Genomic DNA, 41,402 nt, shown 5'->3' on the forward strand with positions numbered 1-41,402 from the left:
CTTGAATAGACTGCTTGTGCGCACGTCGTCCTCCGTGGCTCGGTTTCCTGACTCTCAGACAAGCCAGTATCCCAAGCTCAGGGGCGACGTGCGTAACTCATTCAGGGCGGATTCTCACCCACACATGTGTCACAAGATCCCAGAAAGGGCCGGGCAGATGCCCGGCCCTTCGCGCGCGTTCGGAGCGGCAACCCTAGTCCATCGAGATGGACTCGTTGGGGCAGGAGTCGACGCAGATGCCGCACTCGGTGCAGTCCTCAGGGCGAGCCAGAATAGCTACGTCTTCGAGGTCATAGCAGCTGGTCGGGCACTCATCCACGCAGATGCCACAGGCAGTGCAGAGGTTCGAATCAACGACGGGAACGGCCATGGAAAAGTCCTTTCGACGAACAGACCCCACAAGTGACGGCATTCTAGCATGTGCCGTCCCACCGTTGCACGCCTACCGCGCCTTGTCGGCGACCTCTGACGGACTCCAGAAGCAGAACGGATACGTGCGGTCAGTCAGCACCTCGGCCATTTGGCGCTGGCCATCGAGTCTCGCGAGCTCCTCGCTCAGTTGATTCGCAAGGGGTGCCAGAACCTCGACAAGCTCCGCGTTGACCTCGCGAATGCGCCGCCCTAGCGCCTTCTTGTCCGCACCGTCAACAGCGATTTCCGTGACCAGCTGCTGCTTCTCGAATGCCAGTGCCTGCGCGTGGTTGCGCTCCTCGGCCGTGTCGAATTCCACCTCGCCGAGCATCGTATCGGGATTGTGATCGAGCCGATTCAGCTCTTGTCGCAGATCGGCGACCTCTTCCTCGGTCACCAGATGCGCACCGAGGGGCAGGTACATCGTCATCGACGCAACCACGTAGGGAGCAGGCTTGACGCCGTAGTACCGCAGCGCGACCCCGTCGGTGACACGGTCATATCGGCCGCCCCCGACGCCGTGGATGAAGAGATCCGCCACGAACATCCTGACGAACAGCGTCAGCGCAAGAGCGCGCGGAACGAGCGTGAACTCCGCATCGCCAAGGAGAGACGCGGCGGACGCCGCGTCGGGAGGCAGAGATGCGAGCGCCAGGCCATTCGCGCGAAGCTCCAGCATGCCGTCGACCTGCCCCACACGTGCAGCGTACCTCTTGCTGCCGACAATCACCCACAGCGGCAGCTCTACTTCCGCCTCGTCGATTGCGAGGTCCGGGAAAGGTTGCACAACCGAGCGCGTCTTGGTGGCCGTCCGGAAGTCGGCGAGTTCGGCGTTGAATGCCTCCGCAAACGCCCGGGCGTTGCAGATGATGTCGGCCGCGAAGAGCGCGAACGCCCTCGAACGCCCGACTGAAGTCACCGCAAGCTCGAGGTAGTCCGTTCCGGCGGACGCCTCATAGCGTCTGCGAGCGAAGGTGACCAGCTCCGACAGGTTCTCGGCATCGCGCATGGCGTCATGAAGGTGCCCGCAGAACTCATCGAAATGTCGCCCGACCGCGGGAGCCGGCAGAGAGGCCAGCATCCCTGATGCCGCAGTGCAGAAGTCGTCTACATGAAGGGCATCCGGAACCGGAGCGCACGCGTAGCAGGTCTCGCCATCACCGACGGCAAGGTACAGCTGGCACCTCTTGACAACCGGTCGCATACACGGCGCCGCGACTCCCAGCGTGGCGAACGTGTCGGAATCGACGACGAGGTCGAGCGCGGTAGCGCCGGTCTCGTCCGAAAAGCGCTGAAGGAGGAAGTCCTTGATCCAGACACCGGGATGATACAGCTCGGGCTGGTGACCCGTGACGACGACAAGACCCGGTTCGTCCTTCGTGGTCGCGACCGGTACGCCAAGTCGCGCCGAGAACGCTTCGGCGTGCGCCACCAACTCCCGGCGGGCCGACAGGCGCAGCGAGGCGCCGCTGGTTCCGGCGACATCGAAGTCCCATGCCCGCACGCGCTCGCCCACCGTTCCGGCGAGCGTCGTCCACTCCTCGTACGGCGGCTGGGTGAGGAGTTCACCGTGACCGTGTGGGAGTGTCGGGCGAGTGCGGACCATCACGCCTACACCAGATCCGAAAAGCCGCGCAGCCCGATCGGCTCGTCCGAGAAGAAGGGCTCGCCAGCCTCGGATCGGATCATCGTGCCCCACATGCGCGCCATCTGTTCCATCATCGGGACCACGTTCGCATTCCCCGGATTCGCCGAGAATTGCGACTCATAGGCAGCAAGCGCCTCGAGTTTGACGGGGAGCTCCTTGGCCACCTCGATGATGAACGACGGCTCGCGCACCAGCCGCATGTGAACGGCCATGTACTGGAAGACCCTTGAGGGGTAGTGGGGCTCTCCGATCATGTCGGTCTTGGTGAACTTCGCGTAGAAGCGCGCCGCACGAGCGATGCTGCTGGCCGCGATGTGGTCGGGGTGTGCGTCCTCGGGGAAGGGCACGAACATCGTGTCGGGTCGGAGCTCCCGCAATACGCCGGCGAGCTCCGTGCGCGCTGCGACAGTGTCCATCAGATAACGATTCGGCCCGGAAAGGGTTCTGCGCTGCGCTGCGCCAAGGATCTCCGCCGCACGCGCAGACTCGATCGCCCGGGTCTCGCGACTGCCATGCGGAGTAGGTTCGCCGTCGGTCAGGTCGACGATCGCCACGCTCAACCCCGAGCGAACCATCTTCACGATCGTGGCACCCATCCCGATCTCCACGTCATCGGGATGTGCTCCGATGCAAACGACATCGACCATCGTCAGTCCTCCTCCAGGGCCGCACGCCACACGCGCATATAGTACGCGAGGCGGACGTCCGGGTTGTCGAGCGCCTCTCCGAAAGAACGATCGTGATCGTGGTAGATGCGTTCGACCGCGACTTCTCGAATGTGAAGTCCGGCACGATATGCCTTGGCCCAAAGCTCCAGCGGCATCGCATATCCGGGCTCACGCAGCTCGATGCAGTCCAAGGCCCGGAGCCGATAAGCTTTGAAGCCGCAGAACGCATCGGTGAGGCTCCAGCCGGTAGTCCGGTTGATCTCCCTCGTCACCTTCAGATTGACGGCGCGCCGGTCGGGAGTCGGAGCGCCCACTGCGGCGCTCTCGGGCAAGTACCTGCTGCCAGAGACGATGTCGCCGCCCTCTGAGAGCGCCTCGAGGAACTCCGCGATGTGCTTCGGCTCATGCTGGCCATCGCAGTCCATCGTGACGAGACGATCGATGCCTCGTGCATGGCTCACCGCGAAACCCTCGGAAAGCGCCCTGCCGTATCCGAGGTTGGCGGGGTGCGCGATCACGGTGACGTCGTCACGTGCCGCGAGCAGCACCGACGTGCGATCTGTGGACCCGTCATCGACAACGATCACTTCGCCGTCAAAGCGGCTGCGCACCGCATCGAGTACGGCGCACACGGTCTCGGCTTCGTTGTACACGGGCAGAAGAACGGCATCCGCCATCGAGAAGCTCCCTGTCGCCACCACCTTCGAGCACGGCCTTGAGTCTACTCGACCTCGACGATGTCGAACGAGGTGCGCACGTTCACCTGTGGCCCAAGCATGCCCTTCACAGAGCAGTACTTCTCCTCGGACAGTTCGATCGAACGGCGCACTGCCTCCTCGGTCACGCCTACGCCCGTGACCACGTAGCGAACGTGGATGTCCGTGTATAGGTGGGGGAACTCCTCTTCACGCTGCACCGCTTCTACGACCATCTCGAATGAACGCACATCCTGGCGCTTCTTCTCGAGAATGGAGATTACGTCCATGCCGGTGCAACCAGCGAGCGCATAGAGAACGAGTTCGACTGGGCGCGCTCCCGTGCCCTCACCCTTGTAGTCGGAACTGGAGTCCATGACAATCCCGTGTCCGGCCTCGTCCCAGCCCACAAACTGGCGGTTTCCGCCCCAACGCACGTGGACAGTGTCCATGCGAAACAGACCTCCTTGCGGGAGTTACAGTCAGAACGAGTTGTACCCGAAAGCGACGCAAGTGCTCCTGCGGCCACCGGGGTCAGATCTTGCGCCCAACCATCTGCGCGAGTTCGCGGGGACTCATGGCCTTGCCGACAGCCTCCTCGAACGTCACCTTGCCAGCCTGCAGCAGGGTCTTGAGGTGCTGGTCAAGCGTCTGCATGCCCAAGGACGCGCCGCCTTGGATGATCGTCGCCATCTGATGCGTCTTGCCCTCGCGGATGAGATTCCCGATTGCAGGTATGCCTAGCATGACCTCCATTGCCATCACACGGCTGCGGCCGTCTGTCGAGCGCAACAGGACCTGTGAGAGAACGCCCTCGAGCGTACCGGACAGCTGCATGCGAACCTGCTGCTGCTGGTGCGGCGGGAAGACATCGATGATGCGGTCGATCGTTGCGGGGCCTCCGGTCGTGTGCAGTGTGGCGAGAACGAGGTGCCCGGTCTCGGCTGCAGTGATCGCGGCGCCGATCGTCTCCAGATCCCGCATCTCGCCGACAAGTATGACGTCAGGATCCTGGCGCAGCACGCGCTTGAGCGCAGATGCGAACGAATGGGTGTCCTCGCCCACCTCACGCTGGTTGACGTAGGCCTTCTTGTTCTTGTGCATGAACTCGATCGGATCCTCGAGCGTGATGATGTGCAGGGCCCTGGTTTCGTTGATGTGGTTGATCATGGCCGCAAGCGTGGTCGACTTGCCCGACCCCGTCGGTCCGGTCACAAGCACCAGACCGCGCGGACGCTCCGCGAGATACCGGGCAACCTTGGGGAGGCCGAGCTCCTCGAGTGTGGGGATCTTGATGGGAATCACCCGGAAGACCGCTCCCATCGAGTTGCGCTGCTGGAAGACATTCGCGCGAAAGCGCGAGACGCCAGGGATGCTGTAGGCGAAGTCCAATTCCAGCTCGGTCTCAAACCTGCGTCGCTGGTCCTCGGACAGAAGGTTGAGGATCATCTCCATCGTATCCCGCGGCATGAGCACCCGATGGTTCTCCACGGGTACGATTTCTCCGCGTAGACGGACGCCGGGGGGGCTCCCGACCGTGATATGCAGGTCAGAACCCCCACGCTCGATCATGAGTCGCAGCAGATCGTCGATATGAGGAGAGTCGTCCGTCCTGGGAGCTTCAGCGCCGACCCCCAAGCCGGAAGGGGGGGCGGGCGTTTCTGCGGGCGACGATACCGGTGATGGGGTGGCCGGACCGGGCGGTGAGGCCTGCGGCACACCGTACGCTCCCGCCGCAGGCATTTCTGCCTCGGGCGCACCCGCAGATGCAACCACCTGTTGCGGTACGCCGTAGCCCATCGACGCAGGAGACGCATCGGGGTCCGGACCTGAGCCGTTGTCGGACAGCCCGGCAAGTGACAGCACCTTGCCCACTAGAGCGGCCACGGAACCACCGGAAGCCATGTGGGCAGAAGCGCCTGCCTGGCGTGCACGCATCGCAGACGTCTCGCTTGGCTGCAGTGAGATGATGACCACGGCAACCTCACCGCCATCCGGGGATGCCTTGATCTGCTGCGTGAGCGAGTATCCGTCCATCCCTTCGAGCTCACCGTCGACCACGACGACATCTGGCTTTTCGACGCCCATCATGCCAAGCGCACGCGGCGCCGACAGGGCACTGATGACACCCATCTTCGCGCCGGATTCCGAAAGCATCGTCTTGATCTGTTCGACCAGGTCGGCATCCTCATGGACGATCAGCAGTTTCTTCTCGGCCACAGATTGACCCTCCCAAGCGAATCGGACTGACTCCCCGTACCGCCTGTGTCGCACGTCACAAGCACATCACAGACTCATCACAGATATCGGCACGGGCGGCGCGCCCCTCAACCCCGAACGGGAGCATCTACTGTCCGCACGTGCAACGGGTAGTATATGCCTCGTCACGTCACACAATCACCTGACGGTTCCGGGAGAATCGATGAGACTGCGTATCGAAGGACTCGCATACGGGGGTGAAGGGGTCGCCCACCTCGAGACGGGCCAGGCGGCCTTTGTTGCCGGCTCTTGCCCTGGAGATCTCGTCGATGTCGAGATCACGTCGAGCCACAAACGTCTCGTCAAGGCGAAAGTGACCGCCGTCATTGAAGCGTCGCCGCAACGCGTGGAAGCTCCGTGCCCCTACTTTGGCGAATGCGGGGGCTGTCAGTGGCAGCACGTGTCCTACGGCACGCAACTCTCTGCCAAGCGAAGCGCTGTGCGTGATGCGCTCACCCGAATCGGCAAGATCCCAGCCGAGGACCTGGTGGCCGAGTCGATCGCATCACCCGCACAATATGGCTATCGCAACAAGATCGAACTACTTGCCGAGGAGACTCCCTCCGGCACCGTGTTGGGATTCGCGAAACTCGGCACGGTAGAACTCGTTCCCATCGACGCGTGCATGCTGGTCGACGCTCGTGCGCAGCGCCTGCCCTCGTCACTGCGCGGCGCTCTCAGGTACGTTTCTGGCAGTCAGCAGCTTGGACTGAGCAGAGTCGGAATCCGCGTGGCTCGCAGCACGAAGGACCTCGAGGTGGCGCTGTGGACCTCCCCTGGACCGTTTCCGAGGCAGCTAGCAGCACGAACGCTGGCGCAAGGTACGGGCGCGACCAACATCGTGCGGGTCCTCACAAAGGGGCCGGCGGAACAGCGGCATGTCACGAAGGTCGAGGTCTTCTCAGGTCCGGGCGCGTGGTCCGAGCGGTTTCTCGGCCAGCGCATGCTTGTGTCTGCTCCGTCGTTCTTCCAGGTCAACACGGCCGTCGCCGAGAAGCTCGTGAAGCACGTTCTTGGCAAGATGCAGGTGGACGGGACGGATCGAGTGCTCGATCTGTTCTCCGGAGCGGGCACATTCACATTGCCGCTCGCCGAACAAGCCGGCGAGGTCGTGGCCGTCGAGTCCTCCCGGCACGCGCTGAACGATCTGCGGCGCAATCTCGAAAGCGCGCAGCTCGACGCCGTTGTCGAGCCCGGAGATGCCGCCTACGTCTTGCCTGGACTCGGCCGCTTCGACAGTGCCGTCGTCGATCCCCCTCGTACCGGACTCGGAGCACCGACCGTGCTGGCGCTTGTGAGCGCTCGTCCGCGAAGAATCGCATACGTCTCATGCGACCCGGCGACGCTAGCACGTGACGCGAAGACGCTGACCGAATCGGGCTACCGCCTTGTCGAGGCCACTCCGGTCGATCTCTTCCCGCAGACCTTCCACGTGGAGACGGTCGCGATCTTCGACCTATCGGAATAGGCTGCTGCGCTAGACGAGCTTGCCCACTTCCGGGAAGTCGGTGATGTAGACATCGTGGGTGGCGTCAGCGTGCTCCTCGGTCAGGTCCGCCCCGGCGGTGTGCATGTACTCATGCTCACCATCCCCCCACATCGCACTTTCGGTGACATCGTAGACAGTTCCCTTGTAGGCAACGTAGGCGGGATTGCCGTTCTTGCCATTGAGCTTCGCGAGATCGTCGCTGGTGAAGTCCTTCATGACACCTCCACGGGCGGACCGGCTGTGGGACATCACGTATGTCCCCGACCCGACGCGCAACCTAACCAGCTGCCGTCCAAACGCTGCACCCGAGCGGGCGCAATGCGCCGGCTGCTAGACACGCCGTCCCAGACGGGACAACACACGAACTGCCCTGAAGAACATCGAACCGACGGCGCCCCAAAGAGCGAGCCCAACCAGATTCAGCCCCCCGGTGCCCTCGCCGCCTCCCTTGAGGACATCAGCGTACGTCACCGGAATCGGTATCGGTGTTCCGTCCACCTCTACGGTAAGCGTCGCCGCGCCCGAACCGATCTCGATGTTTCTGAAGTCGCGCAGCGTCTGTGCCGCAAGCTGTGCTCCGCTGGCCGTGGTCACGGTGCGCGCGACGTGGACTGGTTCCGCGGCGCCCGCGACTGCAGGGCCCGCAAGTAGTACCGCACCCGCGAACGCGACGACCATCATCCATCTCGTTTTCAACACAACCGCCTTCTGCCGAAGCGTTCTCCCCTCCAACACAAGGGGTTCATCGGCAGAACGAGCGGACAAGCGTGTGACTCGAGTCACCGTGCACTCCACGTTCACCGATTAGCCTCGCATTCCTACCGTCTGTCCCTAAAGACGTCACAGATTCCCCACGCAAAGAAGCCGACCCGCAGGGGCCGGCTTCGGCACGTACGACGGAAGCGCTACCCTATTCTCCCTCGAGACGCTCCCTCAAGCGAATCATGTCGACGACGATCTTGCGGCCTTTGGTGGCGAGAACGCCCTCCTTGGCAAGGTTAGAGATGATGCGGCTCGCGGTCTCGCGGGATGTACCCGCAAGCGTCGCGATGTCGTAGTGCGTCAGCCCCTGTATCACCGGGACGCCACGCGTCTCGTAGCTCGCGGTCGCCACGTTCAGAACGACACGCATCACGCGGTGTGCTGCGTCGTGGAACGCCATGTCCTCGAGGCGCGCGATCGTGTGGCGAAGACGCCGAGACAGCGTCGCGATGAGCGACAGCGCCAGGCGCGGGTTCAGCTGGATGGCGGCGGAAAGGTCCTTGGCATCGAGACTGAACAGTTCGATGTCGGTCACAGCGATGACGTCGGCGGAGCGGGGCTCTGCGTCGACGAGGCTCATCTCGCCGAAGTGCGCGGGCGCTTCCAGGTAGTTCAGGGCGAGTTCCTTCCCGTCCGGCGACGCAAGCGAGACCTTCACCCGGCCCGAGACGAGCAGGTACATCGAGGAGCCGATGTCGTTCTGATTGACGATGAAGGCACCCTTGCCGTACCTGCGAAACTGCACCATGTCCGCGAACGTCTCGAGGTCGTCGTGCGAGAGATCGGCGAACATGGGAATCGCGCGCAGCTTGGAGATGGACTGGTCTTTTGATGTGATTGTCTTCATACCACTTAGTTTCGGCTCGCAGCGGTTGTGACTTGAGACACATCAGGGACTCTTTCGTCACCAAACACCGCTTGTCGGCGACGTGACTGCCCATTCTGGACGAACGAGAGACCTACCGTTTCTCGGTGCGTATGAAGTCGACAAACAAAGGCGTCAGATGCGGTATGAGCTGCGGCAGATACGTGGGCATGAGAGAATCCATCGTCTTGGGCAGCAGATCAGGCATCAGTTCGCCCATGTCCTCGGGCATCTCGCCGATGTACTCCTCGACCTCGCGAACCATTTCCGGCATGACCTTGCCGAGGATACCCGGAGCCATCGCCGGGAACATCAGCGGCATCATCTTCTCCATCATGGCTAGGCCGCCGGGGACATGCTTCATCCCGCGCATCATCGGCGCCATCCCGACCGGCATCGCGTCCATCATCTGCGGGAAGATCCGCGTCATGAACGTCGCCATGTTCTTTGGCTCGAGCAGGATGATGAACTTCTCGAAGTAGCCCCACATGTAGTTGGCATAGTCAGTCGTCTCGGGAATGTCATAGCCAGCCGCCTCGGCAACCACCCGGGCAAGGTCATCGATCTGCAGAGGCAGGTCGTTCTTCACCACGCTATCGCGCAACTGCACCTGGCAGCACAGGCACAGGGCAACGACCTTGTCCGCACCGGCATCGACGGCCTCCTGGAGCCGTTCCTTGCCAAGGATCGGCGCCACGGACATCTCACCGACGAGCGTGAGCACCGAACCGCAACACAGGCCCTCCTCGCGATTGTGCTCCATCTCAACGTAGTCAACGCCCGGGATCGCCTTGAGCATATCGCGCGGCGGCTCGTAGTTGCCCTGGGCGCGACCCATATGACACGAGTCATGGAAGGTTATGCGGCCCTCGATCGGATTCTTGAGCTCGATCTTGCCCTCTGCCATAGCTTCGGCGACGAGTTCCGAGTAGTGCTTCACCTCGAAGTCGTATTCCTCACCGCGCTCGGCCGCCAGATTGGCGTAGAGCTCCTTCCACACGAGGCCGCACGCGGGACACGAGGTAACGATCGTCTTGGCGCCGCGCTTCTTGGCCTCGGCGACATTGTGCTCGAATATCTCCTCGAAAACGTCCCACTTGCCCGCTACCTTCATCGGGATGCCACAGCAGGCTTCGTCTGTGCCCATGTAGCCGATGTCGTAGCCGGAGTCCTGCAACAGGCGAACGGAAGCCTCGGCGATGTCCTTCTCGACGAAACTCGCGGTACAGCCGCCGAAGTAGAGGATGTCGGCCTTCTTGTCCCAGCCACCGTGCTCATCGGTCAGTGAGTCCTTGATGTCCTCTGGCACCCAGTCAGCACGGTGTTCGGCCTTGGCCGCCCAGATGTCCCGCTCTCCGCGAAGTGAAGCCGCCATCATCTCGAACGGCGGGAAGGTTCCGCGCTTCTCCTCGTGAACCAGCTTGCCGCGCATCTCCATCCAGTTGTGCTCGACGGGAAGCTGCAGCTGACAGCGTGTGTTGCACACCTCACAGGTCGTGCAGACGAGGAAGGTATCGATCGCCTTGCGGTTCCATTTCTCACGACCTGCCATGACTTCGCGCAGGTATGCGTACTTCCCGCGTGGGGAGTGGCTCTCCCATCCTCGGCCGGTGTACTGCTCACATGTCGGAACGCAGTAACCGCACCGTGCACAGGCGTACGCCATGAACGCGACATCGCCCGGGATACCGCGGACGTCCCGGGAGAGATCACCGTGGTCCTTCGGGGGCCTTGCAGCATTGGCGATCGGTCGCACGAGCGACTCGAAGGCGGCTGCACTGCCCATGAGCAGGTCGATGACGCCAGAACCCAACACCTTCCCGGGGTTCATGACAGCCTTGGGATCCACCTTCGCCTTGTAGGCGGCAAGAGCTCGAACCTTGTCCGCACCAAGAACGGAATCGGCCTCACGTCGGAAGTACAGGCCTGTCGAGTAGGCCGCGCCGCCATGCTTCTTCGCGATCTTGATGACCGACAGCGACAGGGCGAAGGCGACGTTGAACGCGAACGATCGCTCATCATGCGGAATGAAGCCAAGGAGAACGACCTTGTCTCCCTTTGAGTGCATCCCCTCGAGAATGAACGGCTGGGTGATCTTAGCGTCTATCTCGGCGAGCACGTCCGGCATCTCTGTCAGCGGTACCACTACCTCGGTCGGCACGAGCGAGGGACCGGTCCTCTTGAGCCGCATCGGTGAGAAGCGCTGCTCCCACTCGTGCTCAGCGGCCTGGGCATCGAGCTCTTCGCCGTTCCTCGCGGCGACGATGGCGGTGAGCGCCATGTCCACGGCACCGTGGCGAGACACCGGATACGCGATCACCGCGAGGTACTTCTCGGGGAGACTCGGCTCGTAGTGTTCATGCGACAACTCATACGGATGTCCGTGCCTGTGCGGGAGCTCCTTCTTCAGCCGGATGGATTCCGGATTGAGAAAGGTGATCGACCAGATCGGCAGATGCTGCTCTGAAATCGCCCGGAGCGTCGCGCCGAGAGAATAGGCATCCGGAAAGGCGATGACGCGATGTACCTCGTCCTCATGCTGTCGGATACGCACTGTGAGCTCGGTGATGATACCGGTGATGCCCTCGGCATCAGCGACGAGATCGTTCAGCTCGTCACCCTCGAATACCCTGACCTCACCGGAGGGCAGGACAACGCGTGCCGAAACGACGTTCTCCTTGAACGTGCCGTACTCGTAAGATCCAAAGCCCGCTCCACCCTGAGCGAGCCAACCCGCAGCCCCTGAACTCGGGGCCGAGGAGGGATACAACCTCAGGCCCAGGCCATCTTTGTTGAGCTCGCGCTCGATCTGCTCCCATATCGCCGAAGCCTGAACCGTTACGGTCAACTCCTTGTGGTCGACCGCAAGTACGCGGTGCATGCCCGACATGTCGACGACAACCGCACCCGTCGGCGGCAGAACGCCTCCGTAGCCCGATGTCGCCCAACCTCGTGGGACGAGCTTGATGCCCTCGCGACTGGCAAGCTTCACCAGGTCGACGATCTGGGCCTCGTCTCGGGGCCTGACCACCGCACCGGCAACGCCCGCAGGGACAAAGGGCTTGACGAGGGACGGCATCGCCCCGATGTCGAACGAGTACATCTTCCGTTCGACAAGGTCCGTACGCACCCGGTCTCCGAAGATCTCACGGAGCTGATGCTCGATGCGTTCGCTGACCGCTGCCATCTGTTCCTCTTCCTTCCATGCGTCAAAGGAGCTTGTGAAGCGCTTCTCTTGGGCTACCACAGCAATTCATATGCCCAGGGGGGTATTCATGTTTCATAACGCAGCATACCCCCGTGGGTATGTGTGGTCAAGGATGTGTAGTGAGTCGAACATGCTACGATTGCGTGGCCCAAGGAGTTGCTACCCCGAAAGGAGCCCCATGCGCGGCGTGCTCTTCGATCTTGACGGTACCCTGCTCGATATCGACCTTGAGGGTTTCCTTGGCAGGTACTTCAGAGCGCTGTCCAGCGTGGTGGCTCCCCTCGTCGATTCACCCGAGGATGAGCAGCGTGCCATGCGTGCGGTAATGGAGTCCACGAACGCCATGATGCGCCCGCATCCCGGCGTTACGAACCACGACATCTTCCACGACGAGTACCGTCGCCTGACCGGTCTTGATCTGCGGGAGCACTGGCAGCTCTTCGAGGATTTCTACGAAAACGAGTTCCCGCTCCTTGGCGACGGATATGGGCCGCGCGACGGCGCCCGGACGGTGCTCGAGGCAGCCAAAGGCTGTCACCTCGGCATAGCCATCGCCACCAACCCTATCTTCCCGCTCAGGGCCGTCGAGCACCGGCTGGCCTGGGCCGGCCTGGAGGGCTCCTTGGCCGATGTCGTGACCTCGTACGAGTCGATGCACGCGTGCAAGCCGCATCCCGACTACTTCCGGGAAACCGCAGCTCAGCTCGGTCTTGACCCTCGCGACTGCCTCATGGTCGGAGACGACTCCGTGCTCGACATGTCGGCCGCGGACGTGGGCATGTCGACGTTCTACGTGGGAGATGCCGAGGACGTCCAGGCTGACTACCATGGGACGCTGCTCGAGGCCGCCGATCTCATCATGAGGGTGTGCGCAGAGGGTGGGGACGTCAGTCTCTAGTGGGCGCGCCGCCGAATGAGCGCTACCCATGCGCCGTCCATGCGCTGATCGTAGAAGTACTCGAATCTACCCTTCGTCTCCTTGCGAAGATCGAGTTGGTAGCCGAGCCCGGCTGGCTCGTGGTCACATATGACGACGAGGCTGTCGTCCGCGTCCAGCTCGAGCATCCGGTCCACGAGGGTGAACACGATCGGTCGGCGCAGTCCGGGAGTGAACCCGCGCACATCCACCACCAGACCGTTGGAAGCGCCAGAAACCATGAGACCCCAGTCACCTCGTTGCTGTACCACCCGGCAGCGGCACCTGTATGAATGATTCTTCGCCCAACGCCCGGTTCCTCTATCATCCGCGCCTATCCTATTTGCGGAGTTGATTGTGAAGCCCTTCCCAATCCGAGGTCAGAGATAGCAGGGCGCACGGTGCCGTTGTAGAATCTTGCGTTGGGACAAACTTGTCTGCTTCACCCATCGCTATCGTGCAGCGAGTGGGAATATACCGTCTGACATGCGACATTGTCGTTGGGGGTCGTGGGAGACTTGATTCACCAGCTCACAGACGCGTGCGCGGGTCCTGTGCGGCCCCAAACCATTCACCCGTGCGCCGCGCTCGCCAGACGTCGGGTCATCACTGGAGCCCGACTCCGCGCTCTCCGATGGCGGACCCCCGGTTCGCCGGCGACTCCGGCAACTCCCCTCCGGTTTCGGACCGCTCATCTCGGCGTGTGCCGACGATTGAGCGGGTTCCGATACATGTACGCAACCATCCCTGGGTCTCACGGAAAGGAGGCTGCCGGCTAGGAATCTTCAACGACTTCTGGACGCAGCCTGGATTCGTCTCGCGCTGGAAGTCGGAACTCCGTCCGAACGTTCCAACAAAGGAGGTGTATAGCATGACGAATGAGGACCACGGCGCCGTCTACGACCTTCTCGCTGCGAGAGGCGTGTCGCGCCGCGATTTCCTCAAGTTCTGTGGTTCTGTGGCCGCACTTCTGGGTCTGTCCGAAGCGATGGTCCCGCAGGTGATAGCCGCAGTTGAGAAGGGTGCGACGCTGCAGCCGGCACTCTGGTACAACGGTGGATCTTGCACCGGCTGCACGGAGTCCATGGCGCAGGTCGACTCCCCCGACGTTGCCACCATCGTTCTCGACCTACTGTCACTGAACTACTTCGAGACCGTCATGATGGCCCAGGGCGCCGATGCCGAGAAGGCAGCCGAGGAGACCATCCACGCTGGCGGCTATGTACTTATCTACGAGGGCTCGGTCATGAAGGGCGAAGACGGCAACACGCTGCGCATCGCCGACCGTACCGGGCTCGAGATCCTCGAGGAGGCCGGCAAGGACGCAGCTGCTTGCATCGCGGTCGGTTCCTGTGCGGTCGACGGCGGCTGGGTTGCAGCTCGGCCGAACCCCGCGGAGGCGACCGGGGTGAAGATGTTCTTCGACGAGAAGGGCATAACAACACCGGTAATCAACCTCCCCACCTGCCCGGTCAACCCCGAGTGGATCGTCGCCATGGTGGTCGACGTGCTGCTCCTCGGCGGGCTAGAGGACGGCAAGATCCTCAAGAAGCTCGATGACTTCGGTCGTCCCAAGGGCATCTTTGGCCAGTCCATTCACGACAACTGCCCACGCAGAGGCCACTTCGAGAACGGCGAGTTCGTCTACGAGTTCGGTTCCACGGAAGAGTCGATGGGGTACTGCCTGTACGCGATGGGCTGCAAGGGTCCGCAAACGTTCACGAACTGTCCGATCGTCCGGTGGAATCGACGCGCCAGCTGGTGCGTCGAAGCGGGCTCGCCCTGCATCGGATGCGGAAACGCCGGCCCGAAGGAAGGCATGAACTGGGTCGACCTGGACACGCCGTTCCTGAATCGGCATCGTGACCTGCCTATTGGTGGCGCCACGTTCCAGCCGACGACCATCGGCGCCGGAGTCGGCGCGGTCGCGGCAGCAGCGCTCGTCGTCCACGGTATCGGCATGAAGGCCGCCGGTCGCATGGACGGCGGAGCCGACTACGAGGAAATGAAAGCTCACGATCGCAAGAAGGGAGGCGGTAAATAGTGGCACGTGCAGTTGTCGATCCGTTGACCCGAATCGAGGGTCACATGCGTGTTGAGGTCGAAATCGACGGCGGCGTCGTCAAGGACGCATGGATCTCCGGTAGCCTCTACCGAGGCATGGAGGCCGTGCTCAAGGACCGCCGACCCCAGGACGCATTCTACATTTCGCAGCGTATCTGCGGCGTGTGCCCGATCTCCCACGGCCACGCATCCACGATGTCTGCCGAGGACGTATACGGTCTAACCATTCCGAATGGCGCCCGCATCGTCAGAAACATCATCGAGGGCGCACAGTACCTGCATAGCCACGTGCTGTGGTTCTACACACTTGCCGCCCTCGACTACGTCGACCCCGTCAAGGCATTGTCCGCCAACATCGCCGACACGTACGCTCTCGCCGAAGCTGCGGGAACGCGCGTCGCTGATTTCGGTGCAGTCGCCAAGCGGCTCGCGGCGTTCGTCGAAGGCGGTCAGCTCTCGATCTTCAGCAACGGCTGGTTCGGCCACCCTGCGTACCCGGAGGCCATGCCTCCCGAGCTACACCTGATAGCGGTCGCACACTACCTGGAGGCTCTGGAAGTCCAGGCCGAAGCGGCTGCGATCATCGGAATCATGGGGGGCAAGTTCCCGCACTTCATGACATCGATCAATGGCGGCACCGCATTTGTGCCGACCGAGGAGAAGCTTGACGACATCCTCTTCCGCCTCACAAAGGTGGTCGACTTCGTCAATACGGCCCTCATCCCCGACACGCTCGCCATAGCGCCGTTCTACATCGACGCGGCAGCCTACGGGGGAGGCCACGGGAACTTCCTGGCCTGGGGCGTCTTCAATGACGAGAGCTTCGAACTCACGAAGCGCTACCTTCCTGGCGGAGTCATCACCGGCGGCCAGCTGTCGGTCACGGACCCTGACAAGACGAAGGTCACTGAGGACGTCGAGCATTCCTGGTACGAGTCCCCCTCCGGTCTGACTCCGGACAAGGGCGAGACGAAGGCGAAGTTCTCCAAGTACGACACGTCCGACAAGTACTCGTGGGGCAAGGCTGCCAAGTACGACGGCCTGCCCATGGAGGTAGGTCCTCTTTCCCGCATGCTCGTCGCGTATCTTCGCGGCGTGCCGCAGGTCAAGACGCTCATCGACTCGACGCTTGAGACGCTAGGCGTCGCCGGCAAGCCCGAGGTGCTGCTCTCGCTCCTCGGCCGTGTCGCAGCCCGCAACCTCGAGTGCGCCTACGTGGCAGAACTCACGGTGGGCTGGGTCGGCGAGCTCATCGAGGCCATCAAGGGTGGGGACCTCAAGCTCTTCCAGGAGCATGAGGTCGTCGACGGCGACGGCGCCGGACTGTGGGAAGCGCCGCGAGGCGCGGTTGGTCACTGGATGTCTGTCAAGGGCGGCAAGATCGCCAGCTATCAGGTCGTCGCTCCGACCACCTGGGACATGACTCCTCGCAACGCCGATGGCGTGCGTGGCCCCATGGAGGAAGCGCTCGTAGGAGCACCGGTCATCGATCCCGAGCGGCCCATGGAGGTCGTCCGGATCGCTCGCAGCTTCGATCCTTGAATCGGCTGCGCGGTTCACGTGATTGAACCGAAAACCGGCAAGACCGCTATGATCCACACCAAGCCGATGGGGGTGAGGTAGATGGCGCATCCCGCACACTACCGTGAAGCACACCCGACTGTCTTTGTTATCACGCACTGGCTCAACCTCATCGCCATAGTGTCGCTCGCCTTCTCGGGCTTCTACATCCACTACCCGTTCTTCCCAGGGTTCATGGGCGTAGCCCGCGGCATGCACTTCTTCTTCATGTACGTGCTCGTCATCAACCTGACGTTCCGCATCCTCGCAGCCTTCTTCGAGAAGGATGCAGTCATGCTGGGAACGCGCGAGGTTGACACGGACATCAAGAACTGGCTGCCGCAAGAGGCGAACCGCCACCAGCTCGGTGCATGGCTCAAGTACTACCTGTTCATGAAGAAGGACCACCCGCTCGGAGCCAAGTACGGCGTTCTCCAGAAGATCGCGTACCTGGCCACTGTGCCGCTGACCTTCTTCATGTTCTACACCGGCCTGTGCATCTATGCACCGACGATGGACTCACAGGTATTCTCGTCGGCATGGATCGGCGGCCCGATGAACATGCGCATCCTGCACTACTTCCTGATGTGGGTGTTCCTTATCTTCACCGCGATCCACGCCTATCTGGCCAACGTCGAGGGCTTTGCGCCTTCCTCGCTCATCTTCGCGCGCAAGGAAAGCGAGGGCCTGCACTTCGACCCGAAGACCGGCAAGGTCACAGGCGGTTCCTCGCACTAGGGGTGCCTCTGGTCAACCATGTTTGGGCGTGCAGGGCCCCGGGAAACCGGGGCCCTGCCACTATCGGCATGGCTATGCTTGGCAGGAGTTGAGCCGAAGACGTTGAATGGACATACGGGGTCACCTGGGCCTGTGGCGTCGGAAACGGCGCGAACCGCGTTGGGGGTGCGACCGCAAGGTCGCGCGCAGGGATCACGGTTCACGGTGCAGCGCATTCTGGGGCCTCGCGGATAGCCGGCAGCTAGCCAGATACGGCGCAACGAAAGGGACGACATGCTCTCCGAGCGCGCGATTACCGCTGCCCTGCGTGTCCTGAACAAGAACTACCTTGCACAGACTCCGACGGACCTCGATTCGCTCCCCGCACCCGTGCCCGGCAGGGGCTATGTCCTCTATGCGCACGTACCGTTCTGCGAGCGACTATGCCTGTACTGCTCCTTCAACCGGTTCTTGTTTCAGGAAGACCGGGCGCGAGGGTACTTCAAGCATCTGCGCGACGAGATGCGCATGACCGCCCACATGGGCTACGACTTCCCGTCGCTCTACATCGGTGGCGGCACCCCGACAATCCTTCTCGATGAGCTATGCGAAACAATCGATCTGGCCACAAGCCTGTTCTCCATTCGCGAAGTCTCATGCGAGACCAGTCCCAACCACCTGGGTCCAGAATTGGTCGAACGCCTGTCTGAGCGGGTACAGCGCCTGTCAGTCGGCGTCCAGAGCTTCGACGACGGCCTGCTACGCACCATGGACCGCTATGAGAAGTACGGAAGCGGTGAGGATCTCTTCGAGCTGATCGCATCAGTCGCGGGCAAGTTCCAGTCGCTCAACGTGGACATGATCTTCAACTTCCCGAGCCAGACCGAGCAGATGTTGGCGCGCGACATCATGATGCTCAAGGCCACGGGAGCGAACCAGACGACGTTCTACCCGCTCATGGCGTCACCGAAGACCCGACTTGAGCTGCAACGTGCGGTGGGGTCCATCGATTTCAAGCGCGAAGCCTACTACCACCAGCTCATCGCGCACACGCTCTCCGACCAGTTCGTCCCGACGTCGGCGTGGACGTACTCGCGCGATGTCGGCTCAATGATCGACGAGTACATCGTGGACTATGAAGAGTACGTCGGGCTCGGCTCCGGTGCGCTCTCCTTCCTTGACGGCCGCATCTACGGGAACACCTTCTCGCTGCGTCAGTACGGCGAGGCGATCTCCTCGGGACGCATGTCCGTTGCGAACCAGGGTAAGCCCTACGGCCGAATGGCCCGGATGCGCTATCGCTTCGTCACCGACCTCTTCGGGCTCAGGCTCGACAAGGTACGGTTCGAGCACGATTTCGGCGTTCCGGTCGAGCGCGGACTCTGGGCGGAGCTCGGATTTATGCACGCCGCCGGAGGCATCGCCCGTCACGACGATGTCGAGATCACGCTCACCGAGAAGGGCCGCTACCTGCTGATGGTCATGATGCGCGAGACACTCGCGAGTTCGAACGACCATCGCGACCAGGCACGCGAGTCATTGCCACTCGACGAGCGCATGCTCCTGCTCGAGGGCGAATCATGCGTGGCCCCGGCCACACGGCTCGCGGCAGGGTAGTATCGGCACCACAGGCTGGACCTAAGCGGCCCTGTGTCGCGTCTGTATTCGCTACACTCATGCAATCCCTGTGCTCCAAGGAGGGCTCCTGCACATGACAGACAGCGCCGAACGCATCCTCGTGATGGGCATCGGAAACCCGCTCATGGGCGATGAGGGTGTCGCGATTCGCGTCGTCGAACTGCTCATGTCCGGATATGAGTTTCCCGACAACGTCGAGGTCGTTGACGCCGGAACCATGGGCTACACGATCCTGAACCTTCTGCGCGACCGCGATTTCGTCCTTGTGGTCGACGCCATTGATGGCACCGGCTACGAGCCCGGCACCGTCGTTACGCTCTCGCCCGAGGACCTCGCTCCCAACCAGCTCATGCACTCGCTGCATGACACACGGTTTGTCAACGTTCTCGAGGCCGCGGAACTCACCGGAATCCAGGTGCGGGCGCTTTGCATCGGAATCCAGATAGAGAAGATCGAACCCTGGGTCACCGAGCTCAACGATTCGCTGGAAGACGCACTACCTACCGCCGTCGATGCGGTGTTGACCGTCCTTGGCGAACACGGGGTGACGGGTCTGCCAAGGACTGACGGCACTGCGGACAGCCGCATCCTCGAGTCGATTCGCACGCGCGGTCCCGCACGGGCCGACTAGACTTCGCCGAGGAGCCCCTCGACGGCTGCAACGATACCTGCTGCATCGAGCCCCGCCAGCGCGAACAGATCGCCGGCCGCCCCACTGGTCATGTACGAGTCGATGCCGATGCGCTTGAGCCGCACCGGCGCTCCCTCGCTTGCGATCCGATCCGCGACGGACGCGCCCAGGCCGCTGCGGACGGAATGGTCCTCGACGGTGACAACCAGCCGCGACGACGTCGCCCGAACCATAGCGGTGTGGTCGAGATCTAGCGGCGAGGATACGATCCCCACCGCCACCGAGCGGCCTGATGCCGTCAGCTGGTCGGCGGCGGCCACCGTCGCGCCGGCCGGTGTCCCCATCGTCAGCAATACGACGTCGGAACCCTCGCGAACCCAGTCGATGCGCCCGTATTGGAACTCGTACTCGTCGCCAAACGCCGGGTTTCCGGCGCTATCCAGGATGCACGGTAGCTTGCTGCGGCCCATGGCCACGCACACGTTGCCCTCGAGAGCGGCGGCCGCTCGAACCGCGCGATCCGTCTGATTGGGATCGGCAGGCACAATGACCTTCCAGCCGAAGAAGTCCCGGAACGCGCCGACGTAGTCCAGGCACTGATGTGTCTTGCCGTCCTCCCCCACGTCAATCCCGCAGTGAGTCAGCACGAGCTTCAGCCCGGCCCCGTTGATGTCGTTCAGCCGCTGTTGGTTGTAGGCCTCATCGCAACCGAAGACACCGAAGTCCGCCCAGAAAGCAAGGACGCCGCAGGTCGAGAGCGCGCCGCCGATGGTCGCGGCGTTGTGCTCCCCCACCCCGCACTGCACGAACCCTTCCGGGTGACGCCTCGCGAACCCATCCGTCTTGACCGAGACGGCCAGATCGCAGTCGAGTACGGCAACGGGGACTCCCGGGTTGGCGTCGGCAAGATCGACGAGCGCGGTGCCCCAGGCGGACCGGTTGTCGGTAGGAGCATCGGCGCCGTAGGTCCTCGGCGTTCCGAGGACAACCGCGACTGGCGGCGTACGGTAGTCGAGTTCTGTGACCGCCCCGTGCTCGCGCCGCCTCGCTCGGGCCGCATCAAGCGCAGGAGGGAGTCCAAGTTCGACCATTGCGGCCTCATACTCCGCGGGCGCAAGTCCGCGTCCGTGGAACTCCGGGTCGCCCTCCATGAAGGACACGCCCTTGCCGATGACCGTGTGCGCGATTATGGCTACCGGGGCGCTCGTGTCCGATACTGCATCGCGCAGCGCTCCGTGAACCGCTTCGACGTCGTGTCCGTCGATCTCGAGCACCCGCCATCCATCGGCAGCGAAGTCCGCCGCAACCGGGACATGCAACACATCGTCAGTGCGACCCGATATCTGGATGCCGTTCAGATCCACCAGCACGGTGATGTCGCTCAGACCGCGCGCCACAGCGAGCCTGCGCGCCTCCGCGACCTGGCCTTTCTGTTGTTCTCCGTCGCTCATTGCGACGAACGTGTGCCACGCAAGCCCGGTCATCCTGGCGCCCAGAGCCATCCCGACACCGGCTGAAAGACCCTGCCCGAGATTGCCCGTACTCCACTCCACCCCGGGGACGGAACGCTCTACATGCCCCTCGAAGAGACTCCCCTGCTGACGAAAGTGCGCTTCCACCTCCTCGGCAGGGAAGAATCCGGCGGCGGCCAGTGCGGCGTAGACACCGGGAGACGTGTGCCCGTGGCTCACTACGATCCGGTCGCGTCCGGGCCAACGCGGCTCATCCGGACGCAGCCGTGCGCACGAGAACAGCACGGTATACAGTTCCAAGGAGGACATCGAGCCTCCCGGATGACCTGATGCGGCTACACTCGTCGCCGTAAGCACCGTGCCCCGCGATGCGCGCGCGCGATGGCGAAGATACTTGGCCATTTCGGGCGTGAGTCTCTGTGAGAACCCCGAGTGAAACATCGAACACCCCCGAGATCGGGACGCGGGTGCATGGAGAATCCGCCCGCACACGAACGGTTTCGCTAGACTGGTTCGAGCATAGCGCACGTGTCACCTAGAAGGGACGTTCAATGCAAGACGAGCTGCGCGCAGCGCGGGAAGCGGCGCGATCAGGCGCAGAAGCGATCATCGCGCGACGCGGGAACGTGGGACTCGTCCGATTGAAGAGCACCCTGACCGACGTCGTCACCGACGCTGACATCGCCGCCGGTGTAGCTGTCGCGCTATCGCTTCTGGCTCACGACCCCGGCGCGCGATTCGTGATCGAAGAGAGCGAGGTCTACGAACTCGCAGGCGTTGTCGAGGGCTCCTTGTCCGAGGGCGACACGTGGGTCGTCGACCCTCTCGACGGAACCACTTCGTTCGTGCACGGCTACCCGACGTACTCGGTATCGGTCGCCTTGCTCAGGGAAGGTCGCCCGGTCGTGGGCGCGACGTACAACGTGCCGACGGGGGAACTGGTGTCTGGCGCCGTCGGACATGGAGCCTGGCGCGATGAAGAGCGTGTCAAGTGCACCGGCGTCTCTGGTCTCGCCGAAGCACTGCTGATCACCGGATTCCCCTACGATCGCGGAGCGCTGCTCGACCGCCAACTTGACTGTCTTGGCAGCTTCCTCCGCTCGCCCGTCCACGGCATCCGACGTGACGGCTCCGCCGCGGTCGACTGCTGCCATGTCGCCTGCGGTCGAGCCGACGGCTTCTGGGAGTTCGGGCTCAAGCCATGGGACATGGCTGCCGGCGTGGTCATCCTTGGCGAAGCGGGGGCGCGCGTCACGGGGATAGGCGGCGAGGAATGGACGCCCGCATCGACAGGCATCATCGCAGCCAACCTCGCGCTGCATGAGCTCATGTGCGCAGTGATCCTGCCCGAGGACCGCAGCTAGTCCGGCACGTCGCGAGCCGTCTAGTAGTAGCGCTTCTCCTCGACGTCATCCTCGGCCAGGTGGATATCCCAATCGCCAAGGAGCTTGCTCACGGCCCTTTCGCCGCTTTCGATGCAGTTCGGGAGACCGACGCCGCGATAGGAACCGCCGGCTAGCGCCAACCCGGCTATCTCGCCGCTTCGATGCTCTATCGTGGCGATCCGGTCGAGGTGCCCCATCGTGTACTGCGGCATGCCGAGGTTCCAGCGGAAGACTCTGGAGAACAGAGGCTCTCCCTTGATGCCAAGGATACTGCGGAGCTCCGACAGCACGATCTCCACAAGCTGCTCGTCCGAGTTCTCCATGACCGCCTGGTTGTGCGGCCCGCCCACGAAACCACGGAACATCACGCGGCCGGCAGGCGCGCGTCCGGGCCACTTGGTCGAGGAGAAGGTAGCCGCCATGAGCGAGCGCTTCTCGGCGAGCGGGCACAGAACACCGAACGCGTTCATGTCGATGCCCACGCCTGCCTCGTCAAACGCGATGGAGACGGTGGCCGAGGAGCTGCAGGGAATCTCCGCCAGAGCGTCAGCGATCTCCGTGTCGATAGACCGGACGAGCGGCTCCGCCGCCCAGCTCTCGGTCGCGATGATCACACCATCGGCTTCGATCGACGTGTCGTCGGACAGGTGCAACACGTAGCCTGCATCGCTGCGCTTGATGTCGCGCACCGAAACGCCTGTGCGGATGTGATCGCGTCCTGCAGCATCAGCCATCGTGTCGGTGAGTTCCTGCATGCCGCCCTCAAACGACGTGAAGAATGTCCTTGGCTTGGCTCCGGGCTTGGTCGGGTACTTCTTGCGCATCTCGTCGACCTTCTTGCGCATATCGAGGAAGCCCCTAAGCAGGCTGCCATGCTTCTGCTCCATCTCGAGCAGGTTCGGGAAGGTCGCAGCCAATGACATCTTGGCCGGGTCCGACGCGTGAACGCCCCCCACGAGTGGCTCGGCGAGTCGGTCGAGGCACTCGCGTCCCATGCGCCTCACCACGAAGCTCTCCAGCGTCTCATCGTTCAGCTCGCCTTCCACCACCCGCTTCTTGGGAACGAGGAGATCCATTCCCATGCGAATCTTGCCCGGCCATGAAAATAGGCCTGTGGTGGCAAACGGCATGAACTTGGTCGGCGCGAACATCATCACGCCGTCCGGCATCTCGTGAAGCTTGCCGCGGGACAGGATAAGCGTCTTCTTGCGGGAATCGTCCGTCGGAAGCTTGTCATCTTCGATTGATGTCAGCTTGGCGATCCGGTGAACCGCCGGCTTGCTCGTCAGGAAGCAGTCCGGGCCGCCGTCCACCACGAACTGCGCATCGGGGTTCCCGGGGTCCGTGACCATCTCGGTCGCGATCTTGCCGCCGAGACGCTCGTCCTTCTCAAGGAGCGTGAACGACACATCATTGCCCGCCTCGGCCGCACGCCGAACCTTGTACGCAGCTCCGAGACCGGCCACGCCTCCGCCGATGATGACGATTCGCTTCATGTTCCCGTATGTCCTCTCTCGTCCGACTGTCCGGCGCTAGTCGCGCGTCTGAAGCGCTTGGACCGCAAGTCCCGCAAGAGCCGCGATGAGCAGCTCGTCGTCGTTGGGCACGCAAGCGCGCACGAACCGCAGGCCGAGATCGGCAGCGCGGTTCGATGCGACGATGTCCAGGTCGTACATCGTCTCCATGTGGTCGGTCGCAAAGCCGATCGGGCAGATGACGACAGTGTCATAGCCTGCGGCGGCAGCTGCATCCATCACCACATCGATGTCCGGCTCCAGCCAGTCGCCGGGCCGGGCACCTTTCGATTGATAGGCAAGCACCCATGGCGCGCGGCCAGACAGCGAGCCGAACGTGGCCACTCCTAACTCCGCGCTATCGATCTCCTCGGCCCCTCCGAGCTCGGCGGCCTGCGCAACCGCTGCTGCGACCTCGTGCAAACCGGCAACGTAGGGGTCGTCCTCTACGAGGTCCGCGACCGGCAAGCTGTGCGCCGTCATCACCAACAGGGGCTTCTCCCCGGGGGCAGCTTCGAGAGCGTGACGACACGCATGGCCAAGGAACTCCCGGTACCCGGGTGCTGTGTGCAGCGCCGGAGACTCGCGGACATCATTTATCTCCAGGCCCGAAAGCGCCTCGCGAGCTGCGGCGCGATACGCGCCGCACGAGACTTTCGACTCGAATGGAGACAGGGACACCATCACGATGCGGTTTGCGCCTATCTCGATAAGCTCGTGAACCGCGTCCGATATCAGTGGATCCCAATACCGCATGCCAAGGCGCACGGGGACGGGGTGCCCTTGAGACGCGAGCTCGCGCTCGAGCAAACCCGATATCCGCAGCGCGATCTCGGTCAGAGGCGACTTGCCCCCGATCGCTTCGTACTTCGCCCTGGCGCGCTCAACGAGCTCGGGACTCGGCTCCCGACCCATGAGGCGGGCCATGAACGGTCCCACCGCCTCCAGGGAATCCGGGCCGCCGAATGCGGTCAACAGGATTCCCGGCCTATCGGGCGCGCAATTTGGCCTCGTATCCGTCACAGCGCTATCGCGCCCCGACTGCGCGAATTCGGGCGGAGTGCTCATGCACGGCCTGCACGAGGACGCGGGCGTGGTCGGGGTCGGTGTCCTTGTGGATGCCGTGGCCAAGGTTGAAGATGTGGCCGGGTCGTGTTCCGACCGCCTCAAGGATCTCGACCGCCTTGGCCTCGATCACTTCAACCGGAGCGAACAGTGTCATCGGATCCAGGTTTCCTTGTACGGCAAACCCGTCACCCACCAGATCCATCGCCTTGCCGATGTCGATGCGCCAGTCCAGACCTATGACGTCTCCACCCGCCTGGGTAACGAGGTCGAGCATCGCGGTGGCGTTGTTCGCGAAGTTGATGACCGGAACGCCGGTCTTGCCTACCTCGGCAATGACTCGCGTCGTGTGCGGAAGCACTGACCGCTCGTAGTCTGACGGTGAGAGGTATCCGACCCAGGAGTCAAAGACCTGGACTGCCTGCGCTCCTGCTTCGATCTGCGCCAGCAGGTATGCGATCACCGTGTCGGTCGTGACCGTCATGAGTGCGTCCCACGCCTGTGGGTCTTGCCACATGAGGGTCTTGCAGTTGATGTAGGCGCGCGTAGAGCCACCCTCGATCATGTACGACGCGAGAGTGAATGGCGCCCCGGCAAAGCCGATGAGCGGCACCTTGTCCTTCAGCTCCCCGCGCAAGATGCGAATCGCATCCATGACGTAGCCCGTGTGCTCGATGGGGTCGGAGACACGCAGCTTGTCCACGTCGGCCTTCGAGCGTACGGGGTTGCCGATGACGGGACCTTCCCCTTTCGCGAACGAGAGGTCGAGGCCCATTCCCTCGAGGGGCAGCAGGATGTCCGCGAAGAGGATCGCGGCGTCTACTCCCACAAGATCCACCGGTTGCAGAGTCACTTCGACAGCCAGCTCGGGCGTCTTGCACATCTCGAGGAAGCCGTGCTTCTCGCGGATGGCGCGGTACTCGGACATGTAGCGGCCAGCCTGGCGCATCATCCAGATCGGGGTGCGCTCAATCGGCTCCCGCCGACAAGCTCGCAAGAAGAGGTCGTTGTAGGCCATGGTGGGGGTGTTCCTTTCACATGCCGGTAGGCGAAAAGCCGCGTAATAGTCTAGCACGAACGGGTCCCCCGCCGACCCCCTTGCGGGGACGGCGGGGGACCCGTCTAGGCACTCACATTCGGCAGGGACTATCCGCCGGGACGTGTCTCGACAATGATCTTAACGATGGAAGGATCGGCAAGCGTCGATATATCGCCAAACGCGCTCATATCCGTCTCACCTGCGGCGATCTTGCGCAGGATACGACGCATGATCTTGCCGGAACGGGTCTTGGGCAACTCGGGAACCAGGTGGATCTGGTCCGGAGTCGCAATCGGCCCGATCTCCTGGCGCACATGACCGGCGAGCTGCTTCACGAGATCGGCGGTGGCATCCTGACCGGTCTTGAGAATGACGTAGGCATAGTTGCCCTCGCCCTTGATGTCGTGCGGGAAGCCCACGACAGCGGCCTCGGCGACCGAGGCGTGGCTCACGAGTGCGCTCTCGACTTCCGCGGTACCCATGCGGTGGCCCGAGACGTTGATGACATCATCGACGCGGCCAAGGAGCCAGTAGTAGCCGTCTTCGTCCTTCCGCGCACCGTCACCCGTGAAGTAGTTGCCGGGGAACGTCGTGAAGTAGACTTCCTTCACGCGCGCGTTCTCATCGTCGCCCCACATGCCGCGCAGCATGCCCGGCCATGGGTACTTGATGCACAAGCGTCCTCCGGAGCCGACCGGCGTTTCCGTCTTGTCCTCGTTGAGGATGACCGGCTGGACGCCGAAGAACGGGCGAGTGGCGGAGCCCGGCTTCTGCGGAGTCGCGCCCGGCAGGTTGGTGATCATGTGGCCGCCGGTCTCAGTCTGCCAATACGTGTCCACGATGGGCACGTTCTCGTGACCGATGTTCTTGTGGTACCACATCCATGCCTCGGGGTTGATCGGCTCGCCGACCGTGCCGAGGACTCGAAGGCTGGAGAGGTCGTACTTGGCCGGCCACTCCTCGCCCGACTTCATGAGAGCGCGAATCGCAGTCGGCGCGGTGTAGAACTGGTTCACGCCGTGCTTCTCGACGACCTGCCAGAAGCGACCTGCATCCGGATAGGTCGGTACACCCTCGAACATCAGCGATGTTGCGCCAAGGGACAGTGGCCCGTACACGATGTAGCTGTGCCCGGTGACCCAACCGATGTCCGCGGTGCACCAGTACACGTCCTCGTCGTGGTAGTCGAATGTGTACTTGAAGCTCAGGGTGGTGAAGAGCAGGTAACCTGCGGTCGTGTGGAGCACACCCTTCGGCTTGCCGGTCGAGCCGGAGGTATAGAGAATGAACAGCGGGTCCTCGGCATCCATCCATTCGATGTCGCAGTGCTGCTTGATTGCGGCGTCACGGACTTCCTCGTGATACCAGTAGTCGCGGCCAGGCTCCATGTCGACGCGCGTCTGCGCGCGGGAGACTACGATGACAGACTCGATAGTCGGGCACTCGAGCAACGCCTCATCGGCCATAGCCTTCAGCGGGACAACGCGGCCGCCGCGAATACCCTCGTCAGCCGTCACGAGCATGCGGGCCTCGCAGTCCTGGATGCGTTCGCGCAAGGCCTGTGCCGAGAATCCGCCGAACACGATCGAGTGGATAGCGCCTATGCGGGCGCACGCGAGCATCGCGATGGCCAACTCGGGGATCATGGGCATGTAGATGGCGACACGGTCGCCCTTCTTGATGCCATGCTTCTTGAGGACATTCGCGAAACGGCACACCCTGTAGTAGAGCGACTGGTAGGTGTACATCTTCGTGCGACCCTCGTCGGACTCCCAGATGATGGCCGCTTTGTTGCGGCGCCATGTCGTGAGATGACGGTCGATGCAGTTGTATGCGACGTTGGTCTTGCCGCCCTTGAACCACTCGACCTTGGGGGTATCGAACTCCCACTCGACGACCTTGTCCCACTTCTTGTGCCAGTACAGGTACTCCTCGGCCATCTCGGCCCAGAATCCCTCCGGGTCCTCGACGGACCGGTTGTACATGGCTTCGTACTCTTCCATCGAGCTGATGTGTGCCCGGTCCTTGACCCACTGAGGGGGGTCGACAACACGCAGTTCCTTCTGCATGGACTCGATCGCGTTGGACTTTTCAGTCATAGAGGCCTCCTTCGTCCGGGGTCGATCTCTGAGTGCACGGTCGCGCGGGTCCCCCGTCAATCCCTACTGCGGCCGTCGTTGTGACAGCACCTAACCGCGCTAGAGTGTCCATCATTCTAGCCATAATCCCTGCTAAACGCCCTACTTGGTCAGGTGAGCGGCCCCAGACTCTCGGTGGGCGGCTCCCCCGGGCGACCATCACAATGCTGAACGAGAATATGTTGTAACAAATGTTGCAAGGGCCTGCGCTCATCCTGTAAAGTGGCTACTGGTATTCAGTTTCCCTTCCCAGCACGACTGCTGATCCGGGGAATCCGGTGAAGCGCTACGCGGGACATCGTCGACCGGCATCGCGATGTGTGTGTGGTTCCCAGGCAGACCACACCGCCACCCGCAGTGAGACTCAGGGGTAGCATTGGGAAGAGGAATAAGGAAGCCCCGGCCCGAAGGCTGGGGCTTCCGTCATTCTCGAAGGTAGTCCGGTCAGAAACCGCGCTTCAGCGTGTACGGTGCGAGCGCGAGAGCACCCACGAACGTGGCTGCGAAGAAGGGGTCCTCGGCCAAGGAATGGTGATGCCCTGAGGCTGTCGTGGTAGACGCCAGCTCCGCGAGCGAAGGATCCACCGCTACCATCGCCGCCCCCAGCAGTGATGCATTGCCCACCTGTTCTACCCTTCCGGCAGACTCGCCCGGGAGCAGCCCGATCTGGATCAGATCCTCGGCATCGAGCGCCTCTCCGAGCCCTCCGGCGACAACGAATCGCTCGATTGCGCGCGATCTCACCTGGGCCGCGCGCGTAACAGCGAGAATCCCCGACGCGATTGCCGCCTTGGCCGTCTGGAACGCCCGGATGTCCGTCTGCAGGAGCGTGAGGGGGTGTTGGGACGATTCAGAACCGAGATCGACGCCGAGGACTTCGCCCACCAGGTGGAACCGGGAGGCAAGTGGGCCTTCCTCGACCATCGCACCATCGGATGCGACATGGCCAAGTCGCGAGAGCGAGGCGATAGCACTCGCAAGCCCCGAGCCCGTGAGCCACATCCCGTCTCCCCCGCCCACGGTAGTCAGCTCGAGTGACGACTTTGATTCGCGAACCCTCACGACGCCACCGTCGGCTGCAGGACCGCCGCAGGAGATGCCGAATCCCTCAATCGCGGGACCCGCAGCAGCCGACGCATAGACCGCCCTCCTCGGCGAAACGCACATGATCTCGGCGTTCGTACCGATATCGACGTAGAGCGCCGTCACTTCAGCCTGGGCAAGCCCCGCGGCCACGATGCCTGCGGTGACATCACCTCCGACGAAAGAGGCTACCGGCGGAAGAACGAGTGTCTCTGCGCCGGGGGCCAATCGGACCCTGAGACGCGATTCTTCCGGAAGCGCCCTGATCCCTTCGAATGGCGCCCGATATGGCGCGACCCCGAAGCTTGCGAGGGACTCACCCAAGAGCGAGGCGGCCATGACGCTGTTCCCCGCCACCACCAACCGCCTGATCGCTGACAAACAAGAACCGGCGTGGCCGCATGCGAGAGACAGTGCCTCGAGTGCTGACTCCTCGGCGAGTCGCGTGAGGTCTTCCGCGTGCCCCTCCTCCGCAGCCGACACGCGCGAGACGAGATCCGCACCGTAGGACTGCTGGGAGTTCGGCACAACAGCCCGCCCTAGCTCCCTCCCGGACGTCGAACCGATCACCACGGCGGCAACGGTGCTCGTTCCGAGATCGACCGAGGCGACGAGTTCGCCTTCTTCGGCATCGCCGATCTGGGCGGTTGTTGCCTGAAGGTTCACGAGCGGCTTGATGACGAGTGGGGCTGCAACGCGCGCCAGACATGCGAGCCGCATTCCGGACGGCGCCAGCTTGAGTCCGCGACTCTCGATATCCCCGGGGGGCTCCGGAGACCCTTCAAGGACCCGCACGGCGCACTTCCCGCACACTCCCCGTCCGCCACATGGTGACGGGACGAGGACGCCTGCGCGACGCGCGGCGTCAATGACTGTCTCGCCTTCGTCCACCCAGACGGTCAGGTCAGCGGGCTCGAACTTGACGGGGTAGCGCCGTGTGGCCATCAGTCGGCTATTCCTCGGGAATGAATGCTACGCCCCAGCCGGTGCCGGTATGGGTGGAGATGACCGTTCCTGTCTCGACGACGTACATGTCGGTGGCCAAGTATCGGCTGGTGAGCTGATCGCGCAACCACTCAGCGCGCTCGAGCGACATGGCGTGAAGAACGCAGAACTTGCCCCCCGTAGCGTTGCCCATGCGCTCGCCAACCCACTCAAGAGTGCGATTGAGGGCTGTCTGCGCGCCACGGATGCGTCCGACCGGATCGAACACCCCGTCGGCGACTGTGAACAGCACGCGCAGGTTCAGCATGCCACCAATGAACGCGCCCACGCGGCCGATTCGGCCGCCTTTCGCGAGATTGTCGAGCTTGTCGACGCCCACAAGGAGCTGGACTCTGTCCCTGGCGTTCTCGACATGCGCAACAACCTCATCAACCGACAGACCCCGGGCTACCGCGCGCGCTGCTTCGATGACCTGCAGACCCAGGGCCATCGAGAGGTTGCGGGAGTCCACCAGGTGCACGCGTCCCGGGAACTCGCGAGCCGCTTGAGTAGCCGACTCGAACGTTCCGGAAAGATCTGATGAGATGTGCACCGAGATCACGCTGCGCGCGGTCTCGAGCACGCGCGCGTATGCCTCCACGAAGATGCCCGGCGACGGCTGGGACGTCGTGGGAAGCTCTTTCGCGGCGTTCATACGGCGGAAGAACTCCTCTTGAGACAGATCGCCGTCGGTGAAGGTCTCCCCGTCTATCGTCAAAGCCAGTGGAACCACGGTGATGCCATGCTCCTCGTACAGACTCCTCGGCAGGTCGGACGTACTGTCCGTGACGATCGCGATCTCTCTCATAACAACCCCCGCTACTCTACGAAGTTGACCATGCCATGGCTCATACCCCGACCCCCGAGCACGTGCACGTGCAGGTGCCCGACAGTCTGGTTCGCGTCCCGGCCGTTGTTGACGATCACGCGATAGCCTGACGACGCAACCCCTTTCATCTCGGCGATCTTGGGAATCGCAGCGAAAAGCGCGGCCATGGTTGCCACCGGCACGTTGTCACCGATATGCCCGTAGTGCGCCTTCGGGATTATCAGAGTGTGCACCGGGGCCTGCGGAGCGATGTCATCGAACGCGATGATCTCGTCGTCCTCGAGGACCTTCTGGGCGCCCATCTCACCTGCGGCAATCATGCAGAACACGCAGTTGTCCACGAACACGAATACCTCCTTGGTGTCGACCAGACTCATAGTAGCGTACCCGCTGTAGCTGAGAAGCGGTCACCGGCAGAACGTGCCGGGACTACTCGGTCGCCGTCGGCTCGGCTTCTATCTGGCCAAGGAGCATCGTCACTTTCTGCTGTGCATCGGCCAACTTGGCCTGCAGTGCGCGCAGGAGCGAGACGCCTCTCTCGTACCGGTCAAGACTGTCCTCGAGCTCCAACTGCCCGCTCTCCAGTGCCGCGACGATCTGCTCAAGTTCCTTCAGTGCATCTCCAAAAGCCATCTCTTCGGGAAGGCGCAGCTCGTTGTCCTCCATCTAACTCCCCTTCTCCTTCGTTTCGACGACACACCCGATCGTACCGTCCGATATCCGTACGTCTACGCTGTCACCAACGGCGACCTGATTCTGCGAAGTGACCACCGTGCGGCCGTCCGGACCGAAACAGACAGCATACCCCCGGCCCAGGATCTTCAGCGGAGACAAGTCATCGAGACGCGTCGCCGCTCGCGCAACGGCATCCTCGGCACGCTCCTGGACGCGCGGTCCGATTCGTAGCATGGACGTACGAACGTACTCAAGACGCTCGCCGTCGCGCCGCAAACGCTCTGGAATCGCCCGGTTGAGCGCGATCGCCGCCAGATCCAGCGCCTGAGACGCAGACCCCACCAGCGCAGAGCGGTCTGAGAAGACCGGACGCTCCAGCAATCTGCGAACGCGGTGTTCGGCGGCCTGGACACGATGCTGGAGTGCCCCACCCAGCAGTCGAGACGCCTTGTCCACGCGACCACGCAACTCACCGACGGACGGAGCCGCCGCCTCGGCAGCTGCGGTCGGGGTAGATGCCTGCAAGTCCGCCACCATGTCGGCGATGGACGTGTCGGGTTCGTGGCCGATTCCCGTGATGACTGGAACCGGGCTCGTCGCCACTGCGCGGGCCACGTCCTCGTGGTTGAACGGCATCAGGTCCTCGTAGCTGCCGCCTCCACGCACAAGGAGCACTACATCGGGTCCCGCCTCGGCGGCAACTCGTAGCCCCTCCACGATCTCCCCGGGCGCATCTGAGCCCTCAACCGCAACCCCTGCCACCAGGAGTTCGGCAATCGGATAGCGTCTCCGGAGAGTCCGAATGACATCATGAATGGCCTTGCCGCGTGGGGAAGTCACAACCGCGATACGCCGGGGATATTCAGGTACCGGGCGCTTCCGGTCCGGGCGCATCAGCCCCTCGACCTCGAGTCGCCTTGCAAGAGCCGCGACCTGCATCCGCAACACGCCTTCGCCAGCGAGAACGAGGCGTTTCACCATGAACTGCATCCGCCCCTTGGGCACGTATGCGGAGAAGGTTCCAGTCATCTCGACGAGCACGCCGCACTTCATGGCAACACCGGAGGCCACGTACGCATCGCGCCACATCATGCAGGGCATCGCGGCGCCTTCGTCGCAGACCGTGAAGTACGCGGCCTTATAGCCGGGCTTGTCGTTGAACTCCGAGACCTCGCCAACCACACGCACAGTCACGGACTCGAGCGCGCGTTTGGCTGCGGACATAGCCTCTGTGACAGACAGTGCACGCTCCTCGGCCACGCCGACGACCTCTCCCCGAACGACATCACCGAGCATTCTACCAGTCGCCACCGACACGAACGGCTCGCACGATCCGGGGGCATTGAGTGCGAGACGCGTGACGGGCTATCGCCTGGACAGGCCGAGGAAGTACACGAGCTGGAGCACCGCCACCAGCGTTGCCGCAAGATAGGTCAACGCTGCAGCAGAAAGGACGGTCCTCGCGCCGGACACCTGCTCGTCCGGCAGAATGCCGCCGGTCTTCAGGGAGGCCAGAGCGCGACGCGACGCGTCGATCTCAACGGGAAGCGTGACCAGCTGAAAGAGTACGGCGGCGGCAAATAGCGCAATACCCACCGTGATGAGGTCGCTGAACCGTAGGAACAGCCCGCCCATGATCAGTGGGAACGCAAGTCGCGATCCAAGCTGGGCGGCGGGCACAAGCGCCTGCCGCACCTGCGCGAACGCGAATGCCTGCGCGTGCTGAACGGCGTGACCCGCTTCATGAGAGGCGACGCCCGCTGAGGCCACGCTTCGCCCCTGGTACACAGCCGAGGACAAGCGCAGCACACGGGCGCGCGGGTCGTAGTGGTCGGTCAGCGCCCCCTCGACCTGCTCGATGGCAACTTCGTGCAGCCCGTTGCTCGCCAGCATCGCGCGGGCGACCTCGGCACCGGATTGCCCGGTCGCCAGAGGCACAGCGCTATAGCGCCGAAATGACGAATTGACCCACCACTGCGTCGCCAACCCGAGTACCACAGCGACGATCATGATTCCCCAGTACGAGGAAAGCATTGCCTACTACTCCTTCTTGCCGGTCGCAACGCCAACAATGGCGAGCCGGCCGTTGACTACTGTGAGAGATATCTTCCCATCCAACAGCTCAAGCAACTCGTCCCCGATATGCGACTTGCGCCAGCCCTCCAGAAGCGGACTCTCTTCGACTTCGCCGGCGGCCAAGCGCTCGAGTTCACACCTGGACGCTAGCAAAGGAGCCGCCACCTTGTGCTCCTTGGCCCTGATGCGAACGAGAGCGGCCATCAGGTCCACGAGCCCCTCGATATCGCGAACGCGCTGTCGCTTGGGTCCGAATGCCGGGAGTTTGTCCTCGGAAAGCTCCATACCCCTGGTCACGGCGGCGATCAGTGACCTGTGTGAACCCTTGCCGAGCTTGTCGCCCACACCTCGGATCTTCTGCAGCTCGCTTGCGTCACGCGGGGCGCGCCGCGCGATCTCCACAAGACTTTCATCTCCTACGACCCACCGTCGCGGAATATCGCGTCGCTGAGCCTCGCGCTCTCTCCACGCCGTCACAGTCATCAGCACACCGAGCTGACGCCGATTGAGACTCGATATGCGTTTGATCCGTCGCCATTGCTCCTCGGGCACGATCTCGTACGTCGCGGGATCCTCCAGCCACTCGAAGTCTGCTTCGAGCCAGTCAAGCCGCCCCTCGTCCTCCAGGCGCTCCCGCAAAGTCCGGTAGATCGGCACGAGATACCGCACGTCGTTCAGGGCGTACTCGATCTGTGTCTCCGACAGCGGACGCTTGGCCCAGTCCGTGTACGTGTCGGACTTGTCGAGAACCTCCCCGGTGATCTCCTTGACAAGAGCGCCATAGCCGACCTGCTGCGGGAAGCCTGCAAGCGTCGCGGCGACCTGCGTGTCGAACACCGGCGCAGGCACCTCACCCATGAGCTTGTGGAATATCTCGAGGTCCTGGGTGCCCGAGTGAAGAACCTTGACGATACCGTGGTCCCGCAGTATCTCGAAGAGCGGCTCAAGATCATCGACAACAAGAGGGTCGATGATCGCCGCGACGTCGTCAGTTGCGACCTGGATCAGGCACAGCCGCGCGTAGTACGTCCGCTCACGCATAAACTCCGTGTCGATGGTAATGAACTCCGATCCGCGAATCTTCTTCGCGAACTGGCGTATCGCCTTGCCGTCCGAAACGTACACTCGCACTCCCTTCGAGCGGATGCCAACCGCCGGACACCTTCTGTAGCGTATGCTACGAGCTGCCTGGAGTCACGGACGCGCATCCCGGGGGGCGCCATGCGGGTTCTCCTGATAGTCAACCTCAAGTCTGGCCAAGGAGACGCAGGCATCTACGACTTCGCCCGCGAGCTCGGCAGGCACGGCACGGAGATCGTCGTCAGGTTCGTCGGCCGTAAGCAGACCCTCGCGTCGATGCTCGCCGATGCCAAGGAGTTCGACCGCGTCGTGGCCGCTGGCGGGGACGGCACCGTATCGGGCATTGCGTACGCACTGCGCGGCAGCGGCGTGCCTATCGTTGCGTATCCCGCTGGTACCGCAAACCTCACGGCCCTGAATCTGCGAATTCCGCTCGACCCGATCGATCTGGCCGCGATCACGCTGCGCGGCGCCATCCGATCGTTCGATCTCGGCGAGATCTCGTGCCCGTCCCAGGCGGACGGCTGCGTCCCCACACTCGCAACGACACCCCCGGACACGAAGGCTCAGGGGTTCGTCGTCGCTGCAGGGATAGGCTTCGACGCCAAGATCATGGAAGGGGCCCACGAGCTCAAGTCCTCGATCGGAGCTGCGGCCTACCTGGTTGCGGCGCTGCAGAACCTGGCACCCATCGTGTCGAAGTTCCACCTCAAACTCGACGACCGCGTCGTCGACACAGAAGGCATCGCGGTACTCGTAGTCAATTTCGCCAGACTTCAGTTCGACATATCGATCACGCACGACAGCGATCCCTCGGACGGTGTGTTCGAGATCGTGGTGCTGCGAACAAGGAACGCGATCGAGCTGCTCCCCGCAGTGTGGGCGGCCGTCCTCGACCGCACCACAGGAATACAGGTCGGCTCACCGGGGCTGGAGATCTACTCCGCCCGCGACATCATCATGTCCTCCGACCCCCCGTTGCCGCTGCAGCACGACGGGGAGACGGCCGCGCCCGTCTCACCCATTCATGTCCGCGTGCTCCACCGGGCCGCGACGTTCGTGGTCCCTGAGGAGTAGTGCTATGCGTCTTCCTTGGCAGGCTGGAGCAAGCCGCGCTTGCGGGCGATGTTCCCCTGATAGCGCATCTGCGCGAACTCGACGAGTAGCGAGAACGCCATCGCGAAGTACACGTACCCCTTAGGTACAACCACTTCGAACGCCTCGGCGGTGAGAAGCATGCCGATCATCAGCAAGAACGCGAGGGCGAGTATCTTCACCGATGGGTGATCGTTGACGAAGTTGCTGACGGGATCCGCGAAGGCAACCATCACCGCCATCGCGATGACGATTGCCACAACCATGAGCGGGACCTCGTCGACCATGCCAACCGCCGTGATGACCGAGTCGAGCGAGAAGATGATGTCCATGATGGCGATGTTGGCGATGACCGCACCGAACGCCGCAGCCTTCTTGCCGGACGCGTGCTCTTCTTCGTCTTTGAGTTCGGTCTTGTGGTAGATCTCCGTGGTCGCCTTGTAGACGAGGAAGAGGCCACCAACGAGCAGGATGATCGAACGCCCCGTCAGCTCGACGAGATGGCCGAAGACGTGAAACTCGACAAGCGGTCGCGTCAGGCCGAGTATCCACGACAGCGTCAGCAGGAGCAGAATACGCATGACAAGCGCCGTCACGAGCCCGATTCTCCGCGCGAGAAGCTGCTGCGATGCGGGTAGGCGCGATGAGACTATCGCGATGAAGATCAGGTTGTCTATTCCGAGAACGATCTCAAGCAGCGCCAGCGTCGCGATAGCGATCCACGACGACGGCTGGGACAGCAGCTCCAGCATCCGGACTCCTCAGGCAGCTCTTGCGTGACGCCAGCAGTATACCGGACGAGTGCGAGCCCGCATCGCGGAGCGCGGACGGGAGCGGCTATTCCTCCGTTCCTGAGAGGAAATCCACGATCAGGCCGTACTCCTCATCAGTCACGACCAGGCCGTTGGTCTTCATGCGGTCGACCGTGGAGACCCACTCTTCTCGGGACTTGCTGGCCTGTTCGACACGATCGATCGTGTGGCACAGGGTGCACTTCTGCTGAACGAGCTCTGCGGACGGTTCGGACGAACCCGTGATGGTCGGAGTCTGCGGACCGCCCAAACTCCCGCCCTCGCCGGTCCCCGCCGAGGAACACCCGGCGACAGCAAGCGCGAGCGCGACAACGAGCAGGACACGCGCGGGTATTCCCGCAACAACCGACCGGTGCATGGGTCCTCCTTGGCTCACACGATCTCCTGCCAAGGACTGTACCCACGCACAAGGCCCCGGCACATGGCCGAGGCCTCGATGATTCATGATGGACCATGCTTGATGAGCTTCGAACGGAGCAACCGCGACCCCTGACCGCTCGCGGGCGGGCAGCATCCCGCGGACGGCCACATGGTCATTTGAGCGTCGGATCGGACGCATGGACGCCACTGACGCTACGCTTCCTCCAGGATTGTCCTCAGGTTCGCCACAATCACGTCGCCCTCGTGGTCGTTCAGCTTGATGATAGCGGCTTCGGCCAACTTGCCGAGCACCGGGACCGGAATCGTGTAGTCTACCTTGAACGTGACCTTCGTGTCGTCACCCTCCGGTTGGACCATCCAGGTCTGGGTGCTATCAATTCCGCCCTTGCTCTTGCTGACGATGCGCTCGTTGGCGATGTGCTCGACATCCTCACTTGTTCCCTTCAGGCGCATGCCGGCCATCTTGTACGTCCAGCGGTTCGTGTGCCCGCCATTGGCCAGCGAGTGCACGTCCGTGATCTCCATCAGACTGGGCCAAATCTCCGGCAGGTGCATCGGATCGTCCAGGTACGTGAAGACCCTCTCGACCGGCGCATGGACGACCACGCTCTTCGTCTGACTCGCCATATCTATCACCCCCTTTCCTTGGTGACAGCTGTCTTTCATATGCAGAACTTGGCAGGTTGTGGCCGCGTGTTCGCGAGATCAGGTCAACTCCATCCCGAGCTTGCCCGAGAAGGCTGCCCCCGCAGACCCACGTTCCTATTCCCACGACATTCGAACGAGAAACGCCGACGAGGCCGGGCGCGTGGCAACGCTGGTGGGCCATCGTGGATGAGTTTCGAACCACGAAGGTCCCGAACCAAGAGGTTCGAGACCTGTAGTGTTGGTGGGCCATCGTAGATGAGCTTCGAACGGGTGCGCTCAACGTGTTGGAGATGAGCGGCGAACGAAGTGAGTCCGCTCGATCTCCTGGTTAGGTGAGTGATCACAGAGCGAGAATGCTGTGGGCCCGCGCTCAGGCAGCGGTCTCAACTAAGCCGAGCTCAGCGAGCAGCTCACGGGCCAGAGACTCATACTCCTCAGCCCACTTGTCGTGCTTGACCTGACGCATCGCATCAAGGGCCGCGTCCAGTGAGTAGCCGTAGTCGAGGAACCAGTCAAGAGTCGAGGCCAGCTCAAGCACGATAGGGCTGGTTGACTCGAGAATGCCGATCGCGCTCTTGAACTCCCCAACGTCGCGGACAAACGCGGTGTCCTCCGCGACATACTCGTAGCCTGCACCAACAACTTGCTCGGAGACCGCACCAAGCTTCTCGACGAGGCGCAAATCGGCCTGCACGTCCTCACTATACGGACCGTAGAAGTGCATTCTGAATGAGTAGTCTGTGGGTAGTCCCAGCCGCTGAAGGAACCAGACGGTCTTCTGGAGTCGAATCCTGCCCAAGACGCGGTGATTGCTGTGGGCTCCGATGACGGAGACCAACCACGCATAGTGTTCCACGTGACGTGTCCTCTCTAGTTCTTGCTTAGCCAATCATCCATGAAATCACACAGTTTGTCTCTAAGTCTCTCCGGGAAGTAGTAGCGCACAAGCAGATAGCGTTCCGTCAGCTCATCGATTGTACCCAGCTGACCTGACAGTTCTCCGAGCTCACCGTCTGGCTTCTGGAGCCAAATGAGTTTCTCCATCGCCTCACCCTCATCGGGTCGTCCAGGAGGATCGTACGGCTTGTAGGGTGTGTCGCCGGGGGTGTCATCCTGGAAGAGGGTGTCGGGTTCGCCCTCGTCTCGCAGCCACAGTCTGACAGCGGAGATCAACCCAGCAAGGCGGTTGGGCTGCAGGTGAGTCAGGTCGCGACACTTCCAGAGCCTCCTGTTCAACAGGCCCGCGCCGAGCTCATTGAGCACAGGGTTGTCGCAACTCGCACACCGACGGAAGAACACGTTCATCACGTAGTCGTCGAGCTGAAGATACTGGTCAAGGCTCATCTCGCTTGAGAAAGCGTTCAGCACTTCGAATGGTGCGCCGGGTACGACGGCCTCCTTCGCCTCGTCCGTTTCAGCTGCTTCGAGAGCCTTCGTGTAGGTCTCCAAGAGGAGCCGCAGCATCACTTCGCCAGCGCGCGTGGCCTTGTGATAGTACACCGCGTGGTACATGTGATATCGAGCGAAGACGTAGGTCTCAAGAGCATCTCGAGCCTTCTGGGAAACGTAGACTCCGCGATACTCGTCCACGTAGAGGTGCTCAAGAAGCCAGTGGGAATCGAACGTTCCGTAGTCGACGCCAGTGTAGTGGCTGTCGCGAAGAAGGTAGTCGAAGCGATCGGCGTCCAGCTGGCTCGAGATTGTTTGGCGCAGATGAAGTGGCAGCGCCCAATCCCTGGGTGGAGCCGCTCCGAACAAGCTAGCAACTTTCACTGGCAGCGCTGGGTCGACACCCACCAGTACATGGTTCACCTCTGTCTCAGATGAGAGAACAACCTGTGTTGTACGCTTCTCATGGTTCTCCTTGGCTGCCTTCTCGAAGACGTGAGAGTACGGACCATGGCCGACGTCATGGAGCAGGGCCGCGACCAGCAGGACCCGTTCTTCGTCCTCGGTGACTGGCGGCGCAACCCGCTTGAATCGTTCAATGAACCTACTCGTCACATGCAGCATCCCGATGCTATGGGCAAACCGGCTGTGATTCGCTCCCGGAAACACACAGGGGCTCATGCCCAGTTGGTGGATGCGGCGCAGTCGCTGGACCTCAGTGGTGTTAATCAGGGCGAAGAGCAACTCACCTATGTCGCCTTCGAAGCTGATGAGCCCATGAACCGAGTCGAAGATGTAGCGTGGATCGCCATCCGGCACCAGTGACTCCTCCCCCCTCAAGAGCGTACTGGTCGATGTCGACCAGTACGAACACATGTTCCCACTTCGCAGAAGCCAACGCAACAGTCGTCACGAGTTCCAGAACTGCTCATCTCACCTAGTCACTATGAGATGGCCGGCCCGATCCGGTGTATACGTGGATCGTCCGCGGGATTTGGCCCGCGGCGCCGACAGACGGAGGGACCGGCCATGAATGAGCTTACACACATCGGACTGGACGTGCACAAGGACACGATCGCCGTGGCGGTGCTTCGCCCCGGCACGACCGAGGTCGACGAGCGGGTGATACCCAACACCCCCGAGGCGGTGCGCCGGCTGCTGCGCCGCTACGAAGACCCGTCGGCGCTTCGCACCTGCTACGAGGCGGGCCCGACCGGGTACGACACGCACCGGCTCGTGAGTTCGCTCGGGATCGACTGCGACGTGATCGCCCCCTCGCTCATCCCGCGCCGGTCGGGTTCGCGCGTGAAGACCGACCGCATCGACGCGCGCAACCTCGCAAGACTGCACCGCGCAGGCGAGCTCACGAGCGTGCGGGTGCCCACGAACGCCGAGGAGGCCGTGCGCGACCTCATCAGGGTGCGCGAAGAGGTCAAGGCCGACCGCCGGATCGCCCGCCAGAGGATCCGCAGCTTCCTCATGCGCTACGGCAAGCGCTACCCGGGGCCGGGCGACAAGTGGCCGGTCCGCTTCGAGGTGTGGATGCGCGCTCTTCGCTTCGACGAGCCTCTCGCCCAAGAGGCCTTTGAGCAGCTCGTCGGCGCCTACTTCGTGCGCGACGCGCAGCTCGCCGCGATGGGGAGGCGCATCGAGGAGCTCGCGCTCGAGCAGCCCTTCGCGGATCCCGTCACGCTGCTTTCCGCGCTTCGCGGCATCGGCACACTTTCCGCGATGACGATCCTCGCGGAGACGTGCGACTTCTCCCGTTTCCCCGAAGCCGGAAGCTACATGGCGTTCACGGGACTGACGCCCTCCGAGCATTCGAGCGGGGCCTCTCGTCATCAGGGCTCGATCACCAAGACCGGCAACCGGCACATACGGCGTGTGCTCGTGGAATCCGCCTGGGCCTACCGGCACGCGCCGGCGGTGCGCGGGAAGCTGAAGAAGCGTCTCGAGGGACAGCCGCCGGAGGTCGTGGCCTACTCGTGGGCCGCGCAGTGCCGCCTGAACGGGACGTACCGGCGGCTCTCGGCAGAAGGGTGCGCGCACCGCCGTGGTGGCTACAGCACGCGAGCTCTCCGGCTTCGTCTGGGGACTCATGACGGGCAACCTCGGACCGGCGCGGTAACGACGACATGCACGCGGGCGGGCGCCATACTCCGGAGAGATCCTCGATCACGTTATGCGACTCCAATAAGCGCGCGCC

Annotated in this window: 39 protein-coding genes; 11 read left to right on the top strand and 28 right to left on the bottom strand. The window is 62.8% G+C overall.

The window, feature by feature from the left end; genetic code table 11:
- Positions 1 to 193: 193 nt before the first annotated feature.
- The 6 genes from Q8K99_00025 to Q8K99_00050 form a co-directional block, all read right to left on the bottom strand.
- Entirely contained in the window at positions 194 to 370 is a 177-nt protein-coding gene (locus tag Q8K99_00025) for a 4Fe-4S binding protein (protein MDP2180941.1), read from the bottom strand.
- A gap of 72 nt (positions 371 to 442) precedes the next feature.
- Positions 443 to 2,017 carry a hypothetical protein gene (locus Q8K99_00030; protein ID MDP2180942.1) on the bottom strand — a complete coding sequence of 525 codons (1,575 nt, stop codon included), beginning with the start codon at positions 2,015 to 2,017 and terminating at the stop codon, positions 443 to 445.
- A gap of 5 nt (positions 2,018 to 2,022) precedes the next feature.
- On the bottom strand, positions 2,023 to 2,706 hold the full coding sequence (gene bshB1, locus Q8K99_00035; protein ID MDP2180943.1) for a bacillithiol biosynthesis deacetylase BshB1: 684 nt from the start codon (positions 2,704 to 2,706) through the stop codon (positions 2,023 to 2,025).
- 2 nt (positions 2,707 to 2,708) lie between these two features.
- Positions 2,709 to 3,404: a glycosyltransferase family 2 protein gene (locus tag Q8K99_00040; GenBank protein MDP2180944.1), complete on the bottom strand. Its 696-nt coding sequence runs from the start codon at positions 3,402 to 3,404 to the stop codon at positions 2,709 to 2,711.
- Between the two features lie 44 nt (positions 3,405 to 3,448).
- Positions 3,449 to 3,874: an OsmC family protein gene (locus Q8K99_00045; GenBank protein ID MDP2180945.1), complete on the bottom strand. Its 426-nt coding sequence runs from the start codon at positions 3,872 to 3,874 to the stop codon at positions 3,449 to 3,451.
- An 82-nt stretch (positions 3,875 to 3,956) separates the two neighbouring features.
- Positions 3,957 to 5,642 carry a PilT/PilU family type 4a pilus ATPase gene (locus Q8K99_00050; protein ID MDP2180946.1) on the bottom strand — a complete coding sequence of 562 codons (1,686 nt, stop codon included), beginning with the start codon at positions 5,640 to 5,642 and terminating at the stop codon, positions 3,957 to 3,959.
- Between the two features lie 202 nt (positions 5,643 to 5,844).
- On the opposite strand from Q8K99_00050, the gene rlmD reads away from it, so the two are divergent.
- On the top strand, positions 5,845 to 7,149 hold the full coding sequence (gene rlmD / locus Q8K99_00055) for a 23S rRNA (uracil(1939)-C(5))-methyltransferase RlmD (GenBank protein MDP2180947.1): 1,305 nt from the start codon (positions 5,845 to 5,847) through the stop codon (positions 7,147 to 7,149).
- Positions 7,150 to 7,158: 9 nt separating this feature from the next.
- Here the strand turns inward: rlmD and Q8K99_00060 are convergent, their stop codons facing one another.
- The 4 genes from Q8K99_00060 to Q8K99_00075 all read right to left on the bottom strand — a co-directional run bounded on the left by Q8K99_00060 (position 7,159) and on the right by Q8K99_00075 (position 11,984).
- Positions 7,159 to 7,386 (bottom strand): cytochrome b5 domain-containing protein, encoded by a 228-nt coding sequence (locus Q8K99_00060; protein ID MDP2180948.1) that lies wholly within the window; start codon positions 7,384 to 7,386, stop codon positions 7,159 to 7,161.
- Between the two features lie 114 nt (positions 7,387 to 7,500).
- Positions 7,501 to 7,866 carry a hypothetical protein gene (locus tag Q8K99_00065; protein ID MDP2180949.1) on the bottom strand — a complete coding sequence of 122 codons (366 nt, stop codon included), beginning with the start codon at positions 7,864 to 7,866 and terminating at the stop codon, positions 7,501 to 7,503.
- Between the two features lie 214 nt (positions 7,867 to 8,080).
- Positions 8,081 to 8,779 carry a Crp/Fnr family transcriptional regulator gene (locus Q8K99_00070; GenBank protein ID MDP2180950.1) on the bottom strand — a complete coding sequence of 233 codons (699 nt, stop codon included), beginning with the start codon at positions 8,777 to 8,779 and terminating at the stop codon, positions 8,081 to 8,083.
- A 112-nt stretch (positions 8,780 to 8,891) separates the two neighbouring features.
- A complete protein-coding gene (locus tag Q8K99_00075; protein ID MDP2180951.1) occupies positions 8,892 to 11,984 on the bottom strand; it encodes an FAD-binding and (Fe-S)-binding domain-containing protein in 3,093 nt (1,030 codons plus the stop codon).
- 199 nt (positions 11,985 to 12,183) lie between these two features.
- On the opposite strand from Q8K99_00075, the gene Q8K99_00080 reads away from it, so the two are divergent.
- Positions 12,184 to 12,903, top strand: coding sequence for an HAD family hydrolase (locus Q8K99_00080; GenBank protein MDP2180952.1), 720 nt, complete (start codon positions 12,184 to 12,186; stop codon positions 12,901 to 12,903).
- On the opposite strand, the gene Q8K99_00085 is transcribed toward Q8K99_00080, so the two are convergent.
- Positions 12,900 to 13,163, bottom strand: coding sequence for a DUF2249 domain-containing protein (locus tag Q8K99_00085; protein MDP2180953.1), 264 nt, complete (start codon positions 13,161 to 13,163; stop codon positions 12,900 to 12,902). The two genes, Q8K99_00080 and Q8K99_00085, sit on opposite strands and share 4 nt — an antisense overlap.
- A gap of 629 nt (positions 13,164 to 13,792) precedes the next feature.
- On the opposite strand from Q8K99_00085, the gene Q8K99_00090 reads away from it, so the two are divergent.
- From Q8K99_00090 to Q8K99_00110, 5 genes are all read left to right on the top strand, one after another.
- Positions 13,793 to 14,965 carry a hydrogenase small subunit gene (locus Q8K99_00090; protein MDP2180954.1) on the top strand — a complete coding sequence of 391 codons (1,173 nt, stop codon included), beginning with the start codon at positions 13,793 to 13,795 and terminating at the stop codon, positions 14,963 to 14,965.
- On the top strand, positions 14,965 to 16,527 hold the full coding sequence (locus tag Q8K99_00095) for a nickel-dependent hydrogenase large subunit (protein ID MDP2180955.1): 1,563 nt from the start codon (positions 14,965 to 14,967) through the stop codon (positions 16,525 to 16,527). Before Q8K99_00090 ends, Q8K99_00095 begins: the two co-directional genes overlap by 1 nt.
- Before the next feature lie 81 nt (positions 16,528 to 16,608).
- On the top strand, positions 16,609 to 17,283 hold the full coding sequence (locus tag Q8K99_00100) for a cytochrome b/b6 domain-containing protein (protein ID MDP2180956.1): 675 nt from the start codon (positions 16,609 to 16,611) through the stop codon (positions 17,281 to 17,283).
- A gap of 273 nt (positions 17,284 to 17,556) precedes the next feature.
- The gene (locus Q8K99_00105; protein MDP2180957.1) at positions 17,557 to 18,879 is read left to right on the top strand and encodes a coproporphyrinogen III oxidase family protein; all 1,323 of its coding nucleotides are present in this window, start codon (positions 17,557 to 17,559) and stop codon (positions 18,877 to 18,879) included.
- Positions 18,880 to 18,973: 94 nt separating this feature from the next.
- Positions 18,974 to 19,531 carry a hydrogenase maturation protease gene (locus Q8K99_00110; protein ID MDP2180958.1) on the top strand — a complete coding sequence of 186 codons (558 nt, stop codon included), beginning with the start codon at positions 18,974 to 18,976 and terminating at the stop codon, positions 19,529 to 19,531.
- Here Q8K99_00110 and Q8K99_00115 read toward each other — a convergent pair.
- A complete protein-coding gene (locus Q8K99_00115; GenBank protein ID MDP2180959.1) occupies positions 19,528 to 21,444 on the bottom strand; it encodes a transketolase in 1,917 nt (638 codons plus the stop codon). The genes Q8K99_00110 and Q8K99_00115 overlap by 4 nt on opposite strands.
- Before the next feature lie 110 nt (positions 21,445 to 21,554).
- Between Q8K99_00115 and Q8K99_00120 the strand changes: the two genes are divergently transcribed.
- Positions 21,555 to 22,367 (top strand): inositol monophosphatase family protein, encoded by an 813-nt coding sequence (locus tag Q8K99_00120; protein ID MDP2180960.1) that lies wholly within the window; start codon positions 21,555 to 21,557, stop codon positions 22,365 to 22,367.
- Positions 22,368 to 22,387: 20 nt separating this feature from the next.
- Here Q8K99_00120 and hemG read toward each other — a convergent pair whose 3' ends face one another.
- The 11 genes from hemG to rnd form a co-directional block, all read right to left on the bottom strand.
- Entirely contained in the window at positions 22,388 to 23,884 is a 1,497-nt protein-coding gene (gene hemG, locus Q8K99_00125) for a protoporphyrinogen oxidase (GenBank protein MDP2180961.1), read from the bottom strand.
- A 36-nt stretch (positions 23,885 to 23,920) separates the two neighbouring features.
- Positions 23,921 to 24,970 carry a ferrochelatase gene (gene hemH / locus Q8K99_00130; GenBank protein MDP2180962.1) on the bottom strand — a complete coding sequence of 350 codons (1,050 nt, stop codon included), beginning with the start codon at positions 24,968 to 24,970 and terminating at the stop codon, positions 23,921 to 23,923.
- Positions 24,930 to 25,985 (bottom strand): uroporphyrinogen decarboxylase, encoded by a 1,056-nt coding sequence (gene hemE / locus Q8K99_00135; protein ID MDP2180963.1) that lies wholly within the window; start codon positions 25,983 to 25,985, stop codon positions 24,930 to 24,932. Before hemE ends, hemH begins: the two co-directional genes overlap by 41 nt.
- 128 nt (positions 25,986 to 26,113) lie before the next feature.
- The gene (gene acs, locus Q8K99_00140; GenBank protein MDP2180964.1) at positions 26,114 to 28,105 is read right to left on the bottom strand and encodes an acetate--CoA ligase; all 1,992 of its coding nucleotides are present in this window, start codon (positions 28,103 to 28,105) and stop codon (positions 26,114 to 26,116) included.
- A gap of 483 nt (positions 28,106 to 28,588) precedes the next feature.
- Positions 28,589 to 30,172, bottom strand: a complete 1,584-nt coding sequence (locus Q8K99_00145; GenBank protein MDP2180965.1) for an ASKHA domain-containing protein — start codon at positions 30,170 to 30,172, stop codon at positions 28,589 to 28,591.
- A 7-nt stretch (positions 30,173 to 30,179) separates the two neighbouring features.
- The gene (locus Q8K99_00150; protein MDP2180966.1) at positions 30,180 to 31,019 is read right to left on the bottom strand and encodes a DegV family protein; all 840 of its coding nucleotides are present in this window, start codon (positions 31,017 to 31,019) and stop codon (positions 30,180 to 30,182) included.
- An 11-nt stretch (positions 31,020 to 31,030) separates the two neighbouring features.
- The gene (locus Q8K99_00155; GenBank protein MDP2180967.1) at positions 31,031 to 31,417 is read right to left on the bottom strand and encodes a histidine triad nucleotide-binding protein; all 387 of its coding nucleotides are present in this window, start codon (positions 31,415 to 31,417) and stop codon (positions 31,031 to 31,033) included.
- A gap of 52 nt (positions 31,418 to 31,469) precedes the next feature.
- Positions 31,470 to 31,706, bottom strand: a complete 237-nt coding sequence (locus Q8K99_00160) for an exodeoxyribonuclease VII small subunit (protein MDP2180968.1) — start codon at positions 31,704 to 31,706, stop codon at positions 31,470 to 31,472.
- Positions 31,707 to 33,032, bottom strand: a complete 1,326-nt coding sequence (xseA, locus tag Q8K99_00165; protein ID MDP2180969.1) for an exodeoxyribonuclease VII large subunit — start codon at positions 33,030 to 33,032, stop codon at positions 31,707 to 31,709. It lies immediately after the preceding gene.
- Positions 33,033 to 33,080: 48 nt separating this feature from the next.
- Complete coding sequence (locus Q8K99_00170) at positions 33,081 to 33,749, bottom strand: zinc metallopeptidase (protein MDP2180970.1); 669 nt, start codon at positions 33,747 to 33,749, stop codon at positions 33,081 to 33,083.
- Between the two features lie 6 nt (positions 33,750 to 33,755).
- Positions 33,756 to 34,916, bottom strand: a complete 1,161-nt coding sequence (gene rnd / locus Q8K99_00175) for a ribonuclease D (protein ID MDP2180971.1) — start codon at positions 34,914 to 34,916, stop codon at positions 33,756 to 33,758.
- A gap of 96 nt (positions 34,917 to 35,012) precedes the next feature.
- Here rnd and Q8K99_00180 point away from each other — a divergent pair, with 96 nt between their 5' ends.
- Positions 35,013 to 35,948, top strand: coding sequence for a diacylglycerol kinase family protein (locus Q8K99_00180; protein ID MDP2180972.1), 936 nt, complete (start codon positions 35,013 to 35,015; stop codon positions 35,946 to 35,948).
- Positions 35,949 to 35,950: 2 nt separating this feature from the next.
- Here the strand turns inward: Q8K99_00180 and Q8K99_00185 are convergent, their stop codons facing one another.
- The 5 genes from Q8K99_00185 to Q8K99_00205 form a co-directional block, all read right to left on the bottom strand.
- Positions 35,951 to 36,718, bottom strand: a complete 768-nt coding sequence (locus Q8K99_00185) for a TerC family protein (protein ID MDP2180973.1) — start codon at positions 36,716 to 36,718, stop codon at positions 35,951 to 35,953.
- A gap of 85 nt (positions 36,719 to 36,803) precedes the next feature.
- A complete protein-coding gene (locus Q8K99_00190; protein MDP2180974.1) occupies positions 36,804 to 37,136 on the bottom strand; it encodes a hypothetical protein in 333 nt (110 codons plus the stop codon).
- Between the two features lie 215 nt (positions 37,137 to 37,351).
- A complete protein-coding gene (locus Q8K99_00195) occupies positions 37,352 to 37,786 on the bottom strand; it encodes an SRPBCC family protein (protein ID MDP2180975.1) in 435 nt (144 codons plus the stop codon).
- Between the two features lie 391 nt (positions 37,787 to 38,177).
- Entirely contained in the window at positions 38,178 to 38,663 is a 486-nt protein-coding gene (locus Q8K99_00200; GenBank protein ID MDP2180976.1) for a hypothetical protein, read from the bottom strand.
- Positions 38,664 to 38,677: 14 nt separating this feature from the next.
- Positions 38,678 to 39,565 carry a hypothetical protein gene (locus tag Q8K99_00205; GenBank protein MDP2180977.1) on the bottom strand — a complete coding sequence of 296 codons (888 nt, stop codon included), beginning with the start codon at positions 39,563 to 39,565 and terminating at the stop codon, positions 38,678 to 38,680.
- Between the two features lie 141 nt (positions 39,566 to 39,706).
- Between Q8K99_00205 and Q8K99_00210 the strand changes: the two genes are divergently transcribed.
- Entirely contained in the window at positions 39,707 to 40,021 is a 315-nt protein-coding gene (locus Q8K99_00210; protein MDP2180978.1) for a hypothetical protein, read from the top strand.
- Between the two features lie 204 nt (positions 40,022 to 40,225).
- The coding region (locus Q8K99_00215) for an IS110 family transposase (GenBank protein ID MDP2180979.1) at positions 40,226 to 41,402 on the top strand (1,177 nt) is incomplete at its 3' end.

This window comes from Actinomycetota bacterium, assembly GCA_030682655.1.
In the GTDB taxonomy this organism is placed as follows: Bacteria; Actinomycetota; Coriobacteriia; order Anaerosomatales; family JAUXNU01; genus JAUXNU01.

Excerpts from the sequence above, each read along its gene's own strand:
- Q8K99_00025 (MDP2180941.1), bottom strand. The coding sequence starts at position 370 with ATGGCCGTTCCCGTCGTTGATTCGAACCTCTGCACTGCCTGTGGCATC.
- Q8K99_00030 (MDP2180942.1), bottom strand. The coding sequence starts at position 2,017 with ATGGTCCGCACTCGCCCGACACTCCCACACGGTCACGGTGAACTCCTC.
- bshB1 (MDP2180943.1), bottom strand. The coding sequence starts at position 2,706 with ATGGTCGATGTCGTTTGCATCGGAGCACATCCCGATGACGTGGAGATC.
- Q8K99_00040 (MDP2180944.1), bottom strand. The coding sequence starts at position 3,404 with ATGGCGGATGCCGTTCTTCTGCCCGTGTACAACGAAGCCGAGACCGTG.
- Q8K99_00045 (MDP2180945.1), bottom strand. The coding sequence starts at position 3,874 with ATGGACACTGTCCACGTGCGTTGGGGCGGAAACCGCCAGTTTGTGGGC.
- rlmD (MDP2180947.1), top strand. The coding sequence starts at position 5,845 with ATGAGACTGCGTATCGAAGGACTCGCATACGGGGGTGAAGGGGTCGCC.
- Q8K99_00060 (MDP2180948.1), bottom strand. The coding sequence starts at position 7,386 with ATGAAGGACTTCACCAGCGACGATCTCGCGAAGCTCAATGGCAAGAAC.
- Q8K99_00070 (MDP2180950.1), bottom strand. The coding sequence starts at position 8,779 with ATGAAGACAATCACATCAAAAGACCAGTCCATCTCCAAGCTGCGCGCG.
- Q8K99_00075 (MDP2180951.1), bottom strand. The coding sequence starts at position 11,984 with ATGGCAGCGGTCAGCGAACGCATCGAGCATCAGCTCCGTGAGATCTTC.
- Q8K99_00080 (MDP2180952.1), top strand. The coding sequence starts at position 12,184 with ATGCGCGGCGTGCTCTTCGATCTTGACGGTACCCTGCTCGATATCGAC.
- Q8K99_00085 (MDP2180953.1), bottom strand. The coding sequence starts at position 13,163 with ATGGTTTCTGGCGCTTCCAACGGTCTGGTGGTGGATGTGCGCGGGTTC.
- Q8K99_00090 (MDP2180954.1), top strand. The coding sequence starts at position 13,793 with ATGACGAATGAGGACCACGGCGCCGTCTACGACCTTCTCGCTGCGAGA.
- Q8K99_00100 (MDP2180956.1), top strand. The coding sequence starts at position 16,609 with ATGGCGCATCCCGCACACTACCGTGAAGCACACCCGACTGTCTTTGTT.
- Q8K99_00105 (MDP2180957.1), top strand. The coding sequence starts at position 17,557 with ATGCTCTCCGAGCGCGCGATTACCGCTGCCCTGCGTGTCCTGAACAAG.
- Q8K99_00110 (MDP2180958.1), top strand. The coding sequence starts at position 18,974 with ATGACAGACAGCGCCGAACGCATCCTCGTGATGGGCATCGGAAACCCG.
- Q8K99_00115 (MDP2180959.1), bottom strand. The coding sequence starts at position 21,444 with ATGTTTCACTCGGGGTTCTCACAGAGACTCACGCCCGAAATGGCCAAG.
- Q8K99_00120 (MDP2180960.1), top strand. The coding sequence starts at position 21,555 with ATGCAAGACGAGCTGCGCGCAGCGCGGGAAGCGGCGCGATCAGGCGCA.
- hemG (MDP2180961.1), bottom strand. The coding sequence starts at position 23,884 with ATGAAGCGAATCGTCATCATCGGCGGAGGCGTGGCCGGTCTCGGAGCT.
- hemH (MDP2180962.1), bottom strand. The coding sequence starts at position 24,970 with ATGAGCACTCCGCCCGAATTCGCGCAGTCGGGGCGCGATAGCGCTGTG.
- hemE (MDP2180963.1), bottom strand. The coding sequence starts at position 25,985 with ATGGCCTACAACGACCTCTTCTTGCGAGCTTGTCGGCGGGAGCCGATT.
- acs (MDP2180964.1), bottom strand. The coding sequence starts at position 28,105 with ATGACTGAAAAGTCCAACGCGATCGAGTCCATGCAGAAGGAACTGCGT.
- Q8K99_00145 (MDP2180965.1), bottom strand. The coding sequence starts at position 30,172 with ATGGCCACACGGCGCTACCCCGTCAAGTTCGAGCCCGCTGACCTGACC.
- Q8K99_00150 (MDP2180966.1), bottom strand. The coding sequence starts at position 31,019 with ATGAGAGAGATCGCGATCGTCACGGACAGTACGTCCGACCTGCCGAGG.
- Q8K99_00155 (MDP2180967.1), bottom strand. The coding sequence starts at position 31,417 with ATGAGTCTGGTCGACACCAAGGAGGTATTCGTGTTCGTGGACAACTGC.
- Q8K99_00160 (MDP2180968.1), bottom strand. The coding sequence starts at position 31,706 with ATGGAGGACAACGAGCTGCGCCTTCCCGAAGAGATGGCTTTTGGAGAT.
- Q8K99_00170 (MDP2180970.1), bottom strand. The coding sequence starts at position 33,749 with ATGCTTTCCTCGTACTGGGGAATCATGATCGTCGCTGTGGTACTCGGG.
- Q8K99_00180 (MDP2180972.1), top strand. The coding sequence starts at position 35,013 with ATGCGGGTTCTCCTGATAGTCAACCTCAAGTCTGGCCAAGGAGACGCA.
- Q8K99_00185 (MDP2180973.1), bottom strand. The coding sequence starts at position 36,718 with ATGCTGGAGCTGCTGTCCCAGCCGTCGTCGTGGATCGCTATCGCGACG.
- Q8K99_00190 (MDP2180974.1), bottom strand. The coding sequence starts at position 37,136 with ATGCACCGGTCGGTTGTTGCGGGAATACCCGCGCGTGTCCTGCTCGTT.
- Q8K99_00195 (MDP2180975.1), bottom strand. The coding sequence starts at position 37,786 with ATGGCGAGTCAGACGAAGAGCGTGGTCGTCCATGCGCCGGTCGAGAGG.
- Q8K99_00210 (MDP2180978.1), top strand. The coding sequence starts at position 39,707 with ATGGCCGACGTCATGGAGCAGGGCCGCGACCAGCAGGACCCGTTCTTC.